Raw genomic sequence first — 56,026 nt, forward strand, 5'->3', positions numbered from 1 at the left:
TGGGCCGCCGCTGCGCGGGCACGGGTACGTCGAACAGCGCGTCCTGCGCACCGCCGCCCGAGGTGCCCAGTTCCGCCGGATCGAAGAGCGTGATCACCCCGTACTCGCCGTCGTAACCCGGCACCCGACGCACCTCGCCGCGGCGCAGCCGGCCGATGCCCTCCGCGAGCAACTCGCCACCGACCCGCCCGATCTCCTCCACCGGCGTACGGGTGAGGATCTCCAGCTCCGGGCCGAGCGCCGCGACCAGATCGTTGAGCTTGCCCTCGACCTTCTTCGACCGTGCGCCCACCCGGTTGAGCTCACCCAGGATCTCGGCCAGCGGCACCAGGTGAGCCACCTCGGGGGCGTGCGGCGGCCGGTGCCCCGCCGGTCGGTCGGCAAGCTCCTCGACCCGGCTGAGCACGCCCACGGTCAGCGGCTTGCCGCACTCCGGGCAGCGCCCGCCGGCCTCCCGGGTCCGCTCCGGCGACCAGTTCACCCCGCAGAGCCGGTGCCCGTCGGCGTGGTACTTGCCCTCCTCGGGGAAGAACTCGACGGTGCCGGCCAGCCCTTCGCCGGTGCGCAGCGCCTCGCGGATCGCGAAGTAGTCGCGGTTCGCGGTCAGGACGGTCGCCTCCCGGCCCAGTGCCGGCGGCGAGTGGGCGTCCGAGTTGGACACCAACCGGTACCGGTCCAGGCTGCCGACCCGCCAGTTCATCTCCGGATCGGAGGAGAGCCCGGTCTCCACGGCGAAGATGTGCTCGGCCAGGTCGGCGTAACAGTCGGCGATCGCGTCGAAGCCCGACTTCGACCCGAGCGCGGAGAACCAGGGCGTCCAGATGTGCGCCGGCACCAGGAAGCCGTCCGAACTGGCCTCCAGGGTGATCTCCAGCAGGTCGCGGGAGTCCAGCCCGAGGATCGGTCGGCCGTCCGACCCGAGGTTGCCGATCCGACCCAGCGCGGCGTTGAACCGGCCCACCGCGTCCAGGTCGGGCAGGTAGATCAGATGGTGCACCTTCCGGGTCCGGTCGTCCCGCTTGTAGATCGTGGAGATCTCCACGCTCAGCATGAACCGGACCGGGTCCGTCTCGGCCTCGCTGGCCAGCCGGGGCGGCAACCGCCGGGCGATGTCCCGTTCCGCCTCCGGCGCGAGCCGGTAGAGGCCGGGCTCGGCCGGGTGCAGCGTCTCGCGCAGGTGGTCGTACCAGGCGGGGTGGGTGAAGTCGCCGGTGCCGAGCACCCCGATGCCCTTGCGCCGGGCCCACCAGCCGAGGTTCGGCAGGGTCAGATCGCGGCTGCACGCCCGGGAGTATCTCGAGTGGATGTGCAGATCCGCGACGTAGGGCGGAAGGCCACCGGGGGGTGCGGCGCTGAACGGAGGCACGCCGCATCCTGTCATGTCCGGTTGCCTACCCGCCCGCCGCCACGCGTACGCGTGACCTGAGCAATGCGGTGCTGGACGCGGCGGCCCGGGCGGGCTATGGGCTCGCTCCTCGCGCTAGGGGGCGCGCAGCTCGACCAGGGTCACCTGCGGCGGAGCGCCGACCCGCACCGGCGGCCCCCAGAAACCGGCTCCGTTCGTCACGTAGACCTTGGTGCCGTCCACCTCGCCCAGACCGGATACCACCGGCTGCTGGAGCTTCACCGCCAGGTTGAACGGCACCATCTGACCGCCGTGAGTGTGCCCGGAGAGCTGGAGGTCGACGCCGAACGTCGCCGCCTCGTGCGCGGCCACCGGTTGGTGTGCCAACAGCACCACCGGGCGGCTCGGGTCGCGGTCGCCGAGCGCGGCGGCGTAGTCGGCCGGCGCGGCCAACCCGGTGCCGGCGGCGGTCACGTCGTTGACCCCGGCCAGGTCCAGCACTCCGCCCCGGGCCCGGATCTCCTGCCGCTCGTTCTGGAGCACCCGCAGGCCGAGCCGGTCCACCTCGCGGACCCACTCCTCCACTCCGGAATAGTATTCGTGGTTTCCGGTCACGAAGAAGCTGCCGTACCGGGAGCGCAGGTCCCGCAGCGGTGCGGCCGCCTCGCCCAGCTCGGCCACGGTGCCGTCGACCAGGTCACCGACCACGGCCACCAGGTCGGCGTCCAGGCGGTTGATCATGGCGACGATGCGCTCGGTGTGCGCCCGGCCGCGCAACGGTCCGAGGTGGATGTCGGAGACGGTCGCGATCCGTAGCCCGTCCATGCTCCGGGGCAGCTTGGCCAGCGGGATCCGGACCCGGTCCAGTCGGGGTGGGCCCATCGCGGTCCGCACGCCGTACCCGGTGATGCCAGCGGCCGTGAGCCCGGCGAAGATCGCCGTACCACGCGCGAGCAGCAGCCGGCGGGAAGGGTCGTGCCCCGCCGCCACGCCGGCCGGCGGCCCCGGGTCGGCGTGATCGACGGACCGCGCGCCGCGGATGTCCGCGGCCGGCGGTCCCGGGTCGGCGTGGTCGACCGGCCGCGCGCCGCGGGTGTCCGCGGCCGGCGGCCGGTCGCCGGTGAACCGCGCGCCAGCGGCATCCGCGGCGGGCTGGCCGTCAGCCGCGTCGCCGGTCGAGGCGGGCGCGGCGGGCGGGTTGCCGGTGCCCACCAGCGCCGGCTCGGGTTCCGGACCCTCGGCGGTGGCCGACCGGGCGCGCCGGCGCATGACGAGACGCACCACCGCGGTCGGCACCTCCAGCACGAGCAGCAGCACCAGCAGGTAGAACATCAGAGCCAGCCAGAGGTAGCCCGGCCAGGCCAGCCAGTACCAGCCGTTCCGCGTGCCGGCCAGCGTCGCCGGCACCAGCAGCGCGAGCAGGAGCGCCGCCACCGCCCCGACCCGCCGCCACCGGCCCGGACGGGTGGTGTCCCGGACCAGCCGCTTCCACAGGTAGAAGTGGATCAGGCCGATGACGAGCACGACGAAACCCACGAATGTCGCCATCGCCAGCACGTCGGCCTCCCTCAGCCGCCCGCGAAGGGTGGCAGCACGTCCACCGTCACCCCGGCCGGCAACGATGCCCGACGATCATGACAGGCCACGCCGTCGACCAGGAAACTCGCTGCCCCGAGCACCACCGCCAGGCGCTCGCCGTGCCGGCTGGCCAGGTCGTCGAGAAGCTCGTCAAGCGACCGGCCGGCGGGGACGCTCTCCTCGGCGCGACCTGCGGCGGCGCGTGCGCCGGCGAAATAGCGGACGGTCAGCTCCACCGTCACCCTCCGATCGCCGACATCGGCCGGACGGGCTGGAGGAAGGTCGGGTCGTCGATGCCGTGTCCGGCCCGCTTGCCCCACATCGCGGCGCGCCAGCGGCGGGCTATCTCCTCGTCGTCGGCACCGGCGCGCAGCGCGGCCCGCAGATCGGACTCTTCGGTGGCGAAGAGGCAGTTGCGCACCTGGCCGTCGGCGGTGAGCCGGGTGCGGTCGCAGTCGCCGCAGAACGGCCGGGTCACGCTGGCGATCACCCCGACCTGGGCCGGCCCGCCGTCCACCAGCCAGGTCTCGGCCGGCGCGGCGCCCCGCTCGGCCGGGTCGGGACGCAACTCGAACTCGGCGCGCAGGGCGGCCAGGATCTCGTCGGCGGTGACCATGGTCGACCGGTCCCAGCCGTGCTGGGCGTCCAGCGGCATCTGCTCGATGAACCGGAGTTGGTAGTCGTGCGCCAGGGCGAACCGGAGCAGCTCCGGCGCCTCGTCGTCGTTGACGCCGCGCATCAGCACGGTGTTGATCTTGACCGGGGTCAGCCCGGCGGTTGCCGCTCCGGCCAATCCGGCGAGCACGTCGTCATGCCGGTCGCGGCGGGTCAACGTGGCGAAGCGGGCCCGGTCCAGCGTGTCAAGGGAGACGTTGACCCGGTCCAGCCCGGCCGCGCGCAGCGCCGGCGCGAGCCGGGCCAGGCCGATGCCGTTCGTGGTCAGCGAGATGCGCGGCCGGGGCGACAACGCGGCGACGGCCGCCACGATGCCGGGCAGACCAGGCCGGATCAGCGGCTCGCCACCGGTGAATCGCACCTCGGTGATGCCGAGCCGGCGCACCGCGACACCGACCAGCCGGACGATCTCCTCGTCGGTCAGCAGTTGCGGACCGGCCAGCCAGGGCAGGCCCTCGGCCGGCATGCAGTAGGTGCAGCGCAGGTTGCACTTGTCGGTCAGCGAGACCCGCAGGTCCCGGGCGACGCGGCCGTACCGGTCGGTGAGGAGCCCGTCGGCCGTCGTCCGGGGGGCGGTCATCTCCCGACCGTAGCGCGCCGGACGCCCCCCAGCGCGGCGCGGGCGGCGGAAACCACCGCGTCCGCGTACGCCGGTCCGAAGAGCGCGGTGTGCACCAGCAGCAGGTGCAGTTGGTGCAGCGGCACGCGCTCGCGCCAACCGTCGGCCAACGGCCAGGTCTCCCGGTAGGCGGCCAGGATCCGATCCAGCAGCGGCGCGCCACCGAAGAGCGCGAGCTGCGCCAGGTCGGTCTCGCGGTGGCCGCCGTGCGCGGCCGGATCGACCAGCCAGGCCCGGCCGTCTGCCCCCCAGAGCAGGTTGCCGGGCCAGAGGTCGCCGTGCACCCGGGCCGGCGGTTCGTCGCCGCCGCACTCGCCGATCCGGTCGACGACCTGCTCGACCAGCGCCGCCGCCTCCCCGGCGAGCGCGCCGCGGTCGACCGACATGCGCAGGTAAGGCAGAAGGCGGCGCCGGGCGAACCAGTCCGGCCACGGCCCCGGCTCGACGGTGTTGTCCTGCGGCAGCGCGCCGACGAACCCGGTCCACTCCGCGCCGAACGCGGGCGCGCCGGCCCGGTGCAGCCCGGCCAGCCCGCGGCCGAACGCCTCTGCCGCCTCCGGGCTCGGCTCGCCCGGCTCCACCCAGTCGAGCGCCAACAGCTCCGGCAACGCGACAAGCACCTCCGGCACCGGAACCGCATCTGCCTCACGCAGCCACCGCAGGCCGGCCGCCTCGGTGGCGAAGAAGCCGTCGGGCACCGGCTGCGTCGCCCGCTCCGGCCACCTCTTGGCGAAGACGGAGTGCCCGTCGTCGAGGGTGAGCCGCGAGGCGGTGCAGATGTCGCCGCCGGCGACCGGGGTCTCCCGGATCCGCTGGTGGGTCAGGAAGGTCGGCAGGTGCTCCGGATGTGCCCGCAGGTATGCCAGGTCCATGAGCGCAAGGTAGCCGGTGGCTGGGACATCCGGCGGGTGTTGCCCGTGCCTCGACGGTGGCCGATCGGCTCTCACCTGGGGCGATACTCTCCGTATCTGTGGATGGACCGCGTGTCGTCCACAGGGTCGGACGCGGCCCCCGCCGGGCACGCAAGCTCCCGGCATGAACTCCACCGAGCGCCCCCGCCTCTCCGTCCGCTCGCCGGCCGACCTCGTCGTCGCCGTGCCCTACCTGCTCGGCTTCCATCCCACCGACAGCGTCGTGGTGGTCGCGATGCGGGGCCGGCAGGTGGTCTTCGCCGCCCGGGGCGACCTGCCCGAACCGGGCACCCACCCCGGCCCGGCGGCCCGGCACCTGGCGCTTGTGGTGACGCGCCAGCACGCCGACGCCGCCACGGTCATCGGCTACGGCCCGGCCGCCCGGGTCACCGGCACCGTGGACGCGGTCGGCGAGGCGCTGGACGAGGCAGGGCTGATCGTCCTCGACGCACTCCGGGTCACCGACGGGCGCTGGTGGTCCTACCTCTGCGACGAGCCCGCCTGCTGCCCGGCCGAGGGCACCCCGTACGACCCGGCAGCAAGCCAGGTCAGCGCGGCGGCGGTCTTCGCCGGCCAGGTCGCACTGCCCGACCGCGCCGCGCTGGCCGCGCAGGTGTCGCCGTACGACGGCCCGGTCCGGCTCGCCCTACGCCGGGCCACCGGACGGGCCCGCCGTCGACTGGCCGCACTCACCGGTGAGCCGATCGACAGCGCATCGCCCGGTGATGCTTCCCCTGGCTCGTCGGTCGGTGCGTCGGGCGGCGGTGGTCGGGGTGGGACGGCCCGGGCCGTGCGCTCGGCCGGGACGGCTGCGGTGCGGTCCGCGTTCCGGCGGCAGCGGCGCGGCGAACGGCTCGACGACGACGAGGTGGCCTGGCTGACCGTTCTCCTCACCGACCTCGCGGTACGCGATCACGCGTGGTCCCGCACCGACGGCCGCGACGCCGACATCAGCCTCTGGACGGATGTGCTGCGCCGGGCCGAGCCGGATCTGACGGCGGCGCCCGGCACTCTGCTCGCGTTCGCCGCCTGGCGATCCGGGCACGGCGCACTGGCCGCGGTCGCCCTGGAACGCGTACTCGCCGACCACCCCGACTACCCGCTCGCGGTGTTCCTCGACGACACGCTCCGCCGCGGGGTGTCCCCGTCCGAGTTGGACGGCTGGCCCGGCACCGCCGGCACATCGGTGCTCCGCCGCCGCCGGCGTCGCCCTCCGCGTCGCTGAGCGGGCCGTCTCCCGGGCCGCTGGGTCGGCGGCCCGCGCCCTGAGTCGGTCGTGTCCCGCCGGTCGTGTCCCGCCGGTCGTGTCCCGCCGGTCGTGTCCGGAGGCCGTCCAGCGTCCCTGAGTGGCCGTGTCCCGCGCCGCTGGCCGGCGTGGGTCAAGCTGGCACGCGCTGGGCCCCGGTGTAGACGTTCATGGTCGGAGCCCGCAGGAAGCCGACAAGCGTCATGCCGGCTTCCTCGGCCAGTTCGACGGCGAGTGTGCTGGGCGCGGAGACCGCCGCGAGGAGCGGCACACCGGCCATCCACGCCTTCTGGGTGAGCTCGAAGCTGGCCCGTCCGGACACCAGCAGCACATGCCCGGCCAGCGGCAGCCGGTCCGCTCGGGCCGCCCACCCGACCACCTTGTCCACGGCGTTGTGCCGGCCCACGTCCTCGCGCAGCACCAGCAGTTCGCCGCCGGCGTCGAAGAGCCCGGCCGCGTGCAGGCCGCCGGTGCGGTCGAAGGCGCGCTGCGCGGAGCGTAGGCGGTCGGGCAGTTCGGCCAGCAGTTCGGCGGTGACCTCCAGGGGATCTTCCCGGACGGCGAACCGTGAGCGGGTGCGCACCGACTCGATGCTTGCCTTTCCGCACACCCCGCACGAGCTGGTGGTGTAGAAGTTGCGCGCCGGATCGGTGGCCGGCTCCGGTACGCCGGGGGAGAGCACCACGTCGACCACGTTGTAGGTGTTGGGGGTTTCCGCCCCGGCGCAGAGCTGCGCGGTGTGCACGTCCTCGGCGGACCGGATCAGCCCTTCGGTGAGCAGGAAACCGATCGCCAGGTCCAGGTCGTCGCCCGGGGTGCGCATGGTCACGGCGAGCGGTCGGCGGCGGCCGGGGCCGGCCGGCCCGACCCGGATCTCCAGCGGCTCCTCCACCGACAGGGTGTCCTGCCGGCGGACCCGGGGCCGGCGGTCGCCCGTGGCCCCGAGGTCGATCCGCAGCACGCTACGCCGGTCAGTCGCCCGTCCCATGCCGCCATCCTCTCCCGCACGTCACCCCGCCCGCACCTCCACCCGTCCGCCCCGCCGCGTTTCCGCCCTGATCCGCCATCCGCGTTTCGGCTCCGCGCGTCCGGGCTCCGGCTTCGGCTTCGGCTCCGCCGTTCGGGCTCGGCTTCGCTGCTCATGCTCGTGCCCGTGCTCAGGCTCGTGCCCGTGCTCAGGCTGCCCGTGCCCGTGCTCAGGCTGCCCGTGCCCGTGCGCAGGCCCGTGCCCGTGCCCGTGCGCAGGCCCGTGCCCGTGCCCGTGCGCAGGCCCGTGCCCGTGCCCGTGCGCAGGCCCGTGCCCGTGCCCGTGCGCAGGCCCGTGCCCGTGCCTGCGGTTCCGCTCCACCGTCCGCCCTGCCGCAGGGGCAACCCACACCAGCTCGGCGAGGTGGCGCTATCCGGCAGTCCTGCATACCGCCACCTCGGCGAGCTGGAGTCGATCAAGCTTCGGGATACGACCACTCCGGCGGAATGGAGTCGATCAACACGCGGGTCCGCGCGCCACCTCGGCGAAGGGGGCGATCAAGATCGGTGTGGAGAACCAGCCCGGGGTACGGGACCGGCTCGGGCGCCGCGCGCACCCGGTCAAGGGCGGGTCCCTGAGTAGGGTGAGGCGATGACCGGGTATGCGGCGGTGCTGCTCGCCGGTGGCGCGGCCCGGCGGATGGGCGGGACGGACAAGCCCGCCCGGACGGTCGGGGGCCAGCCGATGCTGCATCGGGTGCTGGCCGCGGTGGCCGACGCGAGTGAGCGGATCGTGGTCGGCCCGCCCGGAAGCTTCGGCCCGCCCGGCAAGGCCGGTCGGGTCGGCGAGTCCGGTGGGAGCGGCGAGTCCGGTGGGAGCGGCGAGTCCGGTGGGAGCGGCGAGTCCGGTCGGACCGGCAACCCCGGCGCGTGGCCTGCGGGAGTGCGGGTGACCCGGGAGGAACCACCAGGTGGAGGTCCGGTGGCCGCCACCGCGGCGGGGCTGGCCCTGTTGCCGTCCGAGACGACCACGGTTGCCCTGCTCGCCGCCGACCTGCCGCTGCTCACCTCCGCTGCGGTGGCCGAGCTGCGGCTGGCGCTCGACGGGTCGACGGCGGGGGTGGCCTGCTACGTGGACGACGCCGGTCGCCGGCAGCAGCTCTGCGGGGTGTGGCGGTTGGCGGCGCTGCGTACGGCCCTCGATCGGCTGGCGGCGGAGCGGGGCGGCACGGTCGCCGGTGCGCCGGTGCGCGGATTGCTTGCCGGTGTCACGGTCTGCGAGGTGACGTGGTCCGGCACCGGGCCGCCGCCCTGGTTCGACTGCGACACTGACGAGGACGTACGCCGGGCCGAGGAGTGGACGAGATGACGCTGTTGGACGACTGGGTCACCGCTGCCTGTGCAGAGCTGGAGCTGGACCCGGCCGAGGTGCCGGTGTCGGCGGTGCTCGACGTGGCGCGGGACGTGGCGCACCAGGTGCTCCGGCCGGGCGCGCCGGTCAGCGCGTACCTCCTGGGGGTGGCCGTGGGGCGCGGCGCGGATCCGACCGCGGCGGCGGCCCGGCTCAGCACGCTGGCGGGCTCCTGGCCGGTGGAGTTGGACGGGACCAGCGGGGTGAAGTAGCCCGGTCCGGTGAAAGTGCCTCTGGGTAGGGTGGCGGGAACGGACGGAGGCGATCATGACGGCAGACCACCCCTCGGCGCCGGTCGACCAGCCTGCCGGCGGCATGCCGGAGCAGCACGAGTCGATCCTGCTCGACGAGCCGACCACGGCCGACCTGCGGGCCAAGGTGACGGAGGCCTGGCGGGAGTTCGCCCGGGCGCTTGCGGAACGGCTGCGCGGGCTGCCGGCCGGTGGGCACCTGGAGGTGACGCTCGATCCGACCGCCTCCGGCACCGGGGACGCCGTCTATTCGGTGAGCGCCGACGCCGCCGAGGGGGGTGGCCTGTCGGCCCGGGCGGTCGGCAACGCCACGCTTCCGCCGGGGTTCCGGCTGGACCGGGGGGCGGTGGCGGACATGGTGGCGTTGGGCTGGTCGCCGCCCGGCGTGGTGGCGGGTTCCGGCGAGCAGTTCGGCCTGGACTGCGGCGTCGACGAGGCCACCCGGTTGTCGGCAGTGCTCTCCCGGACGCTGCGCGACGTCTACGGCGCCCCGCATCCCGCGTTCCTGGTCTACCTGGTGCAGGACGCCGACGGTGAGCCGCTGGCGGTGGAGCCGCTCGGCACCGCGCGCGGTGAGTTCGGCCAGGACCGGGGCTCCGAGGCCGACCTCGACGAGGCGTTGGCCGCCGCGGCGGCCCAGGCGGGCGAGAACGACGTGCTGGCGTTGGAGGAGCGGGTCCGGACGGTCGTCTCGACGATGTTGAAGTCGGACGCCGACCAGGTGCAGGTGGACTCCGACGGTGACATCAACATCCGGGCCGGTTCGGCCATGGTGTTCGTGCGGGTACGCGACAATCCGCCGCTTGTCGACGTCTTCTCGCCGGTGTTGACCGAGGTCGAGCCGACCGAGCGGCTCTACGTGAAGCTCTCCGAGCTGACCAATCGGATGCCGATCGGGCGGCTCTACTGCGCCGACGACACGGTCTGGGCGTCCATCCCGGTCTTCGGCCGCAACTTCCAGGCCACCCACCTGATGCTCGCGGTGCAGGTGATGACCGGTCTCGCCGACGAGCTCGACGACCGGTTGCACGGCGAGTTCGGTGGCAAGCGCTTCTTCGGCGAGGGCGACAAGCCGGCCCGGGCGCAGGAGCACCGCACCGGCATGTACCTCTGACAACGCCGCCACGCCGCAACCGCCACGCCGCCGCCGACGATCGGCGTCAGCCCGTGGACGGTCCGACGCCGGGGGATTCGACCAGCCGGGACAGCACGATGGTGCTGCGCGACGACGTGACGAACGATTCGGCCCGCAGCCGCTCGAGCGCATCCTCCAGGTGGGAGATGTCGGCGGCGCGCAGGTGTACGAGCGCGTCCGCCTCGCCGGAGACGGTGTAGGCGCCGACGACCTCGGGGTGCCGGCGGGCCGCGACGCCGATCTGCGCCGGCGTGGTCCGCCCGGCGCAGAACAGCTCGACGAACGCCTCGGTGGTCCACCCGACGGCGGCCGGGTCGACCACGGCGGTGAAGCCACGGATCACCCCGGTCGCCCGCAGCCGGTCGACGCGTCGCTTGACCGCCGGGGCGGAGAGTGACACCCGGTTGCCGATGTCCGCGTACGAGGCGCGGGCGTCCGCCACGAGTAGCGCAATGATTCGCTGGTCTACCGCGTCTATCTGCAACGTTCCGCCTCTGGGAAGCAATGGTCGTGGCTGTTACCAAAGTTCTAACCTACCTACTCTTGGTGACCGTGAACCAGCAGCGAGTCTCGCGAAAGCGGACATATCTCATGTGCTCGCCCGACTACTTCGCGGTCGAGTACGCGATCAACCCGTGGATGGACGTCACCACCCCGGTCGACGCGGACCTGGCGGTCAAGCAGTGGGACCGGCTCCGCGAGACGCTGCTCGGGCTCGGTCACGAGGTGCACCTGCTGACCCCCGGGGCGGGCCTGCCGGACATGGTCTTCGCGGCCAACGGCGCCTTCGTGGTCGACGGCACGGCCTACGGCGCCCGGTTCAAGCACGAGCAGCGGGCCGCCGAGGCCGCCGCGCACCGGGAGTTCTACGAGGGGCAGGGCTGGCGGTTCCTCGCGCCGAGCGAGACCAACGAGGGTGAGGGCGACTTCGCGTACCTGCCGGACGCGCACGGCGGGCTGATCCTCGCCGGCCACGGCTTCCGGACCGAGCTGGCGGCGCACGCCGAGGCGCAGGAGGCGCTCGGCCGGCCGGTGGTCTCACTGCGCCTGGTCGACCCGCGTTTCTACCACCTGGACGTGGCGCTCGCCTCGATCGACGACGGGAACATCGTCTACTACCCGGGCGCCTTCTCCGCGGCCAGCCAGCGCGTGCTGCACCAACTCTTCCCGGACGCGGTGGTGGCGGACGACGAGGACGCCCTGGCCTTCGGCCTGAACCTGGTCAGCGACGGGCTCAACGTGGTGCTGAACAACGAGGCCACCCGGCTGGCCGGCGCGTTGCGGGCGGCCGGCTACCAGCCGGTCCCGGTGGAGCTGGCCGAGCTGAAGAAGGGCGGCGGCAGCGTGAAGTGCTGCATCGCCGAGCTGCGGCCCTGACCCGGACCCCCTGACCCCGGACCCCCGCCGCCGCGTCAGCCGAGCGTGGCCAGCTCGTTGATCACCACGTTGGAGAGCATCCGGCCGTCGAGCTGCACCTTGCGCAGATACCACTTCTGCTGCGGGGTACGCGGCTGGTTGAACTGCCAGGAACCGCGCGGGCTGTCGATCTGGCCGATCTTGCCGAGCGCCAGGTTGACCTGCGTCGGGTTCGGGTCGCCGTCGACCAGCCGGATCGCCTTGTCCAGCACCTGCGCGGCGTCGTACGAGGCCATCGCGTAGGTGGTCGGTGAGGTGTTGAACGTCTTGCGGTACGCGGAGGCGAACACCCGGTTCGCGGTGTTGTTCAGGTCCGCCGAGTAGTTGAGCGCGGTCTCGATGCCGTGGGCCTCGATCAGCCGCCGGTCCCGGCCCTTCTCGCCGTCGTCGAGCTGGTCGAGGACGGTGCCCTCGGTGAGGAACCCGGGCGCGTAGATCGGCCCCCGGTAGCCGGCGTCGTAGAGCTGCTTGACGAACTGCACGGCCTGCGGGCCGGTGTAGTGACAGAAGACGGCGTCCGGGTTGCGGCCGAGCGCCTTGCGGATCGGCCCGGTGTAGACCCCCTTGCCCGGGTTGGCGTAGTCGGGGGTGTAGATCGGTTCCTCGGTGAGCCGGCGGCCGAGTTCGTAGCCGCGCCGCAGCCCGTCGACGACGTCCCGGCTGCTGGCGCCCTGGGTGCCGAAGATGGCGATCCGGCTCGACGGGTCCAGGATCCGGCGCAGGTATTCACCGAGCGCCACGCCCGGCTCGTCCAGCACGTACGAGGTGCGCCAGATGTAGAGGACGCCCTTGAGCGAGGCGGGGGAGGCGTTGGAGCCGATGAGCGGCACCCGGGCCCCCTCCACGGCATCCCGGATGCCGGTCATGACGGTCGGGCTGACCACGCCGGTGAGCGCGAGCACACCCTCCTTCAGGAGCCGGTCGACGGCGGCCTTGCCGGTGGCGGCGCTGTCGCCCTCCTCGGCCGGCACCACCGTGACCGGGTGCCCGCCGAGCTGCTGCCCGTGCGTGCTGAGGAAGAGCTGGAAGCCGTTGGTGATGTCGTCGCCGATGGCCTTGTTCGGGCCGCTGCCGGGCACGATCAGCCCGATCTTGATCGGGCTGCCGGCCGCCGGTTGCTCCGGGGAGTCGTCGCCGGAGCCGCAGCCGGCCGCGAACCCGGTGACGCCGAGCGCGCCCAGCAGTTGCAGAGCACGCCTGCGGTTCATCTGTGCCACCGAACTTCCTCCCCGCCGGGGGTGGCCATGGTGCACACCCCATCGGCGTTCTACCTGGTCGTCGACGTTGCGTCAATGCCCGGAAGATCACTGTGAAGGGACCGCAACGCCTCGACCACCCGGGGCCACGCGACCGAGTCCGGCGCGATCAGCCCGAAGTGCTCGCATTCCGCCAGCTCAACCAGTATGGCGGTGCCGCCGGCGGCCTGGTCGGCGGCCACCCAGGAGCGGCTCGTCGACACCGGAACCTGCTGGTCGAGCGACCCGTGCATCACTACCGTCCGTGCCGGGATCGGTACCAGCGCCGATGGATCCGTGGCCGCGTACCGGTCCGGGACGTCCGCCGGGCCGCCGCCGAGCAGCGCGGCCACCGCCCCGCCGTCCAGGTCCAGCCGGTACGCCTCGGCGAGGTCCGCGATCGGGGCCAGCGCGAGCACGCCGCCGACCGTGTCCGGGGCGTGCGCGGCCACGTACAGCGCCAGGTGACCGCCGGCCGAGTGACCGACCAGGATCGGTGGGACGGGCGCCACCCGGCCGGGCAGCGCGGCGGCGGCCAGCCCCGGCAGCGCGGCGACCCCGGCGCGTACGTCGGCGAGCGTGTTCGGCCAGCCGCCGCCGGGCGGGCCGGTCCGGCGGTATTCGAGCTGCGCCACCGGATGGCCGAGCGCGGCCAGCGCCGTGGCCATCGGGCCGGTGTGGGCGCGGTCGTACTCCGCCCGCCAGAAGCCGCCGTGCACCACGACCACGAGCGGTCGGGCCGGACCGTCACCGGCCGGGCGGCGCAGGTCGGCGCACTGGTCCGGGTGGTCGCCGTAGGCGACGGTGGCGTCCGGCGGCGGAGCCGGCCGGGTCAGCACGTCACGCGGGTCGCTGGGCATGCGGGGACGGTAGCCTGCGCGGTCCTGCGCGCGTGCGCGTGGTCGGCGTGGGTAAAGATGGTTGCCATGACCGAAGCGCACCCCGGCGGACACGACGAACAGGGCAACGATGGCATCCCCGGCACCGTGGTGGTGGTCGGGCCGGACGGCCGACCGGTCGGCACCGTGCAGACCGACGAGGGCAAGGGTGAGGATCCGACCCGTCTGGTCGAGCAGCCGGCCAAGGTGATGCGGATCGGCAGCATGATCAAGCAACTGTTGGAGGAGGTGAAGGCCGCCCCGCTCGACGACGCCAGCCGGCACCGGATGCGCGAGATCCACGAACGCTCGATCGTCGAGCTGAAGGAGGGGCTCGCCCCGGAGCTGCGCGAGGAGTTGGAGCGGATCTCGCTGCCGTTCACCGAGCAGCAGGCGCCGAGCGAGGGTGAGCTGCGCATCGCCCACGCCCAGCTGGTCGGCTGGTTGGAAGGGCTGTTCCACGGCATCCAGGCCGCGCTCGTCGCCCAGCAGATGGCCGCCCGAGTCCAACTGGAGCAGATGCGCTCCGGCCGCCAGGCGCTGCCCAGCGGCCCCGGCGGGGTGGTCCCGGGCATGCCCGGCATGCCGGGCATGCCCGGCGCCGAGGGCCACGCTCCCGGCCAGTACCTGTGACGCGCCGGCCGGGGTGCGCGCGACGCGCCCCGGCCGGTCAGTCCACCCCGAAAACCTTCTCCAGGTACGCGGCGACGCCGTCGGAGGTGTTCGCCCCGGTCACCTCGTCCGCGATCTCCCGTACCGCCGGATGGGCGTTGGCGACCGCCACCGCCCGACCGGCCCAGGTCAGCATCGGCACGTCGTTCGGCATGTCGCCGAAGGCCAGCACGTCCCGTTCGCCGACGCCCAGCCGGGCGGCGTACCAGGCGAGGCCAGCCGCCTTCGTCACACCGGCGGCGGAGATCTCGATCAGGCCGCTGTAGGACGAATGGGTGGCCTCGGCCAGCCCTTCCAGCGCGCCGGCCACCACCCGGACGAACACGTCCGGATCCTGCTCCCCGGCCCGGGCCAGCAGCTTCACCGCGGGCGCGGCGAGCAGCTCCTCCGGCGACTCGACGGCCCGGATGGCGTCCGCGTCGGCGTCCCAGCGCAGCGGGTAGTGCGCCTCGTGCCGCATCTGCCGGCTGTCCACGATCTCCACCGCGAAGCTCACCCCGGGCACCTCGGCCCGCAGCCGCCGGGCCACCTCGGCCAGCAGCTCCGGGGCGAGCGGGTCGGCGCGCAGCACCTCGTCGGTGACCGGGTCGTACACCACCGCGCCGTTGGCGCAGATCGCCGGCAGCGGCTCGGGGAGCTGGTCGTACACGAGTTGGAGCCAGCGGATCGGACGGCCGGTGACAAGCACGACGGGCGTGCCGGCGGCGGCGATCCGGGTCAGCACCGCCGCGGTACGCGGGCTGAGCGTCCGGTCGTCCCGCAGCAGCGTGCCGTCGATGTCGGTGGCGACGAGTCGAGGTGGCTCTCCCATCACCGGGAGAGTAGTCGGTCCAGGTAGACCGCGACGCCGTCGTCGTCGTTGCGCAGGGTGATCTCGTCCGCGGCGGCGCGCAGCTCGGGGTGGGCGTTCGCCACCGCCACCCGCGCCCAGCCGGCCCAGCCGAACATCGGCAGGTCGTTGGGTTGGTCGCCGAAGACCAGCACGTCCGCCGGGTCGACGCCGAGCCGGTCGGCGACGACGCTCAGCCCGCTGGCCTTGTCCACGCCGGGCGGGCAGATCTCGACGAAGCCGAGCCCGGCCTGGGTGAGCGTGGCCGTCTCCGGCGACACGATCCGGCGGGCTACCGCGAGCAACTCGTCGACGTGGTGGTCCTCGGTCCGGACGAACGCCTTGACCACGTCGCAGGCGAGACATTCCGCCCGGCTGCGTGCCTCGAACCGGTCCGGATAGGGCCAGCTCGGGTGGTAGTCGCCCCAGAGCGGCGCGTCGTGGTCGCCGGACGCCTCCACCATCACGGTGAGCGGGCCGACGGCGGCCTCCAGGTCGGCGAGGAGACGAGTGAGCACCTCGCCGGGGAGACGCTCGTCACGCAGCACCAACGGGCCGGCCGGGTCGCTCTGGTCGACCACCCATCCGCCGCCGGCCATCACGAGGAAGTCGGCGGCGCGGATGTCGTTGCGGCTCAGTTCGGCCAGTCGCGGTCCGCGCCCGGTGGCGCCGACCACCGGGATCCCGGCGGCCCGCACCCGGTCCAGCACCCCGTGGGTGTACGCGGACACAGTGTCGTCGCTGCGGACGAGCGTGCCGTCGAGGTCGGTGGCGATCAGCTTGGGCAGGCCCGGGCGGGTCATGGTTCCTCCTTCGCCCCGCCGCCGTCACGCCGGCCGACCTGGTCCTTCGTGCCGCGACCATGGGACGGCGGGCAGCAACCGTATCTCGCCGCGCAGGGGTCATCCATGGCGTTCCGGCGAATCGGCCGCGAATCCCCGGCGGCGATCCGGTGACCCGCTCAGCGGGAGCGGTCGGGGCCGGCGAACGGCGTCGTCGGCTCCACCGTCAGGTCGGCCGGGGCCGGCGGCCCGTCGTCGTCGATCGTCCGCCCCCGCCGCCGGGCGGTCCGGCCGCCCGGACCGTGGGCCGGCGCGTCGTCCGCCGGGTCGGCGGCCCGTTCCCCGACCCGCCCGGTCAGGTGCAGCGTGGCCGCCAGCAGCACGACGGCGAGGAAGGCGGTGATCAGCCCTCGGCCGTGCTCCACCTGGATGCTCTGCTCGACCGGGAAGAAGAGTATGCGCCTGGCGACCTGCTGGAGCGCGGAGGCGGTCGCGACGAGCACGCCGAGCAGGGCGGCGGCGAGGCCCAACCCGGCGATCCGGGCGTGCTGTCGCACCGCGGGAGCCCCGCGCAGCGCCAGCGCCGTGCCGACCGACAGCCCGAGCAGCCCCACCAGGTATGCCACCCCGAAGCCGCCGGTCTCGGAGATGCCGCTGGCCAGCAGGTTCGGCGCGTTCTCCGCCCGGGACCCATCGGGGATGACGATCACCACCCACTCGCCGATCAGCGAGGCGAGCGCGGCGACCGCGCCGAGGCCGGCGAGCACCGGGGGCAGGCGGTGGTCCCGGCCCAGGCCGGCCAGCGTCCGGCCGACCCGGCCGGACGGTTCCGATCGGGCGTCGGTGTCGCCCCACTCGACGACAGTGGTGCCGTCGGAGCGGCTGTCCTGCCTGGGGATGGGGGGATCCTGCGACATCGGCCACCCTTCCCGTTCGCGGGCCTGCGTCGAATCATGGCACAGACGACGGCCCGGTATCGGGGGCGTGGAGCGGGAGGGGCGGTGCGGGGCGGCGCGCTTTCGGTTAGCGTCGGTGCCATGCCTATCCGTACCGCATCCGCTCGTTGGCAGGGCAACCTCGCCGAGGGGTCGGGAACCGTCCGCACCGGCAAGGGCGGCCTGTCCGGCAACTACTCCTTCAAGTCGCGTTTCGAGGAGGGCGAGGGCACGAACCCCGAGGAGCTGATCGGCGCCGCGCACGCGAGCTGCTTCTCGATGGCCCTTTCCAAGCAGCTCGCCGACTCGGGCGCCACCGACACGTCGGTGGAGACCACCGCCAAGGTGCACTTCGACAAGACTGACGCGGGCATGACCGTGACCCGCATCGACCTGGAGACCGTCGGCCAGGCACCCGGGCTCGACGAGGCCGGGTTCACCAAGCTGGCCGAGGCCGCCAAGGAGAACTGCCCGATCTCCCGGCTGCTCTCCCCCGGCGCGCAGATCACGCTCACCGCCCGCCTGGCCTGACGCTCGCGCCTGGCCATCCTGCCCGCACTTTCCCGGAAAGAGGACCCGTCGGGCCACTCTTTCCGGGAAGTGCGTGGATCTTCGACGGGTGGTCGACGGGTGGCGGCAGCGGGGAGGATGGTCGGCGTGGCCGTGGAGATGAGCCGGGACCGGTTCGAGGAACTGGTCGGCGAGGCACTCGACGAGGTGCCCGAGGAGTTGCTCGGGCTGATGAGCAACGTGGTCATCCTGGTGGAGGACGACCCGCCGCCCGGCGAGAACCTGCTCGGGCTCTACGAGGGGCATGCGCTCACGGCGCGCGGCTGGGACTACTCCGGCGTCCTGCCGGACCGCATCCTGATCTACCGCAACCCGATCCTGGCGATCTGCGACACCGACGACGACGTCGTCGAGGAGGTCGCGGTGACCGTGGTGCACGAGATCGCCCATCACTTCGGCATCGACGACGAGCGCCTGCACGCCCTCGGTTGGGGCTGACCGGGCCCCGGCCCGCCCCCGCTCGGCCGATCCCCGCGGTTGCGCCAGTCCCCTAACCTCCGGGTCAGGCACATCCCGATGCAGGAGGAAACAACCCCATGCGCAGCGCTCTCTTCTCCGCGGAGAACCTCGAGAAGGAGTCCCAGCAGCCGGGCATGCGGCTGCAGAACTCCAAAATGCTGAAGATCGAGCTGAACGGCGAGGCGATGGCCCGCGTCGGGTCGATGGTCGCCTACCAGGGCCAGGTGCAGTTCCAGGCGCTCGGCTCGGGCGGCATCGGCAAGTTCATCAAGCAGCGGCTCACCGGCGAGGGTGTGCCGCTGATGAAGCTTTCCGGGCGCGGCGACGTGTTCCTCGCCGAGCTGGCCAAGGACGTGCACATCATCGACCTGGAGCCCGGCGACGCCCTGTCGATCAACGGCTCCAGCGTGCTCGCCTTCGACTCGACCCTCCAGTACGACATCAAGATGGTGAGCGGCATGGGCATGGCGTCCTCGTCGGGCCTGTTCAACTGCGTCTTCAGCGGGCACGGCCGGATCGCCATCACCACCAAGGGCACCCCGGTGGTGCTGAACGTGGACGCGCCGACGTACGTCGACCCGCAGGCGGCGGTCTGCTGGTCGGCCAATCTCCAGACCGGCTACCACCGGGCCGAGCAGCTCGGCCTGGGCACGCTGCTCGGACGCAGCACCGGCGAGGCGTTCACGATGAGCTTCGCCGGCCAGGGCTTCGTCGTGGTGCAGCCCTCCGAGGAACCGCCGGTGGCCGGCAGCGGCGCCCAGCAGCAACAGCAGGGTGGCCTGCTCGGCGGCTTGCTGCAATGAGCTCCGGGCCGGGTGCGTTCCTGGGGAACGCACCCGGCCCGGTTCAGGTCAGCTCGCCGGCGCGCAGCCGGGCCAGCCAGGCCGCCGCGTCGGCGTAGTCGGCGTCGGAGAGACCGGCCGGCGCGGGCGTCGGCACGTCACCCGCCGCCGTGCTCCAGCGGTGCCGGGGGTACGAGCCGAGGAAGCGGACGTCGGCGCAGACCCGGCGCAGCCCGCGCAACGCCTCGCCGAGACGTACGTCGGCGACGTGCCCGGTGCAGTCCAGGAAGAACACGTAACGCCCGAGCGCCTCGCCGGTGGGGCGGGACTCGATCCGGGTCAGGTTCACCCCGCGTACGGCCAGCTCCATGAGCACGGACAGCAGCGCGCCCACCCGGTCGTGCGCGATGTAGACCGCAAGCGAGGTGAGGTCGTCGCCGGTCGGCGGCGGGGGCGGCCCCGGGCGGGACACCAGCGCGAACCGGGTCACCGCGTCCGGATGGTCGGCGATCTTGTCGGCGAACACGGTCAGCCGGTGCCGGGCGGCGCCGATCGGGGCGCAGATGGCGGCGTCGTACTCGCCGGTCGCCGCGCCGGCCGCGGCGGCCCCGTTGGAGAGCACGTCGACCACGGTGGCGTCGGGCAGATGGTCCCGCAGCCAACTGCGGCACTGGGTGGACGCCTGCGGGTGGGCGGCCACGCTGCGTACCGCGGCCGGTGTGACGCCGGGGCGGCCGGCGAGCACGAACTCCACCGGCAGGATCACCTCCCGGGTGATCATCAACGGGTCACCCTCGGCCAGTTCGTCGAGTGTCACCCCGACCGCGCCGCCGATGGAGTTCTCCAGTGGCACCATGGCGGCGTCCGCCTCCCCGGCCCGGACGGCGTCGAGGGCCTCGCCGACGCTGCGGGCGGGCGTCCGGTCCCCCCGTTCGGCGGCGGGCAGGCTACGCAGCGCCTGCTCGGCGAAGGTGCCCTCGGGTCCGAGGTAGACGAAGCGGGTCGGTGGTGTTCCCGGCATGGTCACCACACTACGCACCCGGGGTGCCGTCGCAGGCCAGGGTGCGGATGCCCGTGGGCGCGGTGGCGCGGACCTCGACGCCGCACACGTCGGTGCCGGCGGTCACCAGTTTCGGCGTGCCGGATCGACCCCGTGTGACCACCTGGAGTTCCTCGTGCCCGGAGACCGCCAGCACGGTGTAGTGCCAGCCCTCCGCGCAGAGCGGACCGGTTCGGACGGTGACCCGGACCGCTCGCGGCAGCACCCCGGCGGAGCCGCGCAGCAACGCGACGATCCGGTCGCCGGACGGCTTGCCCCGGCAGGGTGTGGCGGCCGGGTCGGGCGCCGGGGTGGGCCGCGCCGGCGTGGCGGGGGTGACCGGTGCCGACGGGGTCGGGGTGGGCGTGGCCGACGCCGAGGCGGATGGGCCGCCGGCCTCGGTGGCGGGTGGCTCGCGCAGCTCGGGCGGCTGCCCGCAGGCGGTAAGCACGAGCAGCGCGAGCAGCGTCGCCGGGAGGGCACGGCGGTGGGGCGGGGTGCGGGGCACGGTGCAGTCCTCGACATCGAGGGGCGTCATCACGGCCGGGGGCCGAGCCCATCGTAGGAGGTGCGCCCGCACCGGAGAAGCCGGGTGCTCGGCGGGATGCCCCCGGCGGGGTCAGAGCACGCAGAAGAAGGTGAGCGAGCCGGCCACCTCGGCACCGGTGAGCACCGGCGTGGAGATGGCGTCCACCGTCGTCCCGGCGTCGGAGCCGGGCCCCTGGACCCGGAGCAGACCACGGGCGAGCCGGCCGGAGAGCAACGCGAGCAGCGGCGGGATCTTTTCGGTCTCCTGCTCGGTGAGCTCGCTGGGGCTGGCGGTGAAGTCGACCAGGCGCAGGCCACCCTCCAGCAGCGGGCGACCGACCACGTCCTCCGGCGCGCCCAGGCAGAGCAGGTCGCAGCCGGACGAGGAGATCGCCACCACGGTGGTGTCGGCGTCGATCAACAGGCACGGCTCGGCGGCCCGGGAAACCGTCCCGGACCACTGTGCGAAATTGTCGGACTCCTGCTCGGTGGGTGTCTCGGTCGGGGACGCGAACACTTCCGAGAGTGAGAGCTCGACGTGGGCCACCGCGCCTCCTATGTACACCGACGGTCTGTCCACGCTAGCCGGTCGGCACAGCGACCACCCGGCCGCGCTGCGCCTCCCGGTCACCGGTGCTCACCCGTGAGGCTGGGCGGCGCAGGGACCGGGGGACATGCGTCGGTGCGACGGGAGCCCCGGGGGGGCGGGCGACCGGCGACGACGCGGAACGACGGAACCGGTCGGGGCGGTGCCGCGGACCGCGTGGCGTCGTCCGAGACGTTACCGGCGGGCGGCCCGCTTGTCAGCGGCCGTTCGGCCCTCGTCATACCACCGGTAGTCGGCAGATGGACGGTACGTGCCGTTGAGCCACGTCGACGGCGCCTCGGCGACCCGGGACAACTTCTCGGCGGTGGCCGGGCTGATCCGGTTGCCGGCGGCCACGAGCAGCCGGTCCAGCTCCCGGTGGGTGGCCATGAGGCAGTCCTTCGGGAGGCCGTAGACGCTGATCACCCCGGAGCCGACGAACGTCAGCACCGGCGTCACCGGGATCGGCAGACCGACCGCGTCGGAGAGCGCCTTGCTGGCCCGCTTGGCGTCGCGGCGCGCCTCGGCCACATAGGGTGGACGCTTGCCGTTGATCTGCACGACGTCGCCGGCGACAAGCACCCGCGCCCGGCCGTGGTCGGCGATGGTGACCGCGAAGAGCCCGCTCGGCCCGATCGCGAGGAACCCGGCCCGATCGTCCTGGCCGCGGTCGAGCAGCGCGTCGGCCAGGTCTGTCCGTGGCCACTCGATGACGTGCCAGGCGGGCCCGAGGTGGTCGAGTTGCCCCAGGGCGCGGGCCCCGGCGGCTTCCAACCGGCGGGCCCCCCGGTCGGCGCGACGGCGGCGGGCCCACTCCAGGGGACTGGGACGCGCCGGCTCGAGCGCCGGGGCGGCCTCGACCCGGGGATGTGCCGCGCGGGGCGGCAGTGCCCGGCTCGGTACGGCTCGGCGAGCGGGAAAGACAGTCATCGCGACCTCCGGCAAAAGGTCTCTCGAAGTTATGTCTCCACTACCCTACGTTGCACACCCGGGGGTCCGGCAAGTTGGACCGCCGGAATGACTGTGGATGAATGCCATATTCATTCACACTTCTTTTCCGGATGGTGCGGAAGCCTGCCCTAGGCTGCGGGGGTGACGCACTACGTGGACAGCGAAGTGGCCCGGCTCGGCACGGTGCTGCTGCACCGCCCGGGGCCCGAGCTCGCCCGCCTCACCCCACGCAACAACGACTCCTTGCTCTTCGACGCTATCCCATGGGTGGGACGCGCGCAGGAGGAGCACGACGCCTTCGCGGCGGCCCTGCGCTCGCGCGGCGTCGAGGTGCTCTACCTGGCCGACCTGCTCGCTGAGACGCTCGCCGTGCCGGACGCCCGGGCCGAGCTTACCGAGCGGGTGCTGCGGTCCCGCCGCCTCGGGGACACCCTGCGCGCCCGGGTCGCCGACCACCTGGCGTACCTCGATCCGGCCGCCCTGGCCGACGTGTTCATCGCCGGTCTCGCGCACGAGGAGCTGCGGATCGGCGCCGAACGGCCCGGCGGTCTGGTCTGGACCCTGATGGACCGGCACGACTTCGTGATCGACCCGCTGCCCAATCTTCTCTTCACCCGCGACTCGTCGGTGTGGATCGGCGACCGGGTCGGCGTCACCAGCCTGGCCATGCCGGCGCGGCGGCGGGAGACCACGCTCACCGACGCGATCTACCGTTACCACCCGCGCTTCGCCGGCACCGAGTTCGTCTACCACCCCGGGCTGGAACACGTGGAGGGCGGCGACGTGCTGCTGCTCGCCCCGGGCGTGCTCGCCGTCGGTGTCGGCGAACGCACCACCCCGGCCGGCGCGGAACGGCTGGCCCGGCAGGTCTTCGCCGCCGGGCTGGCGCACACCATCCTGGTGGTGCCGATCGCCCAGGAACGCGCCACCATGCACCTGGACACGGTCTGCACCATGGTCGACGTGGACGCCGTGCTGATGTACCCGAACATCGCCAGCGAGCTGTCCGCGTACACCGTCGTGGCCGGCGCGGACGGTGAGCCGCGGGTCGACGGCCCGGCCCCGTTCCTGCGGGCCGCCGCCGACGCGATGGACCTCGACCAGCTCCGGGTGATCGACACCGGCCTGGACCCGGTCACCGCCGAGCGCGAACAGTGGGACGACGGCAACAACACGCTCGCCCTCGCGCCGCGCCTCTGCGTGGGCTACGAACGCAACGTGGAGACCAACGCGCAGTTGGAGCGCGCCGGCATCGAGGTGATCGCCATCGCCGGCTCCGAGTTGGGCTCCGGCCGGGGCGGCCCCCGCTGCATGTCCTGCCCCCTCGTCCGCGAGAAAGGCGGGGGCCCCGCTTAACGCTTTCGGTAGAGGCGGGGCCCCCGCTTAACGCCGTGCGTTAAGAAGGGCCCCCGCCTAACACCGGGCGGTCAGCGCAGGGTGAGCTGGCGACCGAGCAGGCCCTGGCGGGCGCGGCGGGCGGCGGCGTCCAGCGGCTCCGGGTCCGCGAGCGCCTCCGCGTAGCGCTTGGCGAACTGCGCGACCGGGCCCTCCCACTCGCCGGCCGGAGTGTCCTCCGGCAGGTCCCAGACCGGCGCCAGCCGGCCGTGCGCGCGGAACATGCCGGCGAACTTCGTGTCGTCGCCGAGGGTCAGCGCGCCGGCCGCGCCCAGCCGGGCCAGGGCGTTCAGCGCGGCGTCCTCGTCGTCCGGCAGCACCCAGCGCACGTGTGCCTTCTCCGGCACCTGGCACCAGTACGCCGCCCGCGCCGCGTCCAGCTTGACCGTCGGATAGATCGCCGCGTTCGCCCGCTCCAGGGACGCCTGCACGGTCGGGTCGTCGATGGCGCCCGGGTCGAGCCAGAAGTCGAACCCGTCGTGCATGGTGATCTCCAGCGGCCCGTCCACCAGGATGTCCTGGAGGCGGGGGCCGGGCCCGGGCAGCGGCGGCACGCTCACCTGACCGCCCGGCTCGGTGCGCAGCGCGCTGAGCAGCGCGTCGGCCAGGTCCCGGGAGACGTCGCCGGACTGCTGGTGCCGTTGCAGGCCGATGAGGACCCGCCCGTCCGGCTTGGCGACCGCCGGGGCGGCCATCGGCAGGACGGTGGCCAGGATGACCGGCCGGTCGCCGTACTCCTCGACCAGCTCGGGGGTCAGCCGCAGCGGCGCGGACGCGGCCGGCACCAGCTCGCGCAGGGCGATCCACTCCGGCTCGTCCGCCAGCCCCTCGAACGGTCGGGGGACGAAGATGTCGCGCACCTTCTCCCGCTTCGGGGTGGCTTCGACGGTCCGCTGGTTCTTTCGACGCTTGCTCACGGCGAGAAAGCCTAGATGCCCGCGGGGGCGCCCGGGGGCCGGACCCGCCTGCCCGGCCGGGTCAGCCGGTGGCGACCAGGTCCGGCCGGTACGACCCGGCGGGGTCGAACTCCGCCCACACGCTCTGGCCCAGGCCGTCCCGCTCGACGCCCCAGCGGCTGGAGAGGCCGGAGACGATGTGCAGCCCGCGCCCGTCGACCGCGTCCGGCGGGGCGACCCGGATCCGCGGGCCGGCACCGGAACCGCCGTCGGTGACCCGGAGCTGGACGCTCGGCCCCCGGTCGGTGACGCGGAGCCGCCACGCCACCCGGACCACGCCGCCGGGCAGCGCCCCGGCGTGCCGGACCGCGTTGCCGACCAGCTCGGCGAGGACCGCCACCAGGTCGGCCAGCAGGACCGGGGGTACGACGCCGGTCAGCTCGTCGGCGAGCCGGTGCCGTGCCACGCGCGCGCCGGTCGCGTCGTGGGGCACCACCACGCACCACGACCGTTCGGCCGGTCCCGTCGACACGTCGTTCCTTCCACAGTCGTGGGCGCCCGGTTCATCCCCGGGGCAGCCGCACCTCCGCGACCGTACCTCCACCGGATCTCGGTCGGAGGGACACCCATCCATTCTGCTGTTCCACGATCTGCCGGACGAGATAGAGACCCAGCCCGGCGCCGGGATAGCGGCGGCGGTCGCCGGACTCGCCCTGCCAGAACCGGTCGAAGGCCCGTTCCACGTGCTCCGGCCGGATGCCGATGCCACGGTCGGAGACGCGGAACGTGACGGTCCGCTCGTTCGCGTCGGCGCTGACCTCGATCGGCGTGTCCGGCAGCGAGTATTTTCCCGCGTTGGTGCCCAGTTCGGTGAGCACGGTGGCCAGGTTGTGCCGGTCGCCGAGGGCTTTCGGCAGGTCGGTGGGGAGGTTGAGCACGATCCGGTGCCGGATGTCGGCCGGCAGGTCGACCACCGCCGCCCGGAGCGCGTCGACCAGGTCGAACGGGGCGGCGGGCTCGCCGCCGGGACGGTTCTCGGTGGCTGCGGTGAGCAGGCGGTCGACCAGGCGGGCCAGATCGTTGGCCCGCTGCCCGATGATCCGGGCGGCCTCCCGCCGGTCGTGGTCGCTGAGGGAGTCCCAGTGGTCGGTGAGCGTGTCCGCGTACCCCTTGATCACGGTGACCGGGGTGCGCAGTTCGTGGCTGGTGACCGCGACGAAGAGGTCCCGGTCGTGGTCGCGTCGGTGCTGGTCGGTGATGTCGCGGAAGGTCACCACCCGCAGCGCGTTCGGGCCGGGCAGCTCACCGGAGGTGATCCGCAGCCAGCGGCCGTCCGGCAGCCGGTGGTCGAGCACCTGCCCGGACGGGGGCAGGGGGAACGGCAACGACCGGCTCAGCGCCTCGTTCGCCGGGCAGCCGGTCACCTGGGCGGCGGCCGGGTTCCAGAGCCGGACCCGGTTGTCCCGGTCCACCACCGCCAGGCCGTCGGCGAGCGCGGCCACGACCGGACCGTCGCCGTGCACCGGCAGGCCGGTCTGGTCGCCGTACATGTGCGCGACGCAGGCGGCCACGTATCCGACGACGGCGCGTTGCGAGGCGTCGAGCGGCTCGTCCGTCGGGTAGAGAGCGTGCAGGCTGCCGACGGTGAGCCCACCGATCTCGGCCCGTGCCACGATCATCCGGCCCAGCCCCCGGCCGGCGATCTCGTCGGCGAGCACGCCCGGGATCGAGTCGATCCGGACCTCCCGCACCGGCGGGCCGGCCAGCAGGCAGACGGTGGCGGGGTCGGTGGCCGGCAGCGGGCGGCCGATGACGAACTCGGCGCTGCCGGTCGCCGCGATCACCCGCCCGCCCGCCGGGGTGAACTCCACGAAGACCAGGCCCGTCGCGCCGACCGCCGGTTCGACCTCGCGGAGCAGGCGGGTGAGTACGGCGAGACCGGATTCGCCCGCGTTGATCATCTTGATCACTGTGGTGTGGCCGGCGATGAGGACGGGGTAGTCGGTTCGCTCCGGCATGTCCCGAGTGTGCCCCGCCGGCCGCCCCGGGGACACCCCCGCCCGGTCGACCGGGCGGTAGGCGGACCGACGGGCATCATCGACCCAACCGGGTCAACGCGCGGGCGGGCCGGTCCGTGATCACGCCGTCCACCTCGGCGGCCAGCACGAGTTCCAGGTCTTCGGGTTCGTTCACGGTCCAGACGTAGACCGAGTTGCCGGCGGCACGCAACGCGGGGACGAGATGGGGCCGGGCCCGCACCAGATCCACCCCCGGGCCGGCGATCCGGCAGCCGAAGGGGAGCCGGCCCAGCGGCAGCCAGGGCGGCAGCATCTCCAGCAGCAGCACCGTCGGCAGCGCCGGCGCGAGCGCGCGGATCCGGCGTACGGCAAGCGGTGAGAAGGACATCACGGTCACGTGGACCGGTTCGTCCGGACCGGGCTCGGCGAGGCCGTGCCGGCGCAGCAGGTCGACCAGGCGGCGCTCGACGTCGCCGCGGTAGCGCGACGGGTGCTTCGTCTCGATCAGCAGCCGGACCGGCCGCCCGGCGGCCCGCACCGCGTCGAGCAGGCGGGCCAGCGTGAGCAGCCGGGTGTGCGAGTCGTCGAGGCGCACGGCGTCGGCGGACACCGCCGCGGCCGGGTGCCAGGAGCCGAAGTCGAGGGCCTCCAGCTCGGCGAGCGTACGCGCGCTGACCAGCCCGTGCCCGTTGCTGGTCCGGTCCAGCCGGCGGTCGTGCACGCAGACCAGGTGCCCGTCGCGGGTCAGCCGGACGTCGCACTCCAGCCCGTCCGCGCCCTCGTCCAGGGCGCGCAGGTAGGCGGCGAGGGTGTGCTCCGGCAGGTCGTACGAGGAGCCTCGGTGGGCGAAGACCAGGGGGGCGGTCATGGTCGGGACGTGCCTCAGAGGACCCGACCCGGCTGCCCGTCGTCGGTGACCACCGGACGACCGGCGGCGGCCCATCCGCCCATCCCGCCCTCGACGTTGCGCACCTCGTCCCAGCCGTTGCGCAGCAGGTATCCGACCACCTGCCCGGAACGGCCGCCCGAGCGGCAGATCACCGCCACCTCGCGGTCGTCGGGCACCTCGGTGAGCCGGGCCGGCAGCTCGGTCATCGGCAGGTGGTGGGCGGCCGGCGCATGGCCGGCGGCCCACTCGTCGTCCTCCCGGACGTCGAGCAGGTAGACGTCGTCGGGCACGGCCGACGCGGGCACGCTGGGAAGGTGGGCTCCGAACACGGTGCAAAGCCTAGTCGCCCGTCGCCGTCAGAGGCGGTTGACCCAGCGGGGGTTGGCGCCGGCCCACTCCGGCACCCGGGCGTCCCGCAGGGCGGTGAAGAGATCGCCGCCGCCGGTGTCCAACACGACGTACGACACCTGGTCGATGGTCTGTGGGTAGGAGGGCACCCGAACCCCGCGCAGGGCGTCCGCGGGCAGCGCGCGGAGCGCGAAGACAAGCTCGTCCAGGGGTACGCCGTTGGTGTCGACGGTCATCGCCCCGCCGACCGAGCGCAGCACCCGGTCGAGTTTCACCGGATCGTTGCGCAGATGCGTCTGGTTGGCCCGGTCGAGCACCGCCCGGAGCATCTGCTGCTGGTGCCGCTGCCGGTCGTAGTCGCCCCCGGGCAGGTCGTAGCGCTGACGCACGTAGTCGAGCGTCCGGGCTCCGTCCATCTGCTGGCAGCCGGGCTCGAACCGGGTCCCGGTGTGGATCGAGCGGACCGGCGTGTCCACGCACATCCGGATGCCGCCGAGCTGGTCGATCACGGACCGGAAACCGGAGAAGTCGACGAGCGCCGCGCCGTCGAAGCGGACCCCGGTGAGCCGGGTGAGGGTGGCGCTGAGCAGACGCGCCCCGCTCTCGCCTCCGCCGCCGTGCTCGTACGCCGCGTTGACCTTGTCCTGGCCGCCGGGGAAGCCGGGCGCCGCCGGGATGGCCACCAGCAGGTCGCGCGGCACGGAGATCAGGTACGCCTGCCGCATCCCGGCCGGCACGTGCACGATCAGGATGGTGTCCGAGCGCTGGTCGGCGGCGCTCGCGCCGGGCCGGTGGTCGGAGCCGATCAGCAGGTAGTTGAGTGCCCCGTCCAGTTCTGTCCGTTTTTTTCGGGCGGTGGGGTCGAGTAGCTGCTCCTTGGTCACCGTGCGGTCGTACCTGTGGGTCAGCCAGTGCAGCCCGGTCACGCCGAGCGTGGCGAGCAGGACCAGGGCGAGCCCGGCGCCGAGCAGGAACCGGGGCCAGCGGGCCGGTCGGGCCGGCCCGCGTCGGTTCCGTGCTGGTCTGGACGTGACGATCCCCCCGTCGCGACGACATGAGACCCGCTCACGTCAGGCTACGGGGGGATCGGCCGGCCGGTGCCGGCTTCGGTCACTTGCGGGTGGAGAGGACGTCCGGGTTTGCCACGACGAAGTCGGCGAGCTTGTCGTTCTTGACCGCCTGGAACATGTCCATGGTCGTCTCGTTGAACTGCTCGAACTTGTTGTCCGCGGTCGAGCTGAACGTGCCGCCGTTGGTGCGCAGGGTGACCAGGTCGTTTCCGTTGAGGTTCTTGAGGGTGAAGATGAAGTCGGCGATCGGCACGCCGCCGGTGTCCAGCACGAACGCCTTGCCGGCGGCCTTCATCAGCGCGTTCAGCTTGATCGGGTTGGTCAGCATGCCGCCCTCGGTGGCCTTCTTGGCCATCGCCTTGATCAGCTGTTGCTGGTTCTGCTGCCGGTCGTAGTCGCCCTTGGGCAGGCCGTAGCGCTGGCGGGAGTAGTCGAGCGCCTCCCAGCCCTCCATCTCCTTGCAGCCCTTCTTGTGCACCACCGGCTTGTAGGACTTGCCGGACTTCTTCGCGTCCGCGTTCCACATCGGCTTGCCCTCGACCATCGACATGTGGTGCGACGGGACCTCGTGGCTGACGCAGATCCGCACCGTGCCGAGCGCGTCGATGACGTTCTTGAAACCGCCGAAGTTGATGATCGCGGCGCCGTCGAAGCCGATCCCGGTCATCGACTTGATCGTCTTGGCCATCAGTTGGGCGCCCCCCTCCCAGCCGCCGCCGTTCTGGGCGCCGTGGAAGAAGGCGGCGTTGATCTTCTCGGTGCCGCCCCGGTAGCCGCTCTTCGAGAACGCCGGGATGCGGGCCTGGGTGTCCCGGGGGATCGAGATCAGGTACGCCTGGTCGTGGCTGGCCGGGATGTGCAGGATGATGATCGTGTCCGAGCGGACGTCGTCGGCGGCCCAGCGCTCGCGGGCGTCCACGCCGAGCAGCAGCATGTCGATCGGGCCGTCCAGGCTGTTGCCGCCCTCGGCCTCGCTCTTCCCGGCCTCGCCGAGCAGGTTGCGCTGAGCGATGTTGCTCGTCGCCTGGCCGATCACGGCCTTGCTGCCGACGATCGCCACGCCGCTGGTCACCATCAGCACCGCGCCGAGGACGAGCGTGAGCTTCGCCCAGAGCGGGTCCTTGCGCTTGGTGCGCTTCTTCTTCCCGCCGCCGGGGCCACCGCCGCCGGGACCACCGCCACCGGGACCGCGACCGCCGGGGCCGGGCTGGGTGGGAATGACCGGAGGGACCCGCCCGGATGAACCGGGTGCCGGTGAGTGCGGGCGTCGACTGGTCTGGACCGACATTCGTGCTCCAGCTCGGTGATCGGGGGCGGGACCACTCTACGTATCTGTTCCCGTCTTCGCGACCTTCTGTGGCGGGGTAATCCCGTCAATCCCGGCCAATGTTTTCGAGATATGGCCGAACGGGCGAGGCTGAGCGCCCGGTCGAAGGCCGCTCCCGGTGCCGTCAGCCGCCGGCGCTGTCGCCCGAGCCCTTCTGGTTGGCGTCGACCCAGCCGGCCATCCGGTCGCCGGCGATGGCCTGGTACATGGCCAGGGCCTTCTCCCGGTCGGAAACCACCACCGACTGGCCGTCGATGGTCTGGCCGCCCAGGTTCGGGCTGGTGACGAACGTCAGGTTCTCCCCGCGCAGGCTGCGGAACTGCACCGCCATGTCGGTCAACGAGAATCCCTGGTCGACCGTGACGGCGGCGGTGAGCGCCCGGAGGAAGTCGTTCAGCTTCTTCGGGTTGCTCAGCGTCCCGGTGCTGGCCGCCTTGTCCAACAGCGCCTTGAGAAACTCCTGCTGGTGGCGCATCCGGGCGAAGTCGCCGTCCGGGAACTGCTTGCGCTGCCGGACCCAGTCCAGCGCCTCGGCGCCGTCCATGTGGTTCACGCCCTTGGTGAACGTCCGGTACGGCTTGTGGATCGACTTGATGGTCCGGTCCACCTTGAGGTCGACCCCGCCCAGCGCGTCGGTGACGTCCTTGAAGCCGGCGAAGTCGATGGCCATCACGTGATCGATGCGGACGTCGGTGAAGCACTCCACGGTCTTCACCGCGAGCGGCAGCCCGCCGAACGCGAACGCCGCATTGATCTTGTTGCGGGAGCCGGAGTCGCAGGAGGCGCCCGCCTCCTCCGGGATCGGCACGTACAGGTCACGCGGGATGGAGACCAGGTAGGCGCTCTTGTGGTCGGCCGGGATGTGCATCACGATCACGGTGTCCGCCCGCCACTTGCCGGCGCCGTCGACCGGGGCGTCCGGATCCCGCGAGTCGCTGCCCACGAGCAGGATGTTGAACGCGCCGTCGACCTGCTTGGCCGGCCGCCCGCCGGTGATCTCCGAGAACGGGTCGGTGCGGGCCAGGTCGCCGTCGAGGTTACGGGCGTAGAGCCAGCCGCCGACGCCGCCGAGCAGCGCCAGCGCGAGCACCACGACGCCGGTCACCAGGCCGATGCGCTTCCAGCGCGGGCGGGGGCGGCGACCTGGCCCGCCGGAACCACCACCCGGGCCGCCGGGGTCGGTCGGCCCACCCGGTCCGCCCGGGCCACCGCGTCCGCCCGAACGGGGCGCCTCGTCGTGCGACGGGTACCAGCGGGTTTCCGTGGCGCGGGCGCGCGTGGGTGCGCCCCGGCCGGAGCCGGGAACCTGGGCACGGCCCGCGCCCCGGTGCAGGGGGCGGTTCAGGGGTGCGCCGGCAGACGAGGTCGCTGACATGTCATCGAGGGTAGGTCGGCGGATCCACCGCCGTCCTCAGGCGCGCACGGCACTCAGCCGGCGGACAGCGGGGATCAGTACCCTAACCGCCCGCGGAAGTACTCGATCGTGCGTCGGAGGCCGTCTTCGGGCGCCACGGTGGGCTCGTATCCGAGCAGCTCGCGGGCGAGGGTCAGATCGGGGCGGCGCATCTCCGGGTCGTCCGAGGCGCGAGTGATGTAGCTCACCTCGGATGCGCTTCCGGTGAGTGACACGATCGTCTCAGCCAGTTGCCGCATCGACATCTCGTGCTCGGTGCCGCAGTTGATCGGGCCGTTCTGCGTCGAGTCGAGCAGCAGCAGGATGCCCCGCACCAGATCGTCGACGTAGCAGATGGAACGAGTCTGGTTGCCGGTGCCGTGCACGGTGATCGGCTCGCCGCGCAGCGCCTGGGAGATGAAGGTCGGGATCGCCCGGCCGTCGTCCGGGCGCATCCGCGGGCCGTACGTGTTGAAGATCCGTACGATCGCGGTGTCCGTGCCGCGGCTGCGGTGGTAGGCCATGGTGGCGGCCTCGGAGAAGCGCTTCGCCTCGTCGTAGACGCTCCGGATGCCGATCGGGTTGACGTTGCCCCAGTAGGTCTCGCGCTGCGGGTGCTCCTTCGGGTCCCCGTACGCCTCGGAGGTGGAGGCCATCAGGAACCGCGCGCCGTCGTCGGTGGCGCGCTCCAGCAGGGCCAGCGTGGCCACCGAGCCCACCCGGAGGATCTCCACCGGCAGCTTCTCGAAGTCGGTCGGGCTGGCCGGGGACGCCATGTGCAGGATCGCGTCGAACCGCTCGGTCATCGCCGGGTGGTGGGTGGGCAGGCCGTCGGAGATGTCCGCCTCGATGAGCGTGAACGTCGGCTCGTCCAGCAGGTGGGCCACGTTGTCCTTGGAACCGGTGACGAAGTTGTCGAGCACCACCACCGTGCAGCCGCGCTCGACGAGCCGGTCGACCAGGTGGGACGGGACGAAGCCGGCACCGCCGGTGACGAGGATGCGGTGCCCGGAGGCAAACCGGGGAGCGACGTTCATGCCCGCCACCCTATACAGGTAAGGCGGGGCCCCCTATTAACGCCTCCGGTAGAGGCGGGGGCCCCGCTTAACAATTACCCGTCAGTGCGCGCCCGCGCCGGTGAGCGAGCGCACCTCCAGTTCCGCGTACTTCTCGTCGTCGCTCTCCTTGGACAGGACGGTGCCGAGCCAGCCGCACAGGAAGCCGAACGGGATCGAGAGGATGCCCGGGTTCGACAGCGGGAACCAGTGCCAGTCGTGGTCGGGGAACATGGCCGTCGGCGCCCCGGAGACGACCGGGGAGAAGAAGACCAGCACCACCGCGGCGAGCAGGCCGCCGTAGATCGCCCAGACCGCGCCGGAGGTGTTGAACCGCTTCCAGAACAGGCTGTACAGGATCGCCGGCAGGTTGCCGGACGCGGCGACCGCGAACGCCAACGCGACCAGGAACGCCACGTTCAGGTTCTGCGCGAAGATCGACAGCAGGATCGAGACCGCGCCGATCACCAGCGCGGAGATCCGGGCGACGTTCACCTCCTGCCGCTCCGACGTCTGCCCGTTCTTGATGACGTTTGCGTAGAAGTCGTGCGCCAGGCTGGACGACGACGCCAACGTCAGCCCGGCCACCACGGCGAGGATCGTGGCGAACGCGACCGCCGCGATGATCGCCAGCAGCGTCGCGCCGCCCAGGCTCCCGCCGAAGAAGTCCAACCCGAGCGCCTCGGCGAGCTGCGGTGCGGCCGTGTTGCCGGCCTTGTCCTGCGCGGTGATCGCCTCGCGGCCGACAAGTGCCGCCGCGCCGAAGCCGAGAGCCAGGGTGAGCAGATAGAACGCGCCGATGATGCCGATCGCCCAGAGCACGCTCTTACGGGCCGCCCGCGCGGTCGGCACGGTGTAGAAGCGGATCAGGATGTGCGGCAGGCCGGCGGTGCCGAGCACCAGCGCGATACCGAGCGAGAGCAGGTCCATCTTGCTGTAGAACGTCTTCAGCGCGTCGCCGGGTGTCTCCACGCCGTAGCGCAACCCGGGTTCGAGGAAGGCCGCCCCCTTGCCCGAGGCGTCCGCCGCGTCGCCGAGCAGCGAGGACAGGTTGAACTTGTACTTGGCGAGCACCAGCAGCGTCATCACCAGCGCGCCGGTCATCAGCAGGAACGCCTTGACGATCTGGACGTACGTGGTGCCCTTCATCCCGCCGACCGTCACGTAGATGATCATCAGGGCGCCGACCATGATGATGGTGGCCACCTTGGCGGTGTCGGCGTCCATGCCGAGGAACGTCGTACCCGGCTTGATGCCGAGCAGCAGGGCCACCAGCGCGCCGGCGCCGACCATCTGGGCCAGCAGGTAGAAGATCGACACGGTGATGGTGGAGACCGCCGCCGCGGTCCGGACCGGCCGCTGCCGCATCCGGAACGCCAGCACGTCCGCCATCGTGTACCGGCCGGAGTTGCGCAGCAGTTCGGCGACGAGCAGCAGTGCCACCAGCCAGGCGACCAGGAAGCCGATCGAGTAGAGGAAACCGTCGTACCCGTAGAGGGCGATGATGCCGGCGATGCCCAGGAAGGACGCGGCCGACATGTAGTCGCCGCCGATCGCCATGCCGTTCTGGAATCCGGAGAAGGAGCGACCACCGGCGTAGAAGTCGGTGGCGGTCTTGGTCTGCCGGCTCGCCCAGATGGTGATCGCCAGCGTGATCGCCACGAAGATCAGGAACAGCGTGATGGTGAGGTTCCGGGCGGTGGTGCTGCCCGCCTCAGCCGCGAGGACCGTGTTCATGGTTCACCTCCCCCATCTCGGCGCGGATCTGGTCGGCGACCGGGTCGATCCGCCGGTTGGCGAACCGCGAGTAGAGCCAGGCGATGACGAACGTGGAGACGAACTGGAGCAGGCCGAAGACCAGGGCGACGTTGATGTTGCCGACCAGCTTCGTGCCCATGAAACCCCGCGCGTACGCGGAGAGGATGACGTAGAGCGCGTACCACAGGAAGAACGCGACGGTCATCGGGAAGATGAAGCCGCGCAGCGTGCGCCGCAACCCGGCGAACTCGTCCGACCGCTGGACGGCTAGATACCGTTCCGCGGTCGACTCGGAGGGTGCGGACGCGGGTGTGTCCGTGGACATCTGTGGATCACCACCTTCGCAGGCGTGGGGGATTTCCGCGCACGTTAGGAGCGCGGAACCCACCGCGAAAGATCCGGACGGGTCCCGGTCGCCCGGTGCGCCCAACGGCGCCCCCACTGCGCCCAGTGACCCAGATCACTCCGCTAACCGGTCCACCCACCCGCGTTGATCATGAACTTGGCGGCGACAAATCGGACGACGAGCACCGTCAACCTCATGATCACCCGCGTCGGGTGGGCGGGCTAGTCGGTCAGCTCGTGGTAGCGGCCCCGGTAGTGCAGCAGGGGCGTGACGTCCTCGGCCAGGTCGACCGCCTCGATGGTGGCCTCCACCAGCAGACCCCAGCCGTACTCCCGGGCGGTGTCGAGGCGGCAACCGGCCCAGCCACCCGCGTCCGTCGGCACCGGGCCGTAGGGCGTCTCGGTCCAGGCGTCCAGGGCGAACAGGCCGCCGGGCGCGGGAAACAGGCCGGCGAAGCGGTCGGCGAGCTGCCGGTGGCGCGGACCCAGCGGGGCGACCGCGAACCGCCCGGCCTCCTCGACCGCAGCCCACAGCTCCGACTCCGGGTCGACCAGGCCGAGCAGCCGGTCCGGCTCCCCCTCGGCCACGAGGGTGGAGGAGACGGTGAGCCCGGCCGGGCCAGGCGCGGTCCAGAGCGTCACCGGCGCGGCCAGCCGGCCACGCAGGCGGCGCACCGGCGAGCGTTGCCCGGCCGGCACCGCGAACGGATCGGTGTGGTGGATCTCGGCACCCGGCTCATGATTCACGTGAAACATTGTGCCGCCTGCGGTCCGGGCCCAGCCGAGTAAGCGCTCGTGCACATTCGTGGCGTCACTGAGCTGCGTGTTCGCCTCGGCCAGCAGCGTGCCGAGGTGGAACAGCAACGCCGTCCGGTCGCCCCGGAACTCGCGCAGCAGCCCGAGCCGGGCCGGCTGGCACGGCCAGTGCGCCCCGCACACCCGGCACCGCCACGCCGGCCGCATCGGCAGATGCACCCGTCCCGGCCGAAGGCGTGCCTGTCCCGGCCGGAGGTGCGCCTGTCCCGGGTGGATCTTGGAAGATTTGGGCCCCTCCAGGGGCACTTTCCTTCCAAGATCTACTCGTTCGCTCCGCATCTGGTGCCTCCTGGGAGAAGGGGGTCGCCCCGGCCGGGGGATGGGCGGGGCGACCCGTCGCAGGACCGGCCGCCGGGTCGTGGCCTCCACCGGCCGGGCCGCGTGTCTCCACCCTGGACGTGGAAGCGCCGGCAGAGGAGGATGCCAGGGGTTACTACGGAGCGCAGTCGCGTACTTACCGACGGGGTGAGGATGGACGTCGAGGTGTGGATCCGGGCGTTGAAGGCCGCCCGAGCCGGGGCGGAGATGTCGCAGGAGGCGCTGGCGGCCACGATCAGGTGGAGCCCGTCGACGGTCGCCGCCATCGAGACCGGCCGCCGCCGGCCCACGATGGAGTTCGCGATCGCCGCCGACCAGGCCCTCGGCACCGGCGGCCTCCTGGCCAGCCTGCTCAAGGCCGCCGATCAGGAGCGCGGTCCGTCGTGGTTCGTGCCCTGGCGGGGGTACGAGCAGCAGGCGGTCAGATTGCGCGCCTTCGAGGCGTGCCTGGTTCCGGGCCTGCTCCAGACAGAGGAATACGCCCGCGCCGTCATCTCCACCGGTGGCCTCCATCCGCCGGCGATGATCGACGAGTTGGTGGCTCTCCGGATGGAGCGCCAACAACTGTTGCACCGCGATGAGCCGCCGCACTGCGTCTTCCTGCTGGACGAGACGGCGGTTCGCCGGCCAGTCGGTGGGCCGGCGGTACTCGATGGCCAGCTCACGCGGTTGCTGGAGCTGGCCGAACATCCGGCCGTGCGATTGCACGTGGTGCCGTTGGCGGTCGGTGAGCACGCCGGTGTCGGCGGCGGCTTCGTGCTTGCCGAACTGCCGGACTCGGAGCGGGTGCTCTACCTGGAGAACGCCGCCCGCGGACACGTCGTCGACGAGCCGCAGACGATCGCCTTGATCGAGCGGAAGTGGGATAGCCTCCTCGGCGAATCGCTGTCCACAGGAGCATCCCTGGATCTGGTCCGGAAGTTGAAGGTGACGCCATGACCTCCGACGAGCCCCGCTGGCGCACGTCATCCCGATCGACCGACTCCGGCGGCAACTGTGTCGAGGTGGCGGGGAACCTGCCCGGGGTGGTGCTGGTGCGGGACAGCAAGGACCCGTCCGGCCCGGCCCTCGCCTTCACCCCGGACGCTTGGCGCTCCCTGGTCGCGCACCTTCACCGGGTGCCGCTCGACTGAGCCGCCTACCCTGCGGTGCATGGCTCTCGTACCCCCGCAGAAGCTCGCCCAGGACCGTGTCATCACCGCGGACGCCATCCTCGGCGGACAGGTCGACCTGCGCGCCTACCCGCACCGGCACCTGATGATCATCGCCCGGCACAAGTGGGGCAGCAGCGGCTTCCCGCCGTTGATGGAGGCGGTCGAGCACCTGTCGAACTACGGCTGGGAGCTGGTGAACGTGCTCAGCGTCGGCGACGGCCACCACGTCTACGCGGCCATGCGCCGCACCGCCTGACGACGGTCAGGCGGAGAGCGAGCGGCGGGCGGCCGTCTCAGGGAGAGAGCGAGCGGCGGGCGGCGGCCAGCACCTCGGGGTCGGCGCAGCCGGCGGCGTAACCGGCGATCCGGCGGCGGATGTCCCGACCGAGCAGCCAGATGCCGATCCGTTCGGCCACCGGGCGCAGCAGAGCTGGTCGGCACCGGAAGTTGTACCGCCAGGTCGCGACCGTGGTGCCCGGCTCGGGGCCGGGCGCGAAGCGCCAGCCGCCGCCGAACCGCTCGAAGAACCACGGCCCGCGCACCATCTTCATGCCCACGTTCGTCGGCGGCGACCAGGAGACGTACTCGCTGACCATCGCCAGCCCGTGCCGGGAGCGGGTGAAGGTCTGCACGCCCCGGCCCGGCCGGGTCGCGCCGTCGAGGAAGTGCTGCTCGCGGACGAACGGGTCCCAGCGGTAGCGCACCGGGGCGACGGTCTGGGAGACGGCGAAGGCCACCTCCGGCGGGACCGGGACCGTGGTGACCGCTTCGACGACAGGCATCAGCGCCTCGGGGTGACCATGGACAGCAGCTCCGGCTGCCGTCGATCAAGCGCGTCCCCGGCCAGGTACGCGCCGAGCAGCGCCGCGCCCACCCCGTATGCCAGGCCGACCGGCAGTGCTAGCCAGAGCCAGACGTCGTCGAGGAGGGCCGCGGCCACCACCAGCGGCACCGCGACCACCGTCGACGACACCATGGAGAGTAGCGCGAGCAGGCTCTTCGCGATGCCCGACCCGGAGTTCATGGCGAACGGGTTGCTCGTCTCCGGCAGCGAGTAGGCGCCGAGCACCGAGATGAACCCGTTGATCGCCAGCCCGCAGCCGTACGCGCCGAACAGCCCGCCGGCCATCATGCCGAGCCACTCCGGCCGGCCGAGCACGAGCGCCAGCACGACCGCGACCACGAGGAGGATCGGCACCACGTAGAGCGAGAACGCCACCATCCGGGCGCGCAGCTCCACTCGGCCCGGCACGCCCGCGACCACGTTCGCCGCGTACCCGCTGCCGTCGAAACCGAACTGGTTGGCGAGCGTCACCGACGCGAGCACCCCGACGAAGATCATGGAAATGCTGACCAGCACCGGGGACGAGTCGGCGGTGGCCTCGCCGAACGCCGCCCCGCCCTCCACGACGAACCCGGCACCGCCCAGGTTGACCATCACCGGCACGAACACGCCGACCACGGCGACCGTGATCAGGTTGGCCCGCCGCCGGGCGTCCCGCCACCAGTAGCGGCACTCCCGGGCGACGAGCGCGCCGAACCGGTCCCGCCGGGCCCAGCCGACCGCGCGGGGGAAGAGCTGCGCGACCGCGCCGCCGACCACGCCGCGCGGGGTGCGCGCCGGCCCGGCGCTCGCCGCGCCGACCATCGCCGACTCCAGCGACCGTGACCACCAGAGCAGGAGTACGCCGATCGTCGCCACGCCGATGAGCAGTTTCACCACGGCCGCCCCGGCCCGGCCCTCGGCCACGTCGACGCCGGCCGTCCACGGCGCGCCGAGCGGCGTCCAGCCGATCACCCGGGCCACTCCGGTCAGCCGGTCCCAGTCGGCCTGCTGCACGGCCGCGACCACGAACAACTGCAACGGCCCGAGCATGGCGGCCAGCACCGCGAGCAGCACGGCGGCCAGGTCGCGTACCCGGCGGGAGCGCAACATGGTGGCGAACGCGCTCGTCATCGCGCGGGCCCCGGCCACGCACACGAGCGCCCCGACGACCACGCCGACCGCGCCGACGAGCGCGGCGGGCCAGCCGCCCAGCATGCCGGCGGTGACCACCAGCCCGGCCACCGTGAGCATCGTGGCCAGCGCCGGGACGCTGACCAGGGCGGCGGTGAGCAGGCCGGTGACCAGGGTGCGGCGGGAGAGCGGCAGCAGCGCGAACCGGGCCGGGTCAAGCGTCTCGTCCACGCCGAAGAAGACGAGCGGGAGCAGCAGCCAGCCGAGCGTCAGCACGCCGCCGCCGAACGCGGCGGCCATCAGCGCGTACCGGTCCTCGCCGGTCAGGCCGGGCGCGGCGAGCAGGAAGAACCCGGTCCCGGCGAACCAGAGCGCGAACAGCACACCCACCACGAACAACGCGACCCGCCACGCCTGGCCGCGGAAGTTGTTGCCGAGGACCCGCAGCTTGAGCCGGACGAAGTGCCAGGGCGAGACGGTCCGGACCGGCCGCTCGGGTGCGGTCACCGGGACAGCCACGACAGCTCCTCGCCGGTCGCGGTCCGGCCGCCGACGACCTCGACGAAGACCTCCTCCAGCGACCGGTCGCCGCGCACTTCGGTGAGCGTGCCCACCCGCTTGATCGTGCCGTCGGCCAGGATCGCCACGTGCGAGCAGAGCCGCTCGACCACCTCCATCACGTGACTGGAGAAGACCACCGTGCCGCCACCGGTCACGTACCGGTGCAGGATGTCCCGGATCAGCGCCGCCGAGACCGGGTCGACCGCCTCGAACGGCTCGTCGAGCACCAGCAGGCGCGGACCGTGCAGCAGCGCGCAGGCCAGGCCGATCTTCTTCTTCATGCCGGCGGAGTAGTCGACCACCAGGGTGCGGCCGGCGTCGGTGAGCGCCAGCACGTCGAGCAGCTCCGCCGCCCGCTGGTCGACCACCGCCGGGTCCATGCCGCGCAACAGACCGTGGTACGCCAGCAGCTCCGCGCCGCTCAGCCGGTCGAAGAGGCGTACGCCGTCCGGCATCACGCCGAGCAGGCTCTTCGCGCGGACCGGGTCGGCCCAGACGTCGTACCCCAGCACCCGGGCCTCACCGGCGTCGGGCCGCAGCAGGCCGACGGCCATGGAGAGGGTCGTGGTCTTGCCGGCCCCGTTCGGGCCGAGCAGGCCGTAGAACGAGCCGGTCGGCACGGCCAGGTCGACGCCGGCCACCGCGACCTTGGTGTCGAAGCGCTTGGCCAGGCCACGGAGGTGCAGGGCCGGGTGCTGATCGGTCATGGTCCGACGGTAGCCCGCCTCGGCCAACCCGCGCTCCCGCCGGAGGACGATGTTGCCGTCCTACCTGAGGGGTACGCCGAGGTGTTAAGAAGGGGCCCCGCCTCTACCGAATGCGTTAAGAAGGGCCCCCGCCTTACAAGCGGAGGGACTCGGGGGTGTGCAGGCGGAGCATGGTGGTGCCGACGTCGCGGGGGAGGCGTCGGCGGCTGGCCACCGAGACCACCACCATCACGGTGAACGCCAGCGGGACCGTCCACGCGGCCGGCTGGGTGGTGAGCGTCGCCGGCCAGCCGGTGAGCGGCGGGCCGAGCACGGTGAGCAGCACCGCGCCGATCGCCGCGCCGCCGCCGACGAGCATCCCGGCGGCGGCGCCCAGGTCGGTCAGGCCGCGCCACCAGATGCCGAGCACCAGCAGCGGGCAGAAGCTGGACGCGGCGACCGCGAACGCCAGCCCCACCACCTGCGACACGTCAAGCCCGGAGACGTTCAGCGCGAGCACCGCCGGCACCGCGCCGGCGATCACCGTGGCGAGCCGGAAGCCGCGTACCGAGCCGCGGCCGAGCACGTCCGTGGAGATCACCCCGGCCACGCTTGTGAGCAGACCGGACGAGGTGGACAGGAAGGCCGCGAACGCCCCGGCGGCGACGAGCGCGGCGAGCAGCCTGCCGGTGGTGCCGTCGCCGAGCGCCGCGCCGGGCAGCAGCACCACCACGGCGTCGGTCTGACCGGTGACAAGCAGTTGCGGCGTGTAGATCCGGCCCAGCACCCCGTAGATCGTGGGCAGCAGGTAGAAGACGCCGACCAGGGCCAGCACCACGAGCGTGGTGCGCCGGGCGGCGGCCCCGTCGGGGTTGGTGTAGAAGCGCACCAGCACGTGCGGCAACCCCATGGTGCCCAGGAACGTGGCCAGGATCAGCGAGTACGTCGCGAACAGACTGCGGTCGTCGTCGCCAGCGGTGTCCGGCAGCAGCCACTCGGTGGCGGCGATCGCCGCACCGGACACCTCCGGCACCGGGTCGCCGGCGGCGAAGTCGAGGCGGTCGCCGGGGCGTACCTCCCGGATGTGGCCGTCGGGCAGGGTGAGCGTGGCGCGGTGCTCGACCACCACGGTGGTCGCGGTCCGGAACGTCGGCCCGTCGGGCGGCGTCACCGCCGGGCGGGCGTCGGCCTGCCACTGCAACGCCAGGAAGATCGCCGGTACGGCGAGTGCGGTCAGCTTCAGCCAGTATTGGAACGCCTGCACGAAGGTGATCGCCCGCATGCCGCCGAGCGCCACGTTCGCGGTCACCACCACGGCGACGAGCAGCGCGCCCATCGCGTACGGCGAGCCGGTGAGCGTGGCCAGGGTCAGCCCGGCGCCCTGCAACTGCGGCACCAGGTAGAGCCAGCCGATGAAGATCACGAAGAGGGTGGCGATCGTGCGGAGCCGGCGCGACCCGAGCCGCACCTCGCAGAAGTCCGGCAGGGTGAACGCGCCGGAGCGGCGCAGCGGGGCGGCCACGAACAGCAGCAACGCCAGGTAGCCGGCGGCGAAGCCGACCGGATACCAGAGCACGTCCACGCCGTACTTGAGGATCAGCCCGGCCACGCCCAGGAAGCTCGCCGCCGACAGATATTCCCCGCCGATCGCCGCCGCGTTCCAGGTCGGGCTGACCGCCCGGGAGGCGACCAGGAAGTCGGAGGTGGTGCGGGCCAGCCGCAACCCGTAGAAGCCGATGCCGACGGTGACCAGGGTGACCGCCACGATCGCCGGGATCACGTACCCGTTGGTCATCAGCGCTCCGGCCGCTGGACCAGGTCGACGAAGTCCTGCTCGTTGCGTTCCGCCAGCCGGACATACGCCCAGCCGACCACGATCAGGAACGGGAAGGCGGCCACCCCGAGCAGCAGCCACGGCAGGTTGACCCCGAGCACGGTGACCCGCCCGACCGTCGGCGCGATGGCGAACAGCCAGGGCAGGCCGCCCAGCCCGATCAACACCAGCAGGCTCAGCCGTAGCGCGAGCGAGAGCTGGGCGCGCATCAGGCCCTGCACGAGCGTCTCGCCGACCCGGGTCTGCTGGGCCAGTTCGGAGCGGGTGCGATCGGCCCGGCTGCCCGACCGGGAGACCTCGGCCAGCACGATCCGGGTCCGCTGCGGCGCGGTCTGGGTCCGCTGCGCCGCGATTGGGGTCCGCTGCGGCGCGCGGGGGCCGGGGACGGGTGCCGCCTCGACGGGCCGTCCGACCGGCTGCGGTTCCTCGGCTGCGGTCATCCCCGGCAGTCTCGCCTGCTCGGCGCGAATGTCAAGCGCAGCGCGACGCCCCTGTGCACAACCTGTGGATAACATCGCCTGCCTGTGGACAACGCAGTGGATGAGCGCGGTTTCGCTGTGGACAGGCATCTCCTGAGCGTCGCCCGGAACCTTTCTTCCGGCCCACGAGTGGGACAGGTGAAGAGAGGAGGTGACGGTGTCCGACGATGATCTGATCGCCGAGCTGTACGCCGGCAGCTTCCGCCGGCTGGTCGTCCAGCTGTACGCGGTGACCGGCGACCTGCACGAGGCGCAGGAGGCGGTCCAGGAGGCGTTCACCCGTGCACTGATGAGACCCGGGCGGATGGCCGGCCTGGACAAACCGGAGGCATGGCTGCGACGAGTGGCGGTGAACGTGGCCCGGAGCCGGTATCGGCGCCGCCGGCTCCTGGAGACACTGCTCCACCGCCTCGGCCCGCCGCCCGAGGTCGCGGACCGGTCACCCGAACATCTCGCCCTGCTCGCCGCGCTCCGGAAGCTGCCTCCGGGGCAGCGGCATGCCTTGGCCCTGCACTACCTGGCTGACCTGCCGGTCGAGGAGGTCGCCACGACGCTCGGGGTGTCGAGCGGCACGGTCAAGTCCCGGCTCTCCCGCGGCCGGCGGGCCCTCGCCCGGCTGCTCGTCGACGTCGACCTGAGCGACGCCGCACCGGATGTCACAGTCACCAGCCTCGGGAGGATCAATGTCGGAGCATGACCTGTCCGGCTTCGACGTCGGCACCGTCAGCCAGGCCGTTCGCCAGCCGCCGCTCGGGGAACTCCGGTCCAGGGCCCGCGCCCGCGTCCGGGCGCGGCGCCGGCAGCGCGGCGTGTTGGTGTTGGGGGTGGTGGCGGCCCTGGCCGGTACGGCACTGACCCCGGTCGCCGGAGGTCTCGGCGGCCGGCCCTCGGATGAGCCGGCCGGAGCGCCGGCGCCGCGGGACCGGGCTCAGCTCTTCCTCGTGGGGGACCGGTCGGTGGTCGGAGTCCGGGTCACCGAGCGTGGCTGCCGGATCGACTTCAGCACCACCCGGGACCTCGGGCGGAACTGGTCACCGTACCGCCGGGCGCGCTACGACGACGGGGCGTGCCGGGCGGGAAACGACCGGGTCCGGTCGACGGCTCGATATCTCCCGCTCAGCTCGCGTACCTACCTGGTGAGCGTCGACGGGCGGTCGTGGCTCTCCACCGACGAGGGGCGGACGTGGCGCGACGGCGCCGAGGCCATCGTCACGGTGGATGCCTTTCCGTCCCACGCGCTGCCGGTCTCGTCCGCGAACGCCACGGGTGGGCTGCCCGAGCCGATGGCTGTCGACCCGGACACCGGTACCGCCTACCGGTTGCGCTCCACGGTGCCGACCGACTACCCGATGAACAGCCTGTACGCGAGTCCGGACGGCGTGCTGTGGGCCAGCTTCTGGCCGCCGGACGTGCGTCAGCCCTCCGTGCTGGCCCGCAGCTCCGACCGCGGTGCCACCTGGGTGACGGTGCCGGCCCCGAACGGTGGCGCGGTGATGTCCGTGGCGGCCGAGAGTGGGCAGGTCGGGTACCTGCTGGCGGAGCCGTACTCGCCGATGGGCGGGCCGGCATCGGCCGGCAGCACCGCCTCGATCATGCGGACCGGTGACGGCGGGCGTTCCTGGCAGCCCGTCGAGACCGATCTTCCGGCGGGAGCGAGCGGTGATCGCGACCTGGTGGTGGGTGGGGACGGCAGCCTGCTGATCGGGGACTGGGACGCCGACGGCAGGGCGTTCCTGTGGGTCAGCCACGACCAGGGCCGGCACTTCACCCGGGAGTTCGTGACCACGGGTGGTGGGGTGCTCAGTTGGGTGCCGGGACAGGTGCTGTTCGCGGAGGCGAACGGCGCGGTGTTGACCACCGACGGACGGACGACCACCCGGCTGTCGGGCACGGGGTGACCGCCGGTCGGGGCGGGACGCGACGGCGTCCCGCCCCGACGAGGTCAGTCGAGGCCGACCCGCACCGGGTGGGCGGTGGCCGAGCCGAGCCAGGTGTGCGGGTTGCCGAACCAGCACCAGCCCAGCTTCGGCGCGCCCTGGCTGATCCAGAGCGCCGGCACCCGCTTGTCGCCGCAGCGGGAGCCGACGAGCGAGAAGCACCTGTTGCTGGCGAGCGCCTCCGGGTGCAGCGTGACGAAGGCCAGGCCCTCGTCGATGGTGATCGGCAGCCGGTCCCGCGCGGTCATGTCGTCGAGCGCGGCGGACGGCGTGACGTTGCGGTATTCCTCGCCCCGATCCACGTCGAAGAGCAGGTACGCCGGACCGGCCGGCACCTCCAGCTCCTTGCTCGGGTGGAAGGTGGGCAGGTCGTCGGCGGGGAAGTTGCGGTCGAGCACGCCGGGCTTGCGCTTACCGGCGAGCGTGGTGAGCGCGATCCGCTCCGGGACGGGCACCAGGTCCCGCGTGGTCACCAGCAGGAACGGCACCCGGGCATCGGTGGGGCCGGTCAGGCCGGCGGCCCCGGTGACCGCCGCGTCGCGCAGCGGGGTGAGCCGGGCGCGGAACGCCTCCTCGGTCCACCCGGCGAGGGCGGGGTAGCCGAGGTGCACCAGGCGGTCGAGCTGGCGGTCGAATTCGGCGGCGGCGTCGAACTGGTCGTCGGACATGCGGTCCTCCACCCTGTCGTACGGTCTGCCGTACATTGTACGTCGGGGTTTCAGCGGCTCCAGTCCTGCTTGGCCGCCCGGACCAACTTGTCCTTCAACTCCCGGGTGTGCCGCCGGCTCACCGGCAGCTCGGCCTCGTCGATCACCACCACGTAGCCGGAGTTGACCAGCCGTAACTCGGCGATCAGCCGCAACTGCACCAGGTACGAGCGGTGCACCCGGACGAACCCGGCATCCGCCCAGCGCTCCGCGAGCGTCGCCAGCGAGACCCGGACCAGGTGCGACCCCTCCGCGGTGTGCAGCCGGGCGTAGTCGCCCTGCGCCTCCACCCAGCGCACCGCCGAGCGGGGCAGCATCCGGGTGGTGCCGGCCAACTCGATCGGGATGGTCGGATCCTCCTCCGCCCGGGCCAGCGCCGCCGGATGCGACGGCACCACCCGCGAGCCGATCACCCGGCGCAGCGACTCAGCCAGCCGCTCGGCCCGGACCGGCTTGCGGACGTAGTCCGTGGCGCCCAGGTCGAAGGCGTCCGCCGCGCCGTCGTCGTACGCGGTGACGAACACGATCGCCGGCGGCCGGGCGAACCGGCGCAGCACCCGCGCCAACTCCATGCCGTCCAACCCGGGCATCCGGATGTCGAGGAAGACCACGTCCACGTCGTCGTCCCGCAGCACCCGCAGCGCCTCGGTCGCGTCGCCGGCCGTGTGCAGCCGGGCCACCCGGGGATCGGCGCGCAGGTGGTAGGCCAACTCGTCGAGGGCCGGCGGCTCGTCGTCCACCGCCAGCACCCGGAGGAAACCGGTCACGGTCATGCGGACACCCGGACGCCGGGGTGGAACTTCGGCACCCGCATGCTGACCTTCGTACCCGAGCCCAGGCCCGTCTCGACGACCAGGCCGAACCGGTCCCCGAAGGCCGACCGCAGCCGCTCGTCGACGTTGGAGAGGCCGACGTGCTGCCCCGGGTCCTCGGCCGGGTCGCTGCCGGCGCCGGACACCTCGGCGATACCCGCGGTAAGCGTGGTCGGATCCATCCCCACCCCGTCGTCCTCCACCGTGATGTGACACTCGGCGCCCGCGTCCCGGGCCTCGATGCTCACCATGCCGGTGCCCGGCTTGCGGGACAACCCGTGCCGGACCGCGTTCTCCACGAGCGGCTGGAGGCAGAGGAACGGCAACGTCACCGGCAGCACCTCGGGCGCGATCTGGAGGCGCACCTGGAGGCGTTCGCCGAAGCGGGCCCGCTCGATGGTCAGATAGCGGTCGATCGACCGCAACTCCTCGGCAAGCGTGGTGAACTCCCCGTGCGAGCGGAACGAGTACCTGGTGAACTCCGCGAACTCCAGGATCAACTCCCGCGCCCGGTCGGGGTCGGTCCGGACGAATGAGCCGATCGCGGTGAGCGCGTTGTAGATGAAGTGCGGGCTGATCTGGGCGCGCAACGCGCGTACCTCGGCCCGGGCCAGCCGCTCCCGCGACGAGTCCAGCTCGGCCAGGGCGAGCTGGTCACCCGCCCAGTGCGCGGTCTCCAGCGTCGCCTGCACCAGGCCCGGCGCCGGCCGCTCGTCGGCCACCGCCACCAACGCGCCCACCACCCGGCCGTCCGCGCCCAACGGCGCCACCACCGCGCCCCGGACCGGGCAGTCGACCAGGTCGCAGTGCAGCTCCGACTCGTGCAGCACGGTGGAACGCCCGCTGTCGACGACCCGCCGGGCCGCCGCGACCAACTGGTCGCCGTGGTGCGCGCCGCGCCCGTCGATGGCAAGCAGCGCCTCCCGGTCCGTCAACGCCAGCCCGGCCGCGCCCACCAGGGCACGCAGATGGCGTACGGCCTTCGCCGCGTCCGTCGCGCTCAGGCCGGCCCGCAACGGCTCGGCGGCCAGGCCGGCGGTGTGCAGCACCTCGTAGGTGGCCCGCTGGGTCGCGGTGGCGATGCCCCGCCGGGCACGCAGCCGCAGCACCGCCCAGAGCGCCGCGGCCAACGCGGTGACCAGCGAGACGACGGCGAAGACCGCCGAGAGGTTGCCACCCACCCCGGAAGGTTAGTACGCGCCCTTGCGCGCCAGCACCACCCCGACGGTCCGCCACAGGATGCTCAGGTCGTAGGCGAGCGACCAGTTGTCGACGTAGTAGAGGTCGAGCCGGACCGCCTCGTCCCAGGACAGGTCGGAGCGGCCGGAAACCTGCCACAGCCCGGTCATGCCGGGGCGCACCAGCAGCCGGCGCCGCACGTCGCCCAGGAAGTCGCCGTCGTCGGCGGGCAGCGGGCGCGGCCCGACGAGCGACATCTCGCCCCAGAGCACGTTGATCAACTGGGGCAGCTCGTCGAGCGACGACGCCCGCAGGAAGCGACCCACCGGGAAGACCCGGGGATCCTGCTTCATCTTGAACAGCATGCCGTCGGTCTCGTTCCGATCCACCAGACCGGCGAGCCGCTCCTCGGCGTCCACGTACATGGTGCGGAACTTCCACACCCGGAAGGTGCGCCCCTCGTGCCCGACCCGGGGCTGCCGGAAGAACACCGGCCCGGGGTCGGAGATCCGGATGGCGAGCGCGACCGCGGCGAAGAGCGGGGTGAGCAGCAGCAGGCCCAGCCCGGCGGCGGCCCGGTCCATCAGGCTCTTGGCCAGCAGCGCCGGCCCGGAGAGCGTCGGCTCCTCGACGTGCAGCAGCGGCAGGCCCTCGATCGGGCGGATGTGCACCCGGGGACCGGCGATGTCGGTGAGCTGCGGTGCCACCACCAGGTCGACGCCGGAGCCCTCCAGCTGCCAGGCCAGCCGGCGCAACTCGCCCGGCTCGGCGCTGGCCGAGCCGCAGACCGCGATGGTGTCGCCGCCGACCTCGCGGACGAGCGCCAGCACGTCGCGGCCGGCGTACACCGGCACCGGGGTCTGGAGGCCGCGGGCGGCGGCGTACCCGTCGGTGAGGTGGATCGCCACCGGCACCAGGCCGACGCCGGGGTTGCGGGTGACGGTGGTGTAGACCTCCAGGCACTCCGGCAGCGTGCCGACGAGCACCATCCGGTGCCCGGCCTGCCCGATCCGGCGGCGCAAGGCGTGCAGGCAGGAGCGGGCGATCATCCGGCCGAGCAGGATCAGCAGCAGGGCGCCGAGCAGCGCGAACCCGACGGTCCACCGGGAGAGGGTCGTCTTGGTGGCGAAGGCCAGGAACGAGACGGTGGCGGCCACCGCCACGCCGGAACGGATCACCCGCTTGAACTCGTCCGGCCCGAGACCGAGGTAGCGCCGGTCGTACGCCCGGTTGCCCCACAGGAACAGCATCCAGCCGAGCGGCAGGAGCAGGAACGCCACGGTGTAGAACCACGCCTCGGGCGAGTTGCGGAAACCGGAGTTCGCCTGCTCGAAGATCTGCACGGCCAGGAAGCTGGCGAGCGCCGCCGCGCCGAAGTCGAGCAGCAGCAACGCCGCGATGTAGGGACGGTGCCAGCGGGAGACCCGGCGCCGGGCGCGGGCCCACGCCGACCGGGGTACGCCGTTGTGTGACGGCGGAGTCGGCGGCTGGATCTCAAAGCTGTCGACGTGCCGCACGCTCTTGCTCCGGCCTGTGTCGGTTACCGGGCGCTGGAGGCTTGTCGTCACCTCAACCCATGTCCTCCCGCATGACCCGTGCCCTCACTCGCCGTGAGGAACCGGGTCGCTCACCGTCCCAGTCTCCCACGCGCTCGCCGGAGAACTGGCCGGCTCCGCGTCAGATGTGAAGCCGGGGACCGAGCCACTATACCGATGGATGACGGCTCGGGTAGAGGCGCGGGATGGGACCTTCCGCGATCCCCGGTCGATTCCGCTCAGTAACCGACGAGGTTGGTTACTCACCGTACGAGGCGGGACAACCTTCGGTCAGCGAGCGGCTTACCGCCGGTCTGACAGGTCGGGCAGTATTGCAGGCTCGAATCGGCGAACGACACCTCACGCACCGTGTCGCCGCAGACCGGACAGGGCAGGCCCTTCCGGGCGTGCACCTTCAAGCCCGACCGCTTCTCACCCTTCAACTCCGCGGCCCGCTGCCCCATCGACCGCCGGACCGCGTCGCCGAGCACCGTCCGGGTCGCCGCGTGCAGGCCGGCGAGCTGATCGTCGGTGAGCCGATCGGTGATCGCGAACGGGGAGAGCCGTGCCGCGTGCAGGATCTCGTCCGAGTAGGCGTTGCCGACACCGGCAAGCACCGCCTGGTCGGTCAACACGCCCTTGACCTGACCCCGGCGACTACGCAACCGCTCGCAGAACGTGGGCAGGTCCGCTTCCAGCGCGTCCGGGCCCAACTTCGACACGCCCGGCACCTGGGCCGGGTCGGTGACCAGGTAGGCGGCCAGCTTCTTCTGGGTGCCCGCCTCGGTCAGGTCGAAGCCGGAGCCGTCGTCGAGGCGTACCCGCACCGCGATCGGACCCTTGCCGGGCCGCAACGGGACCGCCGAGGGAAATGCCTCCCGGTAATGCAGCCACCCCGCCCGGGCCAGGTGGACCACCAGGCGCAGGTCGTCACCGAACCGGACATCCAGGAACTTCCCGTGCCGGCCCGCGCCGGTGACCGTCCGGCCCGCGACCGCGCTCGGCGGCGGATCGTACGTCTTCAGCGCGTTGATCGCGGCCACCTCGAACCGCTCGACCTGCCGGCCGACCGCCCGCTCACGCAGGTAACCGGCGAGCGCTTCCACCTCCGGTAGTTCAGGCACGGGACAACGGTAGCCTTCTTTCCCGTGAGAATCGTGGTGGCACACAACCGGTACCGGGAAGCGCAGCCCTCCGGTGAGAACACCATCGTCGACGCGGAGATCGCCCAGCTCACCGCCGCGGGCGTGGAGGTGCTGCCGTTTCTGCGCAGCTCCGACGAGATCCCCTCGATGTCCAGGGCGGCCAAGGCGCTGCTGCCGATCTCGCCGATCTGGGCCCCGAAGGCTCAATACGACCTCGACCGCCTGCTCACCGAGCACCGACCGGACGCGCTGCACCTGCACAACCCGTACCCCCTGCTCTCGCCCTGGGTGGTGCGGACCGCGCACAGGCGGGGTGTGCCGGTGGTGCAGACGGTGCACAACTACCGGCAGGTCTGCTCCTCCGGTCTCTACTTCCGCGACGGCGTGATCTGCCAGGACTGCCGAGGTCGCGCGTTCGGCGTGCCGGCGATCGTGCACCGCTGCTACCGCGACTCCCGGGCGCAGAGCGCGCTGATGGCCACCACGCTCGCCGTGCACCGCCCCACCTGGCGGTCGGTGGACCGCTACATCGCGCTCACCACGGCGGTCGCCGACCACCTGCGCGACTACGGCATCCCGGACGAGCGGATCGTGGTCAAGCCCAACGCGGTGCCGGACCCGGGCACGCCGGTGCCGCCGGGCAACGGTTTCCTGTTCATGGGCCGGCTCAGCCCGGAAAAGGGGTTGGACCTGCTGCTTTCGGCGTGGCGGCGGCACCCGGTGGGCGCGCTCGGCCCGCTGCGCATCGCCGGTGACGGCGAGCTGCGCCCGCTCGCCGAGGCCGCCGCCGCCGAGCGGCCCGACGTGCTCTACCTGGGCCAGCTCGACCGCCCCGGGGTACGCGCCGCGCTCGCCGACAGCGCCGTGGTGCTCGCCACCTCGACCTGGCACGACGTGCTGCCCACCGTGATCATCGAGGCGCTCGCCGCCGGTCGGCCGGTGCTCGGCACCGCGCTCGGCGGCATCCCGTACCTGGTCGGCGCGGACACCCCCCGCGAGCCCGCCGGCACCGGCCCGGCCGAGGTGGCCACCGCCGCGCCAGGCGACGGTCGGGTGCCGCTGCCGACCGGCGTGCAGCGCGGCGAGGCCGGCTGGGTGGTCGCGCCGGAGGTCGAGGCGCTTGCTGCCGCACTGCCGCTGGCGTCGGCGGAGGCATCCGCGTTGGCGGAGGCGGCCCGCGCTCGCTACGAGCGCACGTTCCACCCCGACGTGATCACCAAGCGCCTGCTGGACGTCTACGCCGGCCTGGCCTGACCGCCGGCCCGTCAGCCGAGGACGAACGGCAGCGACGCGGCCGGTCCGCCCAACTCGGCGCGTTCCGGGCCGGTCGGCGTCCGCCGCCCGGTGCCGATCAGCAACGCGTCCCGGTCGGAGAACGACCGGGGGAACGCGGCGCCGCTGATCGTCTCCAGCATCGCGCGGGAGCGGGCCAACCCGTCGGCCGGCGGCCCGGCCAGGTCCGGCAGATGTGCCGCCAGGTCGAGATGGTGCAAGGTCCATTCCAGGACGTACGCGCCGAGGTAGTCCGACACGGTGAGTACCTCGCCACGGGTGCCGACCCGAACGGTCGGGTCCGCGAGTGCGGCGGCGCGGCCGGCGGCCGACCCGACGTCGTCGAGGTGAAACTTCAGCAGGGCCGGATCGCCGTACGCGGCGGCCAGCCGGACGGTCAGCGCGTCGAGCGGGTCGTCACCGGTCGGTGGCTGGACGACATTCCAGTAGGTCACCGCATCCCTGGTCGGCTCCGCGTCGACGGGGGTGGCGAGCGTGATCAGCACGTCCTGCGCGTCGATGATCAGGTGGCAGGCCAGGTCGCGGACCAGCCAGCCGGAGCAACCGGAGGGTCGTTCGAAGTCCGGACCGGCAAGCTCGGCCACCGCTGTACGCAGTACCGCCCACGAGGATAAGAACAGGTCCACCGTCGTCATGGTGCCATTCCCGGCAGCTCGGTGCACCAGGTGCCATCCGATCCGCCCGCGCGGTGCCAGCCTGCGAGGTCTGTTTGTGGGCACAATTGTGGAGTGGACAGGTATGCAACCTTGGTGGCTCAAGGGCTGATTCGCCTCAAGGCGACCACCACGAGCGACATCGACCGGCTACCCCGTTACGACGTGCCGCCCGATGTGTCGCCCCTTGATCTCTTGCTGGCCGACCGCGATGCCTGCCGGTCACTGATTCCGGTGCCGACTACGCCACCTCGCTAGCGGGGGTGGCGGTGTCCCGGACGGAATTGACGATCGCGATCAGGCGATCGACGTCGGCGGGCGGGAAGATCGCGTCGGGGTCCGAAGCGATGTCGCTGAACGGGGATTCGTAGAGCCGTTCGGGCTCCATCGCGCCGTTGCGGGTCAGGTGGGCGACGATCAGCTCGATGAAGCTGATCTGGTTGCCGGTGAGGGTCCGACCGGCCAGGAATTCGCTGAACGCTTCGTTGGCGGCCTCCCGGTCGAGCCCGACCAGCGAGCGGATGAAGAGCCCCAGCCCGTCGGAGGATCGGCGGGCACGGGCGATGTCCTCGGCACCGCCGCCGCTGGCCACCAGCATTTTCTCCAACTCGTCGAGGTCGGTGGGAGAAAGCTGCTTGTTGCGCCGCAGCTTCTGCAACGCCAGGTGGTCCTCGTGGGCGCGCAGATACATCCGGGCCTTGGCACGGAACCGCTCGAAGTCCGTGCCGATCCTGATGTCGTCGAGCGCGACGACTGAGATCTCGCCCAGCTCGTCGCTGAAGTCGGTGTAGACGATGGCTCGCTTGGACTTTGAGATGAGCCGGACCAGCCCGCGCAGGCGTCGGCGGACCAGTTCCAGCATCGGCAGCGTCACGTCCTGCCACCACTCGTCGCCGGCCACCTCGTCGAGGAGCTGCTGCTGTTCACGGACCGTGGGGATGCTGGTCTGCTCCAGCAGCATCGAGGCGATCTCCTGCACCTGCCGGCGCAGGCGGTCGTAGTCGGGCACCACCTGGAACTGGCCGAGCTGGAGACGCAGCATCAGCAGGTCGAACCGCTTGGCTGCCTCGTCGTCCTCCTGCGTCTCGGTGGGCAGGTTGGCGAGGTTGTCGCCGATCTCGTCGACCGCCTCGGCGGTGAGCCGGTGCCAGTGCGTGAAGTCGACGTAGTACTCCACCAGGCGGCGCTTGGGTCGTACGACGAAGTTTTCGGGGTGGATGTTCGCCACCCGGGCGTGGAGGTCGCGGGCCAGCTCCCAGCGCAGGCCGGACTCGCTCTGCGTCCCATCGGCGTCCGGCTCCGGGTCGGCGTCGGAATCGACGGGAAACCGCTGGTCGAGGCGGTGAACCAGGTCGAGTCGGGCCTTGAACAGCCGCTCGGTCAGCGACTCGCCCAACTTCCCTCGGGCCGGCTCCGGGTTCTCGTTGAAGAACTCGAAGTTCCGGCAGAAGTCGAAGACCAGGAAGTCGTCCTTGTGCTGCCCGGGGCCGTAGAGGTCCTTGCAGAGGCGGGTGCCCCGGCCGATCATCTGGAGGAACTTCGACTTCGACCGGACGGGCTTGCAGAAGACCAGGTTGACGACCTCGGGCACGTCGATGCCGGTGTCGAGCATGTCGACCGAAATCGCGATGTGCGGGTCCTCCTCCGGCCCTGAGAAGGCGTCGATGAGGCTCTGCGCGTACTCGGTCTTGTGCGTGATGACCCGGGCGCGGTGACCGGCGTGCGTCGGGTAGGCCAGGTCGAACCGCTCCTGGATGAAGTCGGCGTGCGCCTGGTTACGGGCGAAGATGATCGTCTTGCCGATCCGGTCCCCGCCGGCCACCTTGTGACCGTAGACCATCAACGTCTTCAGGACGTTGTCCACGGTCCCGGCGTTGAACAGCCACTTGTTGAGCGCGTCCGCGTCGACGCTGTCCGGCGGCCCGTCGTCACCCCAGTCGAGCGAGTCCCACTCGTCCTTCTCCTCCTCGGTGAGGTCGTCGTAGCGGATGCCCCGCTGGAACTCGGTCTCGACAGAGAACGCGCGCGGCCGGACGAGGTAGTTCTCCCTCACCGCGTCGTCGAGGTCGTAGTGGTCGGTGGGGACACCGTCCTCCAGGTGGAACAGGCTGTAGGTATTGCGGTCGATCTCGTTGCGCGGAGTCGCGGTGAGCCCGACCAGGAGACCGTCGAACCAGGAGAAGATGGCCCGGTACTTCTGGTAGACCGACCGGTGCGCCTCGTCGATGATGACCAGGTCGAAGTAGCCCGGCCCGAAGCGCCGTCCGCCGCTGCCGGTCTCGTTGATCAACCCCATCATCGTCGGGTACGTCGAGACGTACACCCGACCTTCGGTGTCCTTCTCAGTGACCAGGTTGACGGTGGCCGCCTGCGGCAGGTGCGCCTTGAACGCGTTGACCGCCTGGTTGACCAGGGCGGTGCGGTCGGCGAGGAACAGCACCCGCTTGACCCAGTTGGCCCGCATCAGCATGTCGACCAGGGCGATCACGGTTCGTGTCTTGCCGGCGCCGGTGGCCATGACCACGAGCGCCTGGCGCTGCTGGTCCCGCTCGAACGCCTCACCGATCTTGCGGATGGCCCGGTGCTGGTAGTGCCGCTCGACGATCTCGTCCTTGATAGGTACGCCGGCCAGCGGCTCACGGTCGGTGCGACGCTGAACGAGGAGCGCAAGCTCGTCCTGTGTGTAGAAGCCCAGCACCGGCCGGGGCGGGTAAGGTCCGTCGTCCCACAGCCAGGTGTCGTAGCCGTTGGTGTAGAAGATGACCGGCCGCTGGCCGTACTGCTTCTCCAGGCAGTCGGCGTAGAGCTTGGCCTGCTGCTTGCCGCTGGTGGCATCCCGCCGCGCGCGCTTGGCCTCGACCACCGCGAGCGGCTTGCCGTCGTCACCCCACAGCACGTAGTCGACGAAGCCGGTGCGGGTGCTGTTGGGCATTCCGGTCACCGGGAACTCGCGGGTCGCCTTGGAGTTGCGGTCGTCGGGGCCGTCGAGCCGCCAGCCGGCCTCGGCCAGCAGAAGATCGATGAACAGGTCGCGGGTCTGCGCCTCGTCGTAGTCGTGGTCGTCGGGGCGGGCATCGTTGGCGGCCTTCGCGGCGGCGACCTCCGCACGCAGCTTCGCAAGCTCGGCGTCGAGGGTGGCGCTCTTCTCGCGCTCGGCGGCCAGCGCCGCGTCCCGAGCGGCGAGCTTCTCGGCGAGCGCCTTCACCTCGGCCTGGGTTTGCTGCCGGGCCTCGGTGGATGCCGGCGAGGGGATCAGACTCCGGTCGAAGGCGAGGGCACTCGCCGGCACCTGCGACTGATCGCGGGTGTAGTGGCGGGCGATCCAGTAGGTGACGTGGAACAGCTCGCGGAGGACCGGCACCGACTCCTTCGTCGTCACCGCCATCCGCTCGTGGACGGCGCGGTTGCCCTGCTTGCGGATGACGTTCATCTTGGCCTGGATGGCGGTGCCCACCAGGTTGCGCAACGTCGGCTCGTGGATCTTCGCGGAGAGATCGTTCCGGTACGGCCTGGTAAGTGTCGCGTCGGCGTCGTAGAGCCAGCCGAGCGCGAGTTCCAGGGTGCGCCGAGCGTAGAAGCACGAGCCCCGCGGGTCGGCGACGGCAAGTCGCTCGGCCCGCAGGGCTTCGTCACGCAGCTCAGGCCACTCGGCCCGCAGGAACTCGAAGTTGCTCACGTCTACCCCCACTGTGGACAGCCGCCCAGCATCTCACATCAGAGCAACCCGCGGAAAGCCCGATCCTGCAACGACGCGAACAGCGCGTCCATCTCCGCCAGGCTGGACTCATGAGTCGCTCGTAGCGCCCTCACATCGGAGATTCGATCCACGAATTCCTGCTGCTGCTGAAGGGGTGGCACGGGTACCTGGACCGAGCCGAGACCGGCCGTGTTTAGGTTGTACTGCCCGGCGGAGGTCTTGCAGCGGTCACGCAGTGAGGAGCGGCCTGCTGACCCGCTCATGAACTGCTGGATGAAAGTGGGCAGAACGCGCTGCTCGTCGACTCGTGCACGGATGAGGTACGACGCGTAGAGGAACTGGTCTGTTGGAAATCCGCTGTCCTTCACCAAGGCTTGGTCGAAGACGGCACAGCGGCCAACAAAGTCGGGATTTCCATTAGTCCTGACGAACAGAAGATCGCCATCCGTTAGGCGGAGTCGTTCGAACTCCGCCGTCGTGGCCGGCACTGCCTTTAGCTCGTCCAAGTTAAGCGTGCCGCCAATTACATTCGGGATCCTGAGGGTTGCATACCCCGTGCTCGTCGATTTACTCGAAGTGCCGTAGCGGAACTCCCTCACAACTCCACTAAAGGGTACCGTGTTGAAGCTACCCCCATCATGACGCAGATCTCCAAACATGTTAATGAAGATGGATTTGGCGAGATCGTCTAGGTGAGCGAGGGCCGCACGCCGCTTGAGCCGCAATTCATCTGCCTGGTCCAACGCCTCCGCGATGGTGCGCTGCTTATTGAAGGATGGAAGTGGAATTTCCAAGTCAGCTAGGTGTTCGGTGCGCAGGTTATTGATGTTCGCACCTGCGGCGAGCGAGGAAATCCTAGCCCGGTAAGCTGGGGTGCGGAAATAGTGAGCGAAGTACCGAGGATCTATCCGGCTATTTGGCCGCAGAACCTTGCAGAAAGCACCGAAACTGCCACTAAAATGCTGACGAG

Annotated in this window: 57 protein-coding genes (2 of these 57 only partly in view); 16 read left to right on the plus strand and 41 right to left on the minus strand. The window is 72.1% G+C overall.

Annotation, left to right across the window (positions count from 1 at the left end):
• The 5 genes from O7602_RS29505 to O7602_RS29525 all read right to left on the minus strand — a co-directional run.
• Positions 1-1,366: the start of a UvrD-helicase domain-containing protein gene (locus O7602_RS29505; RefSeq protein ID WP_281585848.1), read on the minus strand. Its footprint begins 1,817 nt before the window's first position; only the first 1,366 of its 3,183 coding nucleotides appear in the window; its start codon is at positions 1,364-1,366; the stop codon falls past the left edge of the window.
• A 114-nt stretch (positions 1,367-1,480) separates the two neighbouring features.
• Positions 1,481-2,902 (minus strand): metallophosphoesterase, encoded by a 1,422-nt coding sequence (locus O7602_RS29510; RefSeq protein WP_281585849.1) that lies wholly within the window; start codon positions 2,900-2,902, stop codon positions 1,481-1,483.
• A gap of 11 nt (positions 2,903-2,913) precedes the next feature.
• Positions 2,914-3,159: a MoaD/ThiS family protein gene (locus tag O7602_RS29515; protein ID WP_281585850.1), complete on the minus strand. Its 246-nt coding sequence runs from the start codon at positions 3,157-3,159 to the stop codon at positions 2,914-2,916.
• A 2-nt stretch (positions 3,160-3,161) separates the two neighbouring features.
• Positions 3,162-4,178, minus strand: a complete 1,017-nt coding sequence (gene moaA / locus O7602_RS29520) for a GTP 3',8-cyclase MoaA (RefSeq protein WP_281585851.1) — start codon at positions 4,176-4,178, stop codon at positions 3,162-3,164.
• The gene (locus O7602_RS29525; protein ID WP_281585852.1) at positions 4,175-5,089 is read right to left on the minus strand and encodes a fructosamine kinase family protein; all 915 of its coding nucleotides are present in this window, start codon (positions 5,087-5,089) and stop codon (positions 4,175-4,177) included. The genes moaA and O7602_RS29525 overlap by 4 nt, the downstream gene beginning before the upstream one ends.
• Positions 5,090-5,252: 163 nt before the next feature.
• Between O7602_RS29525 and O7602_RS29530 the strand changes: the two genes are divergently transcribed.
• A complete protein-coding gene (locus tag O7602_RS29530; RefSeq protein WP_281585853.1) occupies positions 5,253-6,353 on the plus strand; it encodes a DUF4192 domain-containing protein in 1,101 nt (366 codons plus the stop codon).
• Positions 6,354-6,507: 154 nt separating this feature from the next.
• Here the strand turns inward: O7602_RS29530 and fdhD are convergent, their stop codons facing one another.
• Entirely contained in the window at positions 6,508-7,362 is an 855-nt protein-coding gene (fdhD, locus tag O7602_RS29535; RefSeq protein WP_281585854.1) for a formate dehydrogenase accessory sulfurtransferase FdhD, read from the minus strand.
• Positions 7,363-7,992: 630 nt separating this feature from the next.
• Here fdhD and O7602_RS29540 point away from each other — a divergent pair.
• Genes O7602_RS29540 through O7602_RS29550 form a run of 3 tightly spaced genes read left to right on the plus strand, consistent with a single transcriptional unit; the run spans position 7,993 to position 10,116 of the window.
• The gene (locus O7602_RS29540; RefSeq protein ID WP_281585855.1) at positions 7,993-8,709 is read left to right on the plus strand and encodes an NTP transferase domain-containing protein; all 717 of its coding nucleotides are present in this window, start codon (positions 7,993-7,995) and stop codon (positions 8,707-8,709) included.
• Complete coding sequence (locus O7602_RS29545; protein ID WP_281585856.1) at positions 8,706-8,963, plus strand: DUF6457 domain-containing protein; 258 nt, start codon at positions 8,706-8,708, stop codon at positions 8,961-8,963. The genes O7602_RS29540 and O7602_RS29545 overlap by 4 nt, the downstream gene beginning before the upstream one ends.
• A 55-nt stretch (positions 8,964-9,018) precedes the next feature.
• Positions 9,019-10,116, plus strand: coding sequence for a hypothetical protein (locus O7602_RS29550; RefSeq protein WP_281585857.1), 1,098 nt, complete (start codon positions 9,019-9,021; stop codon positions 10,114-10,116).
• Positions 10,117-10,162: 46 nt separating this feature from the next.
• On the opposite strand, the gene O7602_RS29555 is transcribed toward O7602_RS29550, so the two are convergent.
• Positions 10,163-10,621: an Lrp/AsnC family transcriptional regulator gene (locus O7602_RS29555; protein ID WP_281585858.1), complete on the minus strand. Its 459-nt coding sequence runs from the start codon at positions 10,619-10,621 to the stop codon at positions 10,163-10,165.
• A gap of 107 nt (positions 10,622-10,728) precedes the next feature.
• On the opposite strand from O7602_RS29555, the gene ddaH reads away from it, so the two are divergent.
• A complete protein-coding gene (ddaH, locus tag O7602_RS29560; protein ID WP_281590610.1) occupies positions 10,729-11,514 on the plus strand; it encodes a dimethylargininase in 786 nt (261 codons plus the stop codon).
• 35 nt (positions 11,515-11,549) lie between these two features.
• On the opposite strand, the gene O7602_RS29565 is transcribed toward ddaH, so the two are convergent.
• Positions 11,550-12,770: an ABC transporter substrate-binding protein gene (locus O7602_RS29565; protein WP_281585859.1), complete on the minus strand. Its 1,221-nt coding sequence runs from the start codon at positions 12,768-12,770 to the stop codon at positions 11,550-11,552.
• A gap of 50 nt (positions 12,771-12,820) precedes the next feature.
• Complete coding sequence (locus O7602_RS29570) at positions 12,821-13,648, minus strand: alpha/beta hydrolase (protein ID WP_281585860.1); 828 nt, start codon at positions 13,646-13,648, stop codon at positions 12,821-12,823.
• Between the two features lie 66 nt (positions 13,649-13,714).
• On the opposite strand from O7602_RS29570, the gene O7602_RS29575 reads away from it, so the two are divergent.
• The gene (locus O7602_RS29575) at positions 13,715-14,299 is read left to right on the plus strand and encodes a bacterial proteasome activator family protein (RefSeq protein ID WP_281585861.1); all 585 of its coding nucleotides are present in this window, start codon (positions 13,715-13,717) and stop codon (positions 14,297-14,299) included.
• A gap of 37 nt (positions 14,300-14,336) precedes the next feature.
• Here O7602_RS29575 and O7602_RS29580 read toward each other — a convergent pair whose 3' ends face one another.
• The 3 genes from O7602_RS29580 to O7602_RS29590 form a co-directional block, all read right to left on the minus strand.
• Positions 14,337-15,149 carry an HAD family hydrolase gene (locus O7602_RS29580; protein ID WP_281585862.1) on the minus strand — a complete coding sequence of 271 codons (813 nt, stop codon included), beginning with the start codon at positions 15,147-15,149 and terminating at the stop codon, positions 14,337-14,339.
• On the minus strand, positions 15,149-15,970 hold the full coding sequence (locus O7602_RS29585) for an HAD family hydrolase (RefSeq protein ID WP_281585863.1): 822 nt from the start codon (positions 15,968-15,970) through the stop codon (positions 15,149-15,151). The genes O7602_RS29580 and O7602_RS29585 overlap by 1 nt, the downstream gene beginning before the upstream one ends.
• 158 nt (positions 15,971-16,128) lie before the next feature.
• Entirely contained in the window at positions 16,129-16,866 is a 738-nt protein-coding gene (locus O7602_RS29590; RefSeq protein WP_281585864.1) for a hypothetical protein, read from the minus strand.
• A 120-nt stretch (positions 16,867-16,986) separates the two neighbouring features.
• On the opposite strand from O7602_RS29590, the gene O7602_RS29595 reads away from it, so the two are divergent.
• The 3 genes from O7602_RS29595 to O7602_RS29605 all read left to right on the plus strand — a co-directional run bounded on the left by O7602_RS29595 (position 16,987) and on the right by O7602_RS29605 (position 18,716).
• Positions 16,987-17,415: an OsmC family protein gene (locus O7602_RS29595; RefSeq protein WP_281585865.1), complete on the plus strand. Its 429-nt coding sequence runs from the start codon at positions 16,987-16,989 to the stop codon at positions 17,413-17,415.
• Positions 17,416-17,547: 132 nt separating this feature from the next.
• The gene (locus tag O7602_RS29600) at positions 17,548-17,892 is read left to right on the plus strand and encodes a metallopeptidase family protein (RefSeq protein WP_281590612.1); all 345 of its coding nucleotides are present in this window, start codon (positions 17,548-17,550) and stop codon (positions 17,890-17,892) included.
• 98 nt (positions 17,893-17,990) lie between these two features.
• Positions 17,991-18,716 carry an AIM24 family protein gene (locus tag O7602_RS29605; RefSeq protein WP_281585866.1) on the plus strand — a complete coding sequence of 242 codons (726 nt, stop codon included), beginning with the start codon at positions 17,991-17,993 and terminating at the stop codon, positions 18,714-18,716.
• Between the two features lie 43 nt (positions 18,717-18,759).
• On the opposite strand, the gene pheA is transcribed toward O7602_RS29605, so the two are convergent.
• The 4 genes from pheA to O7602_RS29625 form a co-directional block, all read right to left on the minus strand.
• Complete coding sequence (gene pheA / locus O7602_RS29610) at positions 18,760-19,716, minus strand: prephenate dehydratase (RefSeq protein ID WP_281585867.1); 957 nt, start codon at positions 19,714-19,716, stop codon at positions 18,760-18,762.
• 10 nt (positions 19,717-19,726) lie between these two features.
• Complete coding sequence (locus O7602_RS29615) at positions 19,727-20,272, minus strand: hypothetical protein (protein WP_281585868.1); 546 nt, start codon at positions 20,270-20,272, stop codon at positions 19,727-19,729.
• 81 nt (positions 20,273-20,353) lie between these two features.
• Positions 20,354-20,809 (minus strand): hypothetical protein, encoded by a 456-nt coding sequence (locus O7602_RS29620; protein WP_281585869.1) that lies wholly within the window; start codon positions 20,807-20,809, stop codon positions 20,354-20,356.
• Between the two features lie 234 nt (positions 20,810-21,043).
• The gene (locus O7602_RS29625; protein ID WP_281585870.1) at positions 21,044-21,778 is read right to left on the minus strand and encodes a hypothetical protein; all 735 of its coding nucleotides are present in this window, start codon (positions 21,776-21,778) and stop codon (positions 21,044-21,046) included.
• A 162-nt stretch (positions 21,779-21,940) separates the two neighbouring features.
• Here O7602_RS29625 and O7602_RS29630 point away from each other — a divergent pair, with 162 nt between their 5' ends.
• A complete protein-coding gene (locus tag O7602_RS29630) occupies positions 21,941-23,155 on the plus strand; it encodes an arginine deiminase (protein WP_281585871.1) in 1,215 nt (404 codons plus the stop codon).
• Between the two features lie 71 nt (positions 23,156-23,226).
• Here the strand turns inward: O7602_RS29630 and O7602_RS29635 are convergent, their stop codons facing one another.
• From O7602_RS29635 to O7602_RS29690, 12 genes are all read right to left on the minus strand, one after another.
• Complete coding sequence (locus O7602_RS29635; protein WP_281585872.1) at positions 23,227-24,111, minus strand: DUF5926 family protein; 885 nt, start codon at positions 24,109-24,111, stop codon at positions 23,227-23,229.
• 61 nt (positions 24,112-24,172) lie between these two features.
• Positions 24,173-24,589 (minus strand): ATP-binding protein, encoded by a 417-nt coding sequence (locus O7602_RS29640; RefSeq protein ID WP_281590614.1) that lies wholly within the window; start codon positions 24,587-24,589, stop codon positions 24,173-24,175.
• A gap of 64 nt (positions 24,590-24,653) precedes the next feature.
• A complete protein-coding gene (locus O7602_RS29645; RefSeq protein ID WP_281585873.1) occupies positions 24,654-26,108 on the minus strand; it encodes an ATP-binding protein in 1,455 nt (484 codons plus the stop codon).
• 76 nt (positions 26,109-26,184) lie between these two features.
• Positions 26,185-26,976, minus strand: coding sequence for a glycerophosphodiester phosphodiesterase family protein (locus O7602_RS29650; RefSeq protein WP_281585874.1), 792 nt, complete (start codon positions 26,974-26,976; stop codon positions 26,185-26,187).
• A 14-nt stretch (positions 26,977-26,990) separates the two neighbouring features.
• Positions 26,991-27,326, minus strand: a complete 336-nt coding sequence (locus tag O7602_RS29655) for a rhodanese-like domain-containing protein (RefSeq protein WP_281585875.1) — start codon at positions 27,324-27,326, stop codon at positions 26,991-26,993.
• A 27-nt stretch (positions 27,327-27,353) separates the two neighbouring features.
• On the minus strand, positions 27,354-28,271 hold the full coding sequence (locus O7602_RS29660; protein ID WP_281585876.1) for an LCP family protein: 918 nt from the start codon (positions 28,269-28,271) through the stop codon (positions 27,354-27,356).
• A 184-nt stretch (positions 28,272-28,455) separates the two neighbouring features.
• Positions 28,456-29,703, minus strand: coding sequence for an LCP family protein (locus tag O7602_RS29665; RefSeq protein ID WP_281585877.1), 1,248 nt, complete (start codon positions 29,701-29,703; stop codon positions 28,456-28,458).
• A 163-nt stretch (positions 29,704-29,866) separates the two neighbouring features.
• On the minus strand, positions 29,867-31,117 hold the full coding sequence (locus O7602_RS29670) for an LCP family protein (protein ID WP_281585878.1): 1,251 nt from the start codon (positions 31,115-31,117) through the stop codon (positions 29,867-29,869).
• A 74-nt stretch (positions 31,118-31,191) separates the two neighbouring features.
• Positions 31,192-32,172 carry an NAD-dependent epimerase/dehydratase family protein gene (locus O7602_RS29675; protein ID WP_281585879.1) on the minus strand — a complete coding sequence of 327 codons (981 nt, stop codon included), beginning with the start codon at positions 32,170-32,172 and terminating at the stop codon, positions 31,192-31,194.
• Between the two features lie 81 nt (positions 32,173-32,253).
• Positions 32,254-33,927, minus strand: a complete 1,674-nt coding sequence (locus O7602_RS29680; protein WP_281585880.1) for a cation acetate symporter — start codon at positions 33,925-33,927, stop codon at positions 32,254-32,256.
• Complete coding sequence (locus O7602_RS29685) at positions 33,905-34,273, minus strand: DUF485 domain-containing protein (protein WP_281585881.1); 369 nt, start codon at positions 34,271-34,273, stop codon at positions 33,905-33,907. Before O7602_RS29685 ends, O7602_RS29680 begins: the two co-directional genes overlap by 23 nt.
• A 242-nt stretch (positions 34,274-34,515) precedes the next feature.
• Positions 34,516-35,256: a flavin reductase family protein gene (locus O7602_RS29690; RefSeq protein ID WP_281585882.1), complete on the minus strand. Its 741-nt coding sequence runs from the start codon at positions 35,254-35,256 to the stop codon at positions 34,516-34,518.
• Between the two features lie 324 nt (positions 35,257-35,580).
• Between O7602_RS29690 and O7602_RS29695 the strand changes: the two genes are divergently transcribed.
• The 3 genes from O7602_RS29695 to O7602_RS29705 are packed head-to-tail and all read left to right on the plus strand — an operon-like array spanning position 35,581 to position 36,837.
• On the plus strand, positions 35,581-36,366 hold the full coding sequence (locus O7602_RS29695) for a helix-turn-helix transcriptional regulator (protein ID WP_281585883.1): 786 nt from the start codon (positions 35,581-35,583) through the stop codon (positions 36,364-36,366).
• Complete coding sequence (locus tag O7602_RS29700; protein WP_281585884.1) at positions 36,363-36,560, plus strand: DUF397 domain-containing protein; 198 nt, start codon at positions 36,363-36,365, stop codon at positions 36,558-36,560. Before O7602_RS29695 ends, O7602_RS29700 begins: the two co-directional genes overlap by 4 nt.
• 19 nt (positions 36,561-36,579) lie before the next feature.
• On the plus strand, positions 36,580-36,837 hold the full coding sequence (locus O7602_RS29705) for a hypothetical protein (RefSeq protein WP_281585885.1): 258 nt from the start codon (positions 36,580-36,582) through the stop codon (positions 36,835-36,837).
• Positions 36,838-36,874: 37 nt separating this feature from the next.
• Here the strand turns inward: O7602_RS29705 and O7602_RS29710 are convergent, their stop codons facing one another.
• The 5 genes from O7602_RS29710 to O7602_RS29730 all read right to left on the minus strand — a co-directional run bounded on the left by O7602_RS29710 (position 36,875) and on the right by O7602_RS29730 (position 42,059).
• Positions 36,875-37,363: an SRPBCC family protein gene (locus O7602_RS29710; protein ID WP_281585886.1), complete on the minus strand. Its 489-nt coding sequence runs from the start codon at positions 37,361-37,363 to the stop codon at positions 36,875-36,877.
• Positions 37,363-39,057, minus strand: a complete 1,695-nt coding sequence (locus tag O7602_RS29715) for an ABC transporter permease (protein ID WP_281585887.1) — start codon at positions 39,055-39,057, stop codon at positions 37,363-37,365. Before O7602_RS29715 ends, O7602_RS29710 begins: the two co-directional genes overlap by 1 nt.
• Positions 39,042-39,806: an ABC transporter ATP-binding protein gene (locus O7602_RS29720; RefSeq protein ID WP_281585888.1), complete on the minus strand. Its 765-nt coding sequence runs from the start codon at positions 39,804-39,806 to the stop codon at positions 39,042-39,044. The genes O7602_RS29715 and O7602_RS29720 overlap by 16 nt, the downstream gene beginning before the upstream one ends.
• Positions 39,807-39,939: 133 nt before the next feature.
• Positions 39,940-41,580 (minus strand): cation acetate symporter, encoded by a 1,641-nt coding sequence (locus O7602_RS29725; RefSeq protein ID WP_281585889.1) that lies wholly within the window; start codon positions 41,578-41,580, stop codon positions 39,940-39,942.
• Complete coding sequence (locus O7602_RS29730) at positions 41,580-42,059, minus strand: hypothetical protein (protein ID WP_281585890.1); 480 nt, start codon at positions 42,057-42,059, stop codon at positions 41,580-41,582. The genes O7602_RS29725 and O7602_RS29730 overlap by 1 nt, the downstream gene beginning before the upstream one ends.
• A 196-nt stretch (positions 42,060-42,255) precedes the next feature.
• Here O7602_RS29730 and O7602_RS29735 point away from each other — a divergent pair, with 196 nt between their 5' ends.
• Positions 42,256-42,795: a sigma-70 family RNA polymerase sigma factor gene (locus O7602_RS29735; RefSeq protein ID WP_281585891.1), complete on the plus strand. Its 540-nt coding sequence runs from the start codon at positions 42,256-42,258 to the stop codon at positions 42,793-42,795.
• Positions 42,782-43,996, plus strand: a complete 1,215-nt coding sequence (locus tag O7602_RS29740) for a sialidase family protein (RefSeq protein WP_281585892.1) — start codon at positions 42,782-42,784, stop codon at positions 43,994-43,996. Before O7602_RS29735 ends, O7602_RS29740 begins: the two co-directional genes overlap by 14 nt.
• 44 nt (positions 43,997-44,040) lie before the next feature.
• Here the strand turns inward: O7602_RS29740 and O7602_RS29745 are convergent, their stop codons facing one another.
• The 5 genes from O7602_RS29745 to O7602_RS29765 all read right to left on the minus strand — a co-directional run bounded on the left by O7602_RS29745 (position 44,041) and on the right by O7602_RS29765 (position 49,392).
• On the minus strand, positions 44,041-44,703 hold the full coding sequence (locus O7602_RS29745; protein WP_281585893.1) for a DUF5701 family protein: 663 nt from the start codon (positions 44,701-44,703) through the stop codon (positions 44,041-44,043).
• A gap of 50 nt (positions 44,704-44,753) precedes the next feature.
• Positions 44,754-45,509 carry a LytTR family DNA-binding domain-containing protein gene (locus tag O7602_RS29750; RefSeq protein WP_281590616.1) on the minus strand — a complete coding sequence of 252 codons (756 nt, stop codon included), beginning with the start codon at positions 45,507-45,509 and terminating at the stop codon, positions 44,754-44,756.
• Positions 45,510-45,511: 2 nt separating this feature from the next.
• Entirely contained in the window at positions 45,512-46,735 is a 1,224-nt protein-coding gene (locus O7602_RS29755; RefSeq protein ID WP_281585894.1) for a histidine kinase, read from the minus strand.
• A 9-nt stretch (positions 46,736-46,744) separates the two neighbouring features.
• The gene (locus O7602_RS29760) at positions 46,745-48,250 is read right to left on the minus strand and encodes a sugar transferase (protein WP_281585895.1); all 1,506 of its coding nucleotides are present in this window, start codon (positions 48,248-48,250) and stop codon (positions 46,745-46,747) included.
• A 281-nt stretch (positions 48,251-48,531) separates the two neighbouring features.
• The gene (locus tag O7602_RS29765; protein ID WP_281585896.1) at positions 48,532-49,392 is read right to left on the minus strand and encodes a DNA-formamidopyrimidine glycosylase family protein; all 861 of its coding nucleotides are present in this window, start codon (positions 49,390-49,392) and stop codon (positions 48,532-48,534) included.
• Between the two features lie 24 nt (positions 49,393-49,416).
• On the opposite strand from O7602_RS29765, the gene O7602_RS29770 reads away from it, so the two are divergent.
• A complete protein-coding gene (locus tag O7602_RS29770) occupies positions 49,417-50,667 on the plus strand; it encodes a glycosyltransferase (RefSeq protein ID WP_281585897.1) in 1,251 nt (416 codons plus the stop codon).
• Positions 50,668-50,678: 11 nt separating this feature from the next.
• Here the strand turns inward: O7602_RS29770 and O7602_RS29775 are convergent, their stop codons facing one another.
• The 3 genes from O7602_RS29775 to O7602_RS29785 all read right to left on the minus strand — a co-directional run.
• The gene (locus O7602_RS29775) at positions 50,679-51,341 is read right to left on the minus strand and encodes a maleylpyruvate isomerase N-terminal domain-containing protein (protein WP_281585898.1); all 663 of its coding nucleotides are present in this window, start codon (positions 51,339-51,341) and stop codon (positions 50,679-50,681) included.
• A 259-nt stretch (positions 51,342-51,600) separates the two neighbouring features.
• Positions 51,601-55,035 carry a DEAD/DEAH box helicase family protein gene (locus O7602_RS29780; protein WP_281585899.1) on the minus strand — a complete coding sequence of 1,145 codons (3,435 nt, stop codon included), beginning with the start codon at positions 55,033-55,035 and terminating at the stop codon, positions 51,601-51,603.
• Positions 55,036-55,073: 38 nt separating this feature from the next.
• On the minus strand, positions 55,074-56,026 hold the 3' portion of the coding sequence (locus tag O7602_RS29785) for a restriction endonuclease subunit S (RefSeq protein WP_281585900.1). It continues 265 nt past the right edge of the window; the window shows 953 of its 1,218 coding nt (coding positions 266-1,218); the start codon falls outside the window, past its right edge; it ends in the stop codon at positions 55,074-55,076.

It is taken from the genome of Micromonospora sp. WMMD1128, assembly GCF_027497235.1.
In the GTDB taxonomy this organism is placed as follows: domain Bacteria; phylum Actinomycetota; class Actinomycetes; order Mycobacteriales; family Micromonosporaceae; genus Micromonospora.

Bases quoted from the DNA above. Each gene is read 5' to 3' on its own strand.
- O7602_RS29645 (WP_281585873.1), bottom strand. From the start codon at position 26,108: ATGCCGGAGCGAACCGACTACCCCGTCCTCATCGCCGGCCACACCACA.
- O7602_RS29700 (WP_281585884.1), top strand. From the start codon at position 36,363: ATGACCTCCGACGAGCCCCGCTGGCGCACGTCATCCCGATCGACCGAC.
- O7602_RS29615 (WP_281585868.1), bottom strand. From the start codon at position 20,272: ATGACGCCCCTCGATGTCGAGGACTGCACCGTGCCCCGCACCCCGCCC.
- O7602_RS29540 (WP_281585855.1), top strand. From the start codon at position 7,993: ATGACCGGGTATGCGGCGGTGCTGCTCGCCGGTGGCGCGGCCCGGCGG.
- O7602_RS29745 (WP_281585893.1), bottom strand. From the start codon at position 44,703: ATGTCCGACGACCAGTTCGACGCCGCCGCCGAATTCGACCGCCAGCTC.
- O7602_RS29710 (WP_281585886.1), bottom strand. From the start codon at position 37,363: ATGCCTGTCGTCGAAGCGGTCACCACGGTCCCGGTCCCGCCGGAGGTG.
- O7602_RS29675 (WP_281585879.1), bottom strand. From the start codon at position 32,172: ATGAACGTCGCTCCCCGGTTTGCCTCCGGGCACCGCATCCTCGTCACC.
- O7602_RS29685 (WP_281585881.1), bottom strand. From the start codon at position 34,273: ATGTCCACGGACACACCCGCGTCCGCACCCTCCGAGTCGACCGCGGAA.
- O7602_RS29590 (WP_281585864.1), bottom strand. From the start codon at position 16,866: ATGTCGCAGGATCCCCCCATCCCCAGGCAGGACAGCCGCTCCGACGGC.
- O7602_RS29730 (WP_281585890.1), bottom strand. From the start codon at position 42,059: ATGACCGCAGCCGAGGAACCGCAGCCGGTCGGACGGCCCGTCGAGGCG.
- O7602_RS29740 (WP_281585892.1), top strand. From the start codon at position 42,782: ATGTCGGAGCATGACCTGTCCGGCTTCGACGTCGGCACCGTCAGCCAG.
- O7602_RS29575 (WP_281585861.1), top strand. From the start codon at position 13,715: ATGACCGAAGCGCACCCCGGCGGACACGACGAACAGGGCAACGATGGC.
- ddaH (WP_281590610.1), top strand. From the start codon at position 10,729: ATGTGCTCGCCCGACTACTTCGCGGTCGAGTACGCGATCAACCCGTGG.
- O7602_RS29725 (WP_281585889.1), bottom strand. From the start codon at position 41,580: ATGACCAACGGGTACGTGATCCCGGCGATCGTGGCGGTCACCCTGGTC.
- O7602_RS29665 (WP_281585877.1), bottom strand. From the start codon at position 29,703: ATGTCGGTCCAGACCAGTCGACGCCCGCACTCACCGGCACCCGGTTCA.
- pheA (WP_281585867.1), bottom strand. From the start codon at position 19,716: ATGCCGGGAACACCACCGACCCGCTTCGTCTACCTCGGACCCGAGGGC.
- O7602_RS29550 (WP_281585857.1), top strand. From the start codon at position 9,019: ATGACGGCAGACCACCCCTCGGCGCCGGTCGACCAGCCTGCCGGCGGC.
- O7602_RS29670 (WP_281585878.1), bottom strand. From the start codon at position 31,117: ATGTCAGCGACCTCGTCTGCCGGCGCACCCCTGAACCGCCCCCTGCAC.
- O7602_RS29585 (WP_281585863.1), bottom strand. From the start codon at position 15,970: ATGACCCGCCCGGGCCTGCCCAAGCTGATCGCCACCGACCTCGACGGC.
- O7602_RS29525 (WP_281585852.1), bottom strand. From the start codon at position 5,089: ATGGACCTGGCATACCTGCGGGCACATCCGGAGCACCTGCCGACCTTC.
- O7602_RS29775 (WP_281585898.1), bottom strand. From the start codon at position 51,341: ATGACGACGGTGGACCTGTTCTTATCCTCGTGGGCGGTACTGCGTACA.
- O7602_RS29720 (WP_281585888.1), bottom strand. From the start codon at position 39,806: ATGACCGATCAGCACCCGGCCCTGCACCTCCGTGGCCTGGCCAAGCGC.
- O7602_RS29705 (WP_281585885.1), top strand. From the start codon at position 36,580: ATGGCTCTCGTACCCCCGCAGAAGCTCGCCCAGGACCGTGTCATCACC.
- O7602_RS29580 (WP_281585862.1), bottom strand. From the start codon at position 15,149: ATGGGAGAGCCACCTCGACTCGTCGCCACCGACATCGACGGCACGCTG.
- moaA (WP_281585851.1), bottom strand. From the start codon at position 4,178: ATGACCGCCCCCCGGACGACGGCCGACGGGCTCCTCACCGACCGGTAC.
- O7602_RS29690 (WP_281585882.1), bottom strand. From the start codon at position 35,256: ATGCGGCCGGCGTGGCGGTGCCGGGTGTGCGGGGCGCACTGGCCGTGC.
- fdhD (WP_281585854.1), bottom strand. From the start codon at position 7,362: ATGGGACGGGCGACTGACCGGCGTAGCGTGCTGCGGATCGACCTCGGG.
- O7602_RS29605 (WP_281585866.1), top strand. From the start codon at position 17,991: ATGCGCAGCGCTCTCTTCTCCGCGGAGAACCTCGAGAAGGAGTCCCAG.
- O7602_RS29530 (WP_281585853.1), top strand. From the start codon at position 5,253: ATGAACTCCACCGAGCGCCCCCGCCTCTCCGTCCGCTCGCCGGCCGAC.
- O7602_RS29545 (WP_281585856.1), top strand. From the start codon at position 8,706: ATGACGCTGTTGGACGACTGGGTCACCGCTGCCTGTGCAGAGCTGGAG.
- O7602_RS29695 (WP_281585883.1), top strand. From the start codon at position 35,581: ATGGACGTCGAGGTGTGGATCCGGGCGTTGAAGGCCGCCCGAGCCGGG.
- O7602_RS29650 (WP_281585874.1), bottom strand. From the start codon at position 26,976: ATGACCGCCCCCCTGGTCTTCGCCCACCGAGGCTCCTCGTACGACCTG.
- O7602_RS29595 (WP_281585865.1), top strand. From the start codon at position 16,987: ATGCCTATCCGTACCGCATCCGCTCGTTGGCAGGGCAACCTCGCCGAG.
- O7602_RS29570 (WP_281585860.1), bottom strand. From the start codon at position 13,648: ATGCCCAGCGACCCGCGTGACGTGCTGACCCGGCCGGCTCCGCCGCCG.
- O7602_RS29625 (WP_281585870.1), bottom strand. From the start codon at position 21,778: ATGACTGTCTTTCCCGCTCGCCGAGCCGTACCGAGCCGGGCACTGCCG.
- O7602_RS29680 (WP_281585880.1), bottom strand. From the start codon at position 33,927: ATGAACACGGTCCTCGCGGCTGAGGCGGGCAGCACCACCGCCCGGAAC.